Raw genomic sequence first — 56,465 nt, forward strand, 5'->3', positions numbered from 1 at the left:
CCCCTCCAGATCCCTGGGATGGCGAATCGACGATTCGCGCAGCCGCTGCAGGCCCGCGTGGCGAAACCGCCGTGTCATCGGCAGCGCGAGCGCCGTGATCGGCGCGCCGGCCGCCACAGCCATGAGATAGGACGTCGGCGCCATTTCGCAGATGTCGTAAGGCTGGCTGCGTGCCATGCTGCGATAGGCGTCGGGCATGCGCTTGATCTCGATGAAGTCGAGTTCGACGCCTTCCGCCTGCACCGCGCCGCTGCGCAAATCCTCGACCTGGCCGTGACGGCCAAGCACGATCGACAGTTTTTCAGTCATGTTGACGTTCCCGTGTTGCTTCGTCAGGTTGCACGGCGTTCACACGCGGCCCGCGAGTTGACGGCCCTTGTCCAGCGCGCCGAAATCGCGCTTCGGGAACGTCATGAGGAAGCGGTAGCCCTCCTCGATCACGCGCGACACGTTGCCCTCGTTCACGTGCGGATGGCCAACCGGAATGTTGTAGGCGCGGCCAATCTCGCGCACGTGCGCCATCAGGCGCAGCAACTCGGGGTTGTCGTAGTCGCGCGGGCAGCCCAGTTCCTGGGTGAGATCGCCCTCGCCGATCAGCAGCACGCCGATGCCCGGCACGCGCTTGACCATCTCCTCGAGGTTCTCGATGGCGGCGACGTCTTCGATCATCAGCGTGACGAGAATCTCGCCTTCGGGCGCGAGCGGCCAGACGTCGGCCTTGCGGTAATACTCCTGCTGCGACAGACCCCAGTAGCGCGCCGCCGGCATGGGCGCGTCGCCGCGCAGGCCGGCCGGTTCGTAAAGCGGCTGGTTCGGCAGGCGCGGATAACGGCACGCCGCCACCGCGTTGTACGCCTGCTCGGGCGTGCTGATGCGCGGCCAGACGATGCCGTATGCGCCGAGGTCCAGGGCCTGCTTCGCGAACCACTGGTTCATCTCGCTGCCGCTGGGCGGAATGCGCACGATGGGTGTCATCTGGCAGGCAACCGTGCCCGCTCGCACGATGCGCTCGCGCAGCAGCAAAAACTGCATGGCGTTGCGCAATGCGGCGATGTCCCAGGGCGTGTGCTCCATTTCGAACACAACGCCGTCGTTCGACGACTGCGCAAAGCTGACCGCGTTTTCGATTTCGGCCTGAATAAAGGAAGTAAAAGCAATGCCGCGTCCGGTTTCGAGAGCGCGGATCACACCGTTGAGTCGTTCAGCCATGTCGTTCACTCCTCCGCGCTCAGAGCATCGCGCCGCAGAATGCGTCACCCGCATTCGCCGGCAACTGTTTTTCGGTCCAGGTCTTGCTGCCGTCGGTCGTGAAGAACACCTGGCCGCCGCGCGTCACGGTAATCACGCCGTCAGCGTCGCTCACGTGGGTGCCGAAGCCCATCATCGTGCTGCGCGGTTCGACCTGGGCATCGGCGCGCGCCCACGTGGCGCCCAGGTCCTCGCTCACATAGAGCGCGCCCGCGGCGCTGCGCGACGAGATGCTGAAGCACGCATACATCTTCTTCGGCTGACCGTGCACGAAGCGGCAGTCGCGGGCGTACTGGAACGGCGCGAACTTGCCGACTTCCAGATCGCGGAAGGTCTTGCCCAGGTCATGGCTTTCGAACACGCCGAGCCGGCAGACGTAGAACAGCGAATCCGGCGAGGCGGTGGTCGTGCAAACCGAATGCGCGTCGAACATGCCTTCGGTATCGTCGTCGGTTTCGATCTTGCTCTTCAGGTGCGGCTTGTCCGCGAGCGCCACGAGGCCATCAGCCACACCGCGCCAGCTTTCGCCGCCGTCTTCGCTCACGAGAAAGCCGTTGATTTCGGCCACCGCGTACATGATCTGCGCATTGGTGGGATGAAACGCAATGCGCATGACGCGCGAATTGCCGAAGCGGATTTCGAAGCGCTCCGGGTGGTGCGCATTGCACTTGCGCCACGTGTCGCCGCCATCGTCGCTCCGGTACACGCCGACCGGCCCCGTCCCCGCGAACAGCACATCGGGTTTTTGCGGATGCACGACGACGGTCCAGAACTGCACGTTCTCGCCGGTCACGTTCAGCTGCTGCCACGTGTCGCCGCCGTCGGTCGAGCGGTACACGCCCTTGCGCGCAGCCACGTAGACCACGTTCTCGCGGCTCGGATGCGGCGTGATGGCCTGCACCGACGCATCGGCGGGAATATCGCTCACCTGCTGCCACTCACCGCCGGGTTCGAGCTTGAACAGCGTTCCAATGGCTTCGGGCCGCGTCGTCGCCGTCCCGACCAACATTACCTTGCGCATAAAGCCTCCATCGTTATCGTGCCGGCGCGCCGCTCACCGTGTTCGGCTGCACTTTGCACCGGCCATGCGTCGATTCATCCGGACTCGTGTCACGTCTGTTCTCAACTGACGGAAGGCAGTGTAGGGCGACGCGGCTACGCGTTGTCATTCGAAATGCGCCGCCGTCATAGATTTTTGCTGAGCCCTTTTCGAACGGTCGTATCGAATCTGCTTTGGGAGACTTGCGAAGAACTTATCGGGTGCGATGCCTGCCAACCCGCGTGCAAGCTCGTTGCGCACACCACCTTTTCCAGTGCGAGCCTTATGCCATGGGCCTTTCAGCCCGCGCGCACCGGCCCACGCACAGGCGCTTCGCTTCGTTTATCCCCCTCCTTCGCCGCGGCGACGATTTTTGGCCTCGAACCGCCCTATTCATGATCGAAAACAACGGCCGATAAGCAGCGGACAGCGGGACAACCCAATCAAAAAACGACGGAGACCACGAGTGCACACCGAAACATCGACCCGACCCAACCAGCAGGGAGAAGCCGCTCTCCCGCCCGGAAAACTGCTCGTTTCCACCACCGACACGCGCGGCGTGATCACCTACTGTAACGACGCATTTATCGAAGCCAGCGGCCTTTCCCGCGAAGCCCTGATCGGGCAGCCTCATAACGTCGTGCGCCACCCCGAGATGCCCGCCGAGGTGTATCGCGACATGTGGGCCACGCTGAAAAAGCGTGAACCGTGGGTCGGCGTGCTGAAGAACCGCTTCAGCCATGGACGGCATTGCTGGGTGCAGACCGGCGTCACGCCCATCGTCGAAGGGCAGCACGTCGTCGCGTACCGGGCCGTCCACACCGCCGCTTCGCGCGATCAGATTCGCGCGGCCGAGGCGCTGTATGCGACTTTGCTCGCGGAGCAAAGAGCTGGCCGGCAGGCGCACCATCTGCAGGCGGGCGCAATCGTGCGCAAGGACATGGCGGGCCGGCTTGCGCGCTTCGTGCATCCCACCATGAAGACGCAGACCTACCTGCTCACGAGCGGTCTCGCGGCGGCCGGCATGGTCGCGGGCGTCCTGATCGACGGCGGCGCTGCGATCACCCCCGTACGCACGGCGATCGGCCTCGCCGCATGCGTGGCGTTCGGCGTGCTGGCCGAATATCGCATGCGCTTCATGTTCATCTATCCGCTGCGCCGGCTGCTGGGCGCGGCCACGCGGCTCGCCATGGGCGATCTCACACAGAAGGTCGAGAACACGTGGAAGCCCACCGGCGTGGTCGGCAAGCTCGAACAGTCGGTCAACCAGGTCAGCCTGAACATGCGCGCCATCGTCGGCGACGCGCGCGACCAGATGGCGAGAATGAGCGCCGCCACGGCGACGGTGTCCGAAGGCAGCCAGACGCTCTCGGCGCGAGCCGAATCGCAGGCGGCGAGCCTCGAGCAGTCGGCGGCCTCGATGCAGCATATTGCGGCCAACGTGCGGCAGACCGCCGATGCGGCGCGTCAGGCCGCCACCAGTGCGGGCCAGGCGCGCGCAATTACCGAAGACAGCGGCCGCGCCGTGGAAGCCATGACGGTGACGATGCAGGGCATTACAGAGGCCTCCCGCAAGATCGGCGAGATCATTCAGGTAATCGAAGGAATTTCCTTCCAGACCAATATTCTCGCGCTCAACGCGGCCGTGGAAGCGGCGCGCGCAGGCGAGCACGGACGCGGTTTCGCCGTGGTGGCGAGCGAGGTGCGCAATCTCGCCGGCCGCGCGGCGATGGCCGCCAAGGAAATCGCGGGTCTGATCGTCGACTCGACGCAGAAGGTTCAGGAAGGCTGCCAGCTCACCGAAACCGCCCGGGAAAAAATGCAGCAGGCGGTTCAGGCCGTGCGCGACGTGAACGTGCTGATCGACGAAATCAATACCGCGAGCGGCGAACAAAGCGCCGGCATCGCCGAGATCAAGCAGGCTCTGGATCATATCGAAGCGCTCACGCAACAAGACAGCGCACTCGTGAATCATTTTTCGATTTCGGCGCATACGCTGGGCAGGAATGCGCAGACCGTGATCGAAACGGTGGGTGCGTTCAGGATTTGACTAGCCGAACGGCACTAAAGCGGAGGCGCTGCCTCCGCTCTCACACCAAATAAAAAAACGGCGCGGCAGTGCAATTCGCACCGCCGCGCCGATCAGTCCAGCGCTGTTGCTAAATCCAGCTCAGTGTGCCGCGCTCACCTGCGTAGCTGGTTCCGAATGACGCGCACGCTGCGAAACCAGGATCGCAAGCGCCGCGAGCACCGCCGGTACGGCGAGCATGGCGAGAATCGCAGCGAATTCCCAGCCGAGACCCAGCAGCGCACCGCCGATGGCCGAGCCGAAGATGCTGCCAAAGCGGCCCATGCCCAACATCCAGCTCACACCCGTTGCACGCGCGACCGTCGGATAACGGCCCGGTGCGTAGGCGTTCAGGCCCGTTTGCGCACCGCTCATGCAGAAGCCCGCGGCAAACACCAGCAGCGCGAGCGACGAGGAAAGCGCCCCCACACCGGCCAGCGCCAGCACGCAGATGCCGCCGCCGACATACGCCGCGCTGATCACGCGCGCGGGGCGCACCTTGTCCATGATCCAGCCCACCAGCACGGCGCCGATCGTGCCGCCGATCTGGAACATGGCCGTGACGTTCGCCGCCACCGTGATGGAGAGGCCCGCGTCCTTGATCAGCGTGGGCAGCCAGCCGGTCAGCAGATAGATGACGAGCAGACCCATGAAATACGTGACCCACAGCGCGATGGTCATCACGCCATAGCCTTCCGAGAACAGCACGCCGATCGGCTTGCGCGTGGGCAGCGGCGGCTCCGTCGAAACGAAGTTCTCGTCGCCCGCGAAACTCGCGCCGGTCACGCGGTTCAGCGTCGCGGCAATGCGCTTGCTCGTGGCGCCCCGCACGGCGAGCAGACGCGCCGATTCCGGCAGCAGCCAGGCCTGCAGCGGCACGAGTGCGAGCGGAATGGCGCCGCCGAAAATCAGCACCGCGCGCCAGCCATGGTTCGGCACGAGCCAGCCAGCCGCGAAGCCGATCAACGCCGAGCCGAGGTTGAAGCCCGTGAACATGATCGTGATGAGCAGCGCGCGGCGGCGTTGCGGCGAGTACTCCGAGAGCAGCGTCGTGGAGTTCGGCATGGCCGCGCCAAGACCGATGCCGGTCAGCACGCGCAGCGCCGCCATCGAAACCGGCGACTGCGTGAACGCCGTGAGAATCGTGAACACGCCGAAGAGGAACACAGAGGTGATCAGCACCCACTTGCGGCCAACGCGGTCAGAAGCCGGGCCGGCGGCCAGCGCGCCAATCACGAGGCCGATGGGCGCCGCGCTCATGACGAGACCGAACTCGGGACGCGAAATGCCCCACTCGTGAATGATGGAGGGCGCGACGAAGCCCATGATGGCCACGTCCATGCCATCGGCTGTCACCGCGAGGAAGCACAGCGCCACCAGTAGCCACTGGTAGGCCGAAATGTGGCGTTCGTCGATGAACGCCTTGATATCGATTGTTTTGCTGCCAGACATCTGTCGTCTCCTGTCCGTTCTGTGGTCTGCCGCTCGCTCGTGCCCGAGTCGAATATCTACGAACTGCTATCCGTCGGGGGCACGATAGATGGCCCCACCCGCGTCTAAAAGTGCGGGTTAACCACATATTGGATACGTCCTTGCCCGTCCGCATGGGCGATTCCCGCACGCTCGCACCCGCGATACCGCCCGGGAAGCCGCGCCGCGTAAAGGCCGTGCGCATTCGGCCCGCGCTTTGCCCGACGCGGGCCGGGGCTGGAATCGAATCCAGCGTGATAAACAAAATCGATGTTCTCCGAAAGGATTCGCAAACGCGCTGGACGATCGTGCGGAATTCAGTTGCCGCTACATCGCCGGGGGCCGCTTCCATACGCGCCGCTTTTCGAGGCGGCGGCGCCGTTCGAGCCGCTGCCCTTGCCCCGCATGTGCCATGCGATTCAGTTATCGCTTCCAAAACAAAACCAGCCCCGAAGGGCTGGCCGGTTCAACGTCGAATCAAACGAGTGTGCCGGAAATTCACCCGTTAAGGCGCGGCAACACCCTGCGTAGTCGGCGTGTACGTCGCATAGAAGCTCGAGCCCGCCCAGGTATGCGTCGGCTGGTTGTACAGCGGTTCGCCCTGCGTCCAGTTCGCACCGAGGTGCCAGTCGCCGGTGCCAGTGAACTGCGCGACGGCCGGGTACGGATAAACCGGGCGGCTGGCCGTCACGTTGTTCGACGAATCGGTCTGGTACGTCATGACCGCATTCGGCGCCGTGCCCTCCTCGGCCCACGCCGTGATCTGCGAGACGAGGTCGATGTTCGGGAAGCCTTCGCCGCCGCCGCAGTGGGCCACGCCAGGCACGAGGTACAGGCGAGCGAAATCGCTCACGTTCGAAGCGCCCATCGTGTTCTGCATCGCTTCGTAGTACTGGATCGTGAAGAGCGGCGAAATGTGTTGATCCGCCCAGCCGTGCCACAGGATCAGCTTGCCGCCCGCCTTCTTGAACGCCGATAGATCGGGGTTCGTCGCGTCCACCAGCGGATGGTTGGCCTGCAGGTAGGTCGGGTAGAAGCTCGCATCCGTGTAGCCGAAGGTGTCGATGGTCGGCATGGTGGGCGAGCCCGTGAAGATCAGGTTATAAGCACCCGTCACGATCATGTAGCTGAACAGGCTCTTCACCGATACCGGCGTGGCCGTCGAATTCGTCGTGGGCACTTCCACGCCGACCCAGTTCTCCTCCGAGCCCATCTGCGGGGAGCCCGCCAGCATGCGCTCACCCGTTGTCGCGTCGACCGGTCCGCCATAGATCTTGCTCGCGGTGGCGACTTCGGCTGCGGTCAGACAGTTGCTCGTGTTCGTCGCGCCCTGCGCACACTGGATCGATGCGGGATCGAAATTGCAGGTGCGCGGATCGGCGATCAGACCATCGGGCACACCCGCCTGGCCGCCGCATGCCGCGATGACTGCCTTGTGCAGCACGAGCGCCTTGTCGGCGTACAGAACGGCGTTGCCGGCGCTGTCGCCGGTCGTGCTTTGCGACTCCACGCTCCAGCCGTGATACAGCGAGTTCTGGATCTGGAAGTGCGCAGCCGGCGCGCCCGCAATGATGCCGTTATAGTCATTCGGATAGCGTTGCGCGGCCATCAGCGCTTCGCGGCCGCCGTCCGAGCAGCCGATGAAGTACGCGTACTTCTGCGTCTGGCCGTAGTACGCCTTGATGAGCTTCTCCGCCGTGAGCGTCGTGATGTGCTGCCCGCGATAGGCGAAATCGGCCTGTTTTTGCGGGTCCGTAGTCCACGTCGTGTCGTTGCCCGAGTGGCCCATGTCGGTCGCCGCCGTCACGAAGCCGCCTTCCTGCACGAGCGGGCACGTGTAGCTGAAGCTGAACGACGACTGCTGGGTCGGGTCGCTCAGGTTGCCGCACAGGCCTCCACAGCCCAGCGCCGCAAAGCGCTGCGTCCACGTGCTCACCGGCAGTGCCACTTCGAACGTATTCGAAGGCGCGAGCGTGCCCTTTACGGTACAGAAGTTGACCGAAGCACCGTTGATGGTCGCCGTGGTCACGCTAGCCGAAGTAATCGCGCTGCCCGCGCCGCCAATATCGGTGATATCGACCGACGCCAGCTTCGAGCAATCCACCACGGGCGCCACGACTGCAAGCGGCGCTTTCGATGCATCGGCGCTACTGCTGCCACTACCGCCACTGCCGCACGCGGCCACGAGCGTGGCCGCCGCGAAGAGCGCGAACAGCGAGAGCAGCGAGGCGGCACGAGCGCGCACGCTCGTGAAAAGCCGTCGGGTTTGCAGGTTTCTCATGCTTGCCTCCTGGTGTCGTACGTCCTGGTTTTTTTCTGATTCACTTTCACGCCTCCGATTCTGTTTTTTCTGATTAGTAAGCCTAATTACTTTGGATACGTAGACCATGCGACATGAAATGTCCAATCCAATCGCGTTATTGCCCCTTCTATATTGCCCCTTCTATTTCCCTTATTGCCGTCTTGCTCGTGCCCTGCTACGGCCCGTACGCCGCGTTGCCGGCCGGCTCCATGCCGAACGCCCGCTTGGTCGCCTCGGCGCGCGCCGAACCGAGGAACGCGAGGAAATCCGCTGCCGCCTGCCGCTGCTGCGACACCGCACAGATCGCCGCGGAAAAGACCGTGACGAGTTGCGCCCCGGCCGGGAGCGGCCCGATCACTTCCACGCCCGGCACATCCTTTAGCTCGCTCAATTGCTGAAAGCCGATCTCGACCTCACCGGCCGCGATCAGGCTCGCCACCGGCACGCCCGGCCGCGCCATCACGAGGCGCGGCCTGAGCGTTTCGGCCACGCCCCAGCGCTCGACCAGCCGCAACAAATGGTCGCCGCTAGGCCCCGTCGAATAGCCGATGCGCGCCGCGCGCAGCATCGTCTCGCGCAGTGCGTCCTCGGTGCCGATATCCGGGTGCGCCGCGCCGGCGGCGACGGCCGCCGCCATGCCGGAGCGCACGACGTCCGTGCGCGCACCGACGAGGTGCCCGCCCGCCGCCAGGCGGTCGATCGCCGCCGAGGCCAGCACGGCGAAATCGAATGCCGCGCCGGCCTGCACGCGGCGCGCGGCTTCCACGCCGCCTATCGCCGCAACGGTCAGCCGCTGCCCCGTTTCACGCTCGTATTGCTCGGCGAGGTCCGCGAGCAGGAGACGCGTCGCCATCGACCCGACCCCCGCCAGTGCGGCGTTGCTTTTCACATCGTCCTTTGTCATTGACTTCCGTTTCAGTCCAGAGTGAGCGAGGCCGCCTTGTCTTGCGCTTCGCTGGTGTCGCATGGACTGCGAGCCGCTACGCGCGCGCTCACAACCCCTTTGCCTTGAGCCGCGCGTCGAGGCGCGGATACACGCGGCGCGCGTTGCCTTCGTAAATCTTGTAGCGATCCGCGGCATCGACATGCGCGGCTTCGATATAGCGCTTCGTGTCGTCGTAGTTGTGGCCCGTTTCCGGGTCGATGCCGCGCACCGCACCGATCATTTCGCTCGCGAACAGAATGTTGTCCACGGGGATCACGCGCGTGAGCAAGTCGATGCCGGGCTGGTGATAGACGCAGGTGTCGAAGAACACGTTATTCAGCAGATGCTCGCTGAGCGGCGGTTTCTTCAGCTCCTGCGCGAGACCGCGGAAGCGTCCCCAGTGATAGGGCACCGCGCCGCCGCCGTGCGGAATCACGAAACGCAGCGTGGGGAAATCGCGGAACAGGTCCGACGTCAGGCACTGCATGAACGCAGTCGTGTCCGCGTTCAGGTAGTGCGCGCCCGTGGTGTGGAAGCACGCGTTGCAGCTCGTGCTTACGTGGATCATCGCGGGAATGTCGTATTCGACGAGCTTCTCGTAGATCGGGTACCAGTGGCGATCGGAAAGCGGCGGGCTCGTCCAGTGGCCGCCCGAGGGATCGGGATTCAGGTTGACCGCCACATTGCCGTACTGCTCCACGCATTTGACGAGTTCCGGCACGCACGTGGCGGGATCGACGCCCGGGCTTTGCGGCAGCATCGCGGCGGGAACGAAATGGTCGGAAAAGAGCTCGCTCACGCGGTGGCACAGCTCATTGCAGATCGCGGCCCAGGTGCTCGACACCTCGAAGTCGCCAATGTGATGGGCCATGAAACTCGCGCGCGGGCTGAAAATCGTCAGATCGAGACCGCGCTCGCGCATCAGCTTGAGCTGATTGAGTTCGATCGATTCGCGCAATTCGTCGTCGCTGATCTTCAGCTCCGATACCTTCGGCATCCCGGACGGATGGGCGATGCCCGCTATCTGGCGTTTGCGCCACGCCTCCAGCGCTGCGGGCGCCGTAGTGTAGTGGCCGTGAATGTCGATGATCATTGGGACCTCTGCTGCTGATTCGAAGCGTGGCGCTACGGTACGAATTGGCCCCACCGCGCTAGTAGCCAGGGCTATTACCTGGACTGCGCAAATAATACCGCTGGCGCCACTAAGCGAGTGCGGGAGCCGGCGGCTGAAAATACCGGCAACCATGGACGCCGTGGGGTTTGCGCCGCGCCGCCTCGCCCGGATGAGGCGGCGCACCGCCCTGCCGCGCCGGCCGAATGCCGATAAATTAAATCGATGGCTCGATAAACATCTGGTAAGCGATCGATGGAATTCGAAGGGTCCCTGGGGGCGGCCGGTGCGCTGCGGCGAATTCGCTCATAATCGTCAGTTCCCTCGGCCTGCCAACGTGCGGATGAACCACCATGCATATCGACCGATTCGAAATTCGCGTTCCCGAAGAGGCACTCGACGACCTGCGCCGGCGTTTGCGCGCCACGCGCTGGGCCAACGCCACGCCCTCGCCGGCGTGGCAACAAGGGGCCGACACTGCGTGGCTGCGCGAGCTCGTCGCGTATTGGGCAGACGAATACGACTGGCGCGCCGCCGAACGCGCGCTGAACCGGCTGCCGCAATTTATGGCTGAAGTGGGGGGTGCGGGTGGCGCAGGTGCCCAGCGCGTGCACTTCGTGCATCGGCGCGGCGCGGGCCCGAAGCCCTACCCGCTCGTCATCACGCACGGCTGGCCGGGGTCGTTCGTCGAATTCCATGCGCTGCTCGACCGGCTCTGCGACCCCGCCGCATTCGGCGCGGACCCGGCCGAAGCGTTCGACGTCGTCGTCCCGTCGCTGCCGGGCTTTGCCTTTTCACCCGCGCCGGCGGCGCCCGGCACCTCCGCGTTCCAGATCGCAGACCTGTGGGCCGCGCTGATGCGCGGTCTCGGCTACGAGCGTTTCGGTGCGCAGGGCGGCGACCTCGGCGCGGGCGTGTCCATTGCGCTCGCCGCGCGGCACAGCCCGGCCGTCGAGGGCATCCATCTGAACTTCCTGCCCAGCTCCTACGAACCGGCAATCGACGCCGCGCAAGCCCCGCTCACCCCGGCGGAACAGGCCTATCTGCGCGAAAAGACCGACTGGGCAGCGCTGGAGGGCGGCTACGCGCATATGCACAGCACGAAGCCGCAGACGGCGGCAGCGGCGCTCAACGACTCTCCCGCGGGACTGGCCGCGTGGATCGGCGAGAAGTTTCGCGCATGGAGCGACTGCGACGGTGACATCGAGCGCCGGTTCTCGAAGGACACCTTGCTGACGGATCTTTCACTGTACTGGTTCACCGGCAGCATCGGCACATCCATGCAGATGTACTGGGAGAACCGTCTTCAGCCGTTTCGCTTCGCGGCCGGGCAACGCGTGGCGCCGCCCGTCGCCTTCGCGCGCTTTCCCAAGGAGATCAATCATCCGCCGCCGTCGTGGCTCGAGCGCGTGTTCGATGTCGCGCAATGGACCGACATGCCGCGCGGCGGCCATTTCGCCGCCATGGAAGAGCCCGATCTTCTCGCGGCCGACATTCGCCGCTTCTTTAAACGGTTTCGGGAATGAAGGTCACTGCGCGGCGTTGTCGCCGAACGGATGCGCGGGGGCATCCGTCGCGCGCCACGCGTAACGCCTGAGCAGCGCGGCGTAGCCTTCGATCACGAATCCGCCGCATTTGTGCCGATAGTCGTCGCGCCGCATGCGATAGGCGCGCGCCAGTTGAAACCACGGCAAGCGCGGCAGATCGTGGTGCACGAGATGGTAGTTGTTGTTCAGATACAGAAAGCGCATGACGAGCCCGGCCTCGTTGATGGCGATGCGCGCCTTCGGATGCGACACCGCGCGATGCTCGTACAGCGAGCGGACCATCGCGAGCCCGAGCGCGGGCCAGGTGACGGCGGCGAGATACCACCACCACGGCACGCCCGCGTAACGCTGCACCCACGCGAGCAGCACCACGACGGCCGCGCAGTGCGCGAGCCACATCGGCACGTCTCGCCAGTCACCGCTTCGCAGCGCTTTCGCCGCGCCGGCGAGCATGGCGGCCACGCTCATCGGCGGCCCGATCACCACCCGGCCCACGAAACTCTTGCGTGCGTGCCACAGCACGCGATGCCAGCGCGGCAGGCGGGCCCACTGCTCGTGCTGCACGTAGTTCGTTTCGGGGTCGATGCCGGGCACGGTCAACGCTTCGTCGCGATGATGCGCCATATGGCTCTCGCGGTAGACCGCATAGGGAAACCAGACGGCGAGCGGCGGCCAGCCCAGCGCCATGTTCAGCCATGCGAATCGGGTGGGATGACCGTGCAGCAGTTCGTGCTGGAGCGACATGTGCCATGCGCACAGCACGATGAGGCACGGCGTGGCGGCCAGGATCGTGATCAGCCCCGAGCGCACGAAGGCCAGCACCGCAAACCAGCCGCCGTAGATCACGGCAATCAGTAGCCACGTGGGCCATTCCGTGCGGGCCGTGAACCCGGTGGCGAGCGCGGCGACTTCCCGCGCGTGGTCTGCGTCGAAATATTCGGCCATGTTCGCCAGTTCCCGCGATGAAGGATGGTGCCACTCCATACGGAGAGCAAAGCAACGCAGGTCCTCACCATACCGAACGCGCGGCGCCTCACCAACCAACGAATTGCCATTTGCTTATCTCACCGCGCTGCGCGACGCGCCACCTGCGTGCGGCGTAGAATGCGCCCATGACCCGCTGGATCGCCTCCCTGCCGATGTACAACGTGACGCCGCAACATGCGGCGGCGTGGCGCTCGCTGTTGAGCGACAGTCTGGGCATCGTGGCGCGCTCGTTCGACATAGGCGACGTCACGATCGAGAACGCGCCGGAGGGCGAACTCATGCCGCACTGGCGCCGCGAGGACTTGCTGCTCTCGCAGACCTGCGGGTTTCCGTACCGCGTGCTCGGACTCGCCAACGAAGTCCGCCTGATCGCGACCCCGATGTTCGACGCACCCGGTTGCGAAGGCCCGCGCTATCGAAGCGTGCTTGCCGTTTCATCCCAGGCGTGGGAACGCGGCGCGAAAACGCTCGAAGCGTGCCGCGGCTTGCGCGCCGCATGCAACGGCGCGGATTCGCATAGCGGCATGAACGCGTTGCGCCACGCGGTCGCGCCGCTCGCCCGCGAGGGCCGCTTCTTTGCCTCGGTGCTCTGGACAGGCTCGCACGCGGCCACGTTACGCGCGCTGGCGAGCGGCGCGGCCGACGTGGGCGCGATCGACTGCGTCACGTTCGCATTGCTGCACGATTCGCACCCCGAACGGTTCGACGGCGTGCAAACCATCGGCATGACAGCCTCAGCCCCAGGCCTTCCGCTGATCGCCTCACGTGCGCTCGGCGAGGATCAGACGCAGGCGCTGCGAGATGCGCTAGATGCCGCTCATGCAGCCGACGCCGAGCGCGCACGCACGTTGCGCCTGCGCGGATTCGCGCGACTCAGGGGAGAGACGTACGCCGAGATCGAAGCAATCGCGAATGCCGCCGCGCAGCAAGGCTATCCCGAGCTTCGTTGAATGGCCTCACGCGATGCGCGCAACAAATGCCGCGCAGCGGTCCTCCGGTTGAGTCAAACGGTCGTGCCGCAGACATAACCGGCTCTCCCCGACACTCGCCCCATAAGCCGAGCCGAACGAAGCCAACCCGGGGATGCGTGCCTCCAGCAACGCGCGGTCTTCGGCCCAGTGCGCACACTGCCCGCACAGTGGGCGCTTCCCGGATTGCGCCGCGCCATTCAAGTTCATTTTCCGAGCGCAAGCCAGTACGGCGCGAACAGGTGCACCGAAAGCAGATACCCGAGCACCACATTCACGGCCACACCAACCGTGAACGCGGCGAGCGGCCTGACGCCCGTTGACGAAAGCGCGGCGAAGCGTGTCGTGAGGCCGATGCTGAGAAAGCAGAACGTGAACGCCCACGTGCGCAACGCGACGATCGGCGCGACGAAGCCTGGCGTTACGGCGCTGCGGTATTCGGCCAGCGTGTAGTGCGAAGCGACCCACGTGACAAACGCCGAAGCAATCACGAACCCGACCACGAACTTGGGAAACCGCGTCCAGATTTCGCGGGCGCGCGTCGTGGTCTGCACTTCGTCACCGGCCTCGCGGTCCCAGCGCGTGGTCGCCACGATCGCCAGCACGAAGGCCCAGATGCCGATCCAGATGTCGCGGCCCACCACCTTCATCAACACGAATGCTTGCAGCGATGCATCGGGCGCACCCGCCACTGCGCCGCTCGCGTGTCGCGCAAAGTCGCCGTAGGCCTGGGCGGCAGCAATGCCCGCCGCGTCCGCGAACTCCGAGGTGCCGATCCACGCCCCAGCCACACCGGTCGGCAGGCCGAACGCACGCGAAAGCGCCGGTAGCGCGAACACCATCACGATCGCCCACACCACGACCAGCGTGATCGCAACCGAAGCCTGCTCGCGCCGCGCGCGCACCGCGCCCGCAATCGCGATCGCGGCCGAAACGCCGCACACCGCACCGCCCACGCCGAGCACTGCGGCGAAGCGTTGGTCGATCTTTAGCGCCCGCGCCGTGCCATAGATCACGAAAAACGTGACGAGCGAAACGATGGTAGCCTGCCCCACGGCAACCGGCCCCGCCCACACAATCAACGTGAGCGGCAGCGTCGCGCCGAGCAGCACGATCCCGACCTTGATGTAGAACTCCACGCGCAGCGCCGGCGCAAGCCAGGCGGGCACAGTGAAAATATTCGACACGATGAGCCCGAGCGCCAGTGCGATGAGCGGCGGCTCAAGGTTGTAGCGCGTGGCCTGCGCCCAGGCGCCCACAATGAAGATGGCCGCCGACACCACGAAGAGGACGAAGAATCCCCGAATGAATTGCGCGACCGGCAAGCCGAGCGCCGCAATGGCCACCGAGAACACGGCCGCAAACCCCACGAAAAGCGCGACATAGGCTCCCGCATGCGCGGCAAGGTTGCGAGCGAGCTCGTCGAAGTCGTTCCAGCGCCCGGGCGCCACGGCAAGGCTCTTGATACTGCCGCCCGAAGCAAACAGCCCATACGCGATCGCAATCACGAACAGCCCGATTGCAACCGCCCACCAGTCTTCCGTCCCGAACGGCCTGCGTTGCGCGGTGACGGTCTCACCCGCGCGCTTGCCACCCTCATCCGCAAGAGTCGTATGGCTCATAGTTAGTTTTCCCCTGTTCAAACCTCGATTGCGGCAATCGCCATGTCGCCGTTAAACAGGCGCTACACATCCCGAAGCACGCGCCCCGCACTCAGTATGGAATGCGCATGTTCGAAACGAAAATGACTTATTCCTCTTTGCTTATGCTCCAATTGCAGCTTCTTCGCGTTCATCCGCATAATCCTCACTATCGATGTCGTAGCCCGAGGGCTCCCACCGGATCGCGAGCAGCACGAGCAGCGAAGCGAGCGGCGCGATGGCGATCACCCAGAAGACCTTCGTGCCGAGCGCCGCGGCGAGCACGGGAAACAGGAATAGCGACACCGTGGAAGCGGAGCGCACGAGCGTCTGATTGAAACCCACGCCAATGCCGCGCAGCGAGGTCGGATAACTGAGCGATGCATAGGTCATGCAATGCGAACCGGGGCCGAAGCCCTGCCCGAACAGATAGCCGCCTAGCAGCAGAATGGCGACCACAACGAAAAAGGCGCTCCCCGGATGGCCGATCAGCGCAAGACCGATGAGCGAGACGAACTGCAGCGTGTGACCGAGCACGGTCATTTTCCACGCGCCGACGGTGGGCGCGGTACGCACGCCGATCAACCCGCCAACGAAAGCGAACAACAGGTTCAGCGTGAGCGAAGCAACGATGGTCGTGAGCGGACCCTGCTGGAAAAAGCTCGCGATGATCACGGGCAGGCCGAAAATGATCGCGTTGTAACCGAAAGAAGACGCCGCGCCGATCGTTGCGGCAAGAATCGTGCGGCGACGATACGTGGCGTTGAAAAGCACGCCGTAGTTGCGCCATGAAGCGGCACGCGGCGCTCGCGTGGGCGCTTCGCCGCGCTCGACCACGGCATCGACGCCATACGAGCGCTTGAGAATGCGCGCCGCGCCTTCCAGATCGCCCTGATTCGCGGCCCACACGGGCGACTCGCTGATATAGCGGCTACGCACCGCAATGATGACGAGCGCCGGCACCGCGCCGAACGCGAGCGTGATGCGCCAAAGCCAGCCGAGCTGATGCTCGGGCAGGATCGCATAGAGGCCGAGAATGAGCAGATAGCAGGTGCTCGTGGCCGCGTACCACGCGGGGCACCACGCCGCCACGCTGGCCGCCTTGTTGCCCTTGCCCGCCACGCGCGAGAACTCGGCGAGAAACGCCATGGCGACCGGCAGATCGAGCCCCACCCCGAAGCCCATGAGAAAGCGTGCGCCGCCCAGCACCCAGGCGTTGGGCGCGAGCCCGGCCGCGATTGCGGCCACCACGAAGAACAGCATGTCGGCCATGAATACGCGGTAGCGCCCGATGCGGTCCGTGAGATAGCCGCCGAACAGGGCGCCGAGAATCGCGCCGAACGTAATGGCCGCCGAAACGAAGCCGACTTGCACTGGCGATAGCGAGAATTCGCGTGCGATATCCTTGATGCCATAGGCGAGCGAGGTGAGATCGTAGGCATCGAGAAACACACCGCCCAGTGCGATCGCGATCACGATACGCGCGTTGCTGCCCTGCGCTGCGCCGGCGTTGACGATACGGGAGACGTCCTGAGCGGAGCGGATCACGGCATGTTGCGGGGCTTGCGCTTGCCCGGTGGCTTCGACGAGTTCCGAAGCGGGAACGGCGAGAGTGGACATGGAACGAGACTCGCGTGAGGAATGGAATCGCTGCATCCTAGCCACGTCGCTGCGTGCCGCAAAACGACGAATATAGCTAAGCAATCCTCCCAAAATTGGTTGTCCGCTTGCCGCGCGCTCTCTAGCATCGCCCTATCCACAACTCTTCGAATAATGGATTTTATGAAGAAAAGAACCTTGCTGGGCGCGATGCTGGCTTCGCTCGCGCTGGGCGTAAGTATTGGGGGCGCGACGCTCGCGCACGCGGCAGATCAGACGTTGCGCGTTGGCATCATGTCGGGTGAAGACGAGGACGTATGGCGCGTGGTGGCCGCCAACGCCGCGAAGCGCGGCCTCACGATCAAGGTGACCACGTTCTCCGAATACACGCAGCCCAACGAAGCGCTTTCCAGCCACGACCTCGACGCCAATTCGTTCCAGCACAAGCCGTATCTGGACGCGCAGATCAAGGCGCGCGGCTACAAGATCGTGCCGGTCGGCTTTACCTACGTGCAGCCTATCGGGCTGTATTCGCGCAAGGTGAAGTCAGTGGCGGACCTGCCGCAGGGCGCGACCATTGGCGTGCCGAACGATCCGAGCAACGAAGGCCGCTCGCTGCTGCTGCTCCAGGCACAGGGACTCATTACGTTGCGCGAGGACGTCGGCCTGCTGCCGACCGCACGCGACATCGCGAAGAATCCTAAGAATATCCATATCAAGGAACTTGATTCGGGTATCGTCGGGCGCGCGATTGGCGATCTGGATGCGGCCGTTGTCAATACGGACTGGGCCGTCAAATCCGGCATCAAGATTCCGCAGGAGCGGATTGCTCAGGAGAAGGTGACTGGCAATCCTTATCGCAACTTCATTGCCGTGAATGAGAAGGACGCTAACGCGGGTTGGGTGCGTGCGCTTGTGGAGAGCTATCAGCAGCCTAATGTGGCGTCGGAGATTATTGCTGTGTATCACGGGGCTACGTTGCCTGCCTGGCAGGGGGCGCCGCAGCAGTAAGGGAGTGGGTGGGGTTTGCCGCGGGGCGCCGTGATGCTTTTTATTCGCGGCTCCCCGGCGCTTTGGCCTCTCCCATTAAATCCCATTCAAACCACTTCAGTCCCCCACCGATACCCCGCCCCAGCATGCCGCTGCGGCAAGGTAGCCTCCCCCCCAAACAACTTCTCCCGCAACGTCCCCGGCGCATACGCCGTCTTATACCGCCCACGCGCCTGCAACTCCGGCACGACGAGATCCACGAAATCCTCGTAGCTCTCGGGCACGACCGTGCGGCTCAGGTTGAACCCATCCACATCCGCCTCGTCAATCCACGCCTGCAGTTCATCCGCCACCTGCGAAGCGCTGCCGACAATCGCCGGATAGCGCCCACCCAGCTCGAACATCTCCAGCAGCTTGCGCCGCGTCCAGCCGTGTTGCTTCGCCGTCCGCGTGGCGGATTCGATCGCATTGCCCGGCGCATAATCCACGGGCGCGTCCAGATCGTATTGCGAATAATCGACACCCGTGCTCGACGCGAAATGCGCCAACCCCGCTTCACGGCTCGCATATTGCCGGTAGTCGGCATACTTCTCGCGCGCTTCGCGCTCAGTGGAGCCCGGCACCACCGCCACGCCGACGAAGACCTTCACATCGTCGGGCCGGCGCCCCGCTTGCACCAATTGTTCGCGCAACGCGCGCACTGTCTCGCGCGCGGCGGCGCGGCTTGGCGGCGAAATGAACACGCATTCCGCGTGACGCGCCGCGAAGCGCTGCCCGCGCCCCGAACTGCCCGCCTGGAACAGCACCGGCGTGCGCTGCGGCGAAGGTTCCGCCAGGTGATAACCGTCCACGCGGTAGTAACGTCCCGCATGCTCCACGCGATGCAGCTTCGCGGGATCGGCGAAAACACGCGCGGCCTTGTCGCGCCGCACGGCGTCCGCTTCCCAGCTGCCCTCCCAGAGTTTGTAGAGGACTTCCAGGTATTCGTCCGCCCGGTCGTAGCGCTCGTCGTGCGGCAGTTGCTGCTCGAGTCCCATGGCGCGCGCCGCGCTGTCCAGATAGCCCGTCACGATGTTCCAGCCGATGCGGCCCTGCGTGAGGTGATCGAGCGTCGAAAAGCGCCGCGCCAGCAAATAAGGCTGCTCGTATGTGAGGTTCACCGTCACGCCAAAGCCGAGATGCTCGGTCACGGCGGCCATGGCCGGCACGACGAGCGTGGGGTCGTTCACCGGCAACTGGATCGACTCGCGCAGCGTCACGTCCACGTTGCGCTGATAGACATCGTAGACGCCCACGATATCGGCGAGAAAAAGCCCGTCGAAGAGCCCGCGCTCCAGCGTACGCGCGAGATTCGTCCAGTACGCGAGCGTGCGGTAGTCGGTCGAGCGGTCGCGCGGGTGCGTCCACAGCCCGTGATTGATGTGTCCCACGCAATTCATGTTGAACGCGTTGAGCAAAATGGGTTTGTTCGTTTTCGCCATCGTAAGGCTCGCTCCTGCGGCATCGAAGGTCCAAACGCCCATTGGAACAGCCTGCGTCCCGATCCCCTACCAGTTAATTCGCAATTGCATATCAGCTTTGCGGATGTGGGCGCGGCCTACGCTTTCACGGCGTCCTGCGCTTCTATCTGCGCTTCGGCCTGCGGTTCGCGCTTGAGCGCGAAAAGCGAAGCGGCAACGATCAGCATGCCGCCGATCCACGCGGCCAAAGTAAGCCGCTCGCCAAGCCACACGCATGCAAAGAGCGCGCCGAAGACCGGCTCGCTGCTCATGAGCAACGCCACGCGCGTGGGGCTGCTGCGGCTCACGGCGTAGTTCTGCACGAAGAAGGCGAACAGCGTGCAGCCCGCCACGAGATAGATCACGCTGCCCCAGAACACGCCGTGCCCCTGCCAGGGCGGCAACGGCCGCCACTGTTCGGGCGCAACAGTCAACGCGAGCGCGGCGCAGCCGATCGAAACGACGGCGGACTGGACCGCCGTCACCGTGAGCGGCGGCACGGCACCCGACTTCATCACGCGCTTGACCGCGCAGGTCGTCAATGCGCGCAGCAGCGCGGCCAGCACGACCAGCAGATCGCCGGGGCTCGCCGCCACATGGCCGCCCGTCAGGAGCAGCGCGCCAAACAGCGACACGCCAGCCGCCGCCCATTCCACCGGCCGCGGCGCGCGCTTGAGCCACGCCCACTCCACGAGCGGCGTGAGGACTACGCACAGGCTGATGAGAAACGCTGCGTTCGAGGCGTTCGTGAGCGACACGCCAAACGTCTCGGCCAGAAAGATGCCGAGCAGCAGGAGTCCTGCGCCGATCACGCCGATCTGCTCGCGCCACGTCACATGACGCAGACCGCGTAACGCGGGCGACAGCAGCACGAAGGTGATGCCAAAGCGCAGCGCGAGCAGACCCAGCACCGGATAGACAAGCAGCGCACCTTTCACCACGCCATAGCTCGTGCCCCAGATAAGCGCGACAGCAACAAGCAATAGATCGACGGTGCGGGACGAACGGGTCAGGGCATTCATGGGGAACGAGCGTGCAGATTGGCGGGGAACGGGCACATTGTCCGGCAATGACTTCCCGGCGATAATCCACTTCGACGGAACATCATTTATGCTCTGGATGCACAGATGATGACTTAACCCTGACTGCCATGAATCCCGCTGACCTCCTGCCCCTGCTCCCCGATCTGGCCACCTTCGCCCGCGTGGTCGACGCCGGTAATTTCTCGGTCGCGGCCCGCCAGCTCGGCAGCACCCCTTCCACGGTGAGCCGCCAGATGCAGCGGCTCGAACGCGCGCTCGGCACGCGCCTGCTGGAGCGCTCCACGCGCAGCCTGCGGCTCACGGAATCCGGCGCCGAAGTCTACCGTCACTGTACGGACATGGTCGAAGCCGCCGCCAGCGCGGCGCAAGCCGCCAGCCGCCTCACCGACCGCCCGCATGGCCGCGTCAGCATCAGCGCGCCGATTTCGTTTGCGCAAAGCGTCATTCATCCGCTGATTTCCGGCTTCCTGCGCGCGTATGAGGAGGTCGCGGTGCAGCTCATCTTTACCGACCGCGACGTCGATCCGGTACGAGACAGCGTCGACATCGTGATTCGCCCGACGCCCACGCCGCCGCCGGGGCTCGCGGCGCGCGGGCTCGGCACGCTGCAGTGGATGCCGTGCGCGTCCACCGGCTATCTGCGCGCGCACGGCACGCCGAAGCACCCGAAGGACCTCGCCCGCCACGACTGCCTCTATCTCGGCGAAACGCCCGACGACAACCGCTGGACCTTCCGGCGCGGCACACAGACGCATACCGTCGAGGTGAAGGGCCGCTATATCGCCAACGACGTGGGCGCGCGGCGCGATGCGGCGCTCGCGGACTGGGGCATTGCGAGCCTGCCCGAATTCGCCGCGGCGGATGCTCTGCGCGACGGCCTGCTCGTGCGTGTGCTGCCCGAGTGGTCGCTGGAGCCCCGTGCGTACAGCGGCCCGGTGTGGATGCTCTATCCGCCCAACCGGTTTTTACCGCCGAAGGTGCGCGTGTTGATCGACTGGCTCGCGCAGCACATGCCCGGTTGACCGGCGGCCCGCGCCCGGCCGCCCGTGAGACGATCGGGCATGAACTTGAGCAGCGCCGACATTCACCCGCGTGTGTGGACCTCCTAGACTGGGTCATGGAAACGAATGCATGAACCCCTCGAGGAAACACGATGCAAACCCTGCGAACGGATGTCGCCATCATCGGCGCCGGCACGGCCGGACTCTCCGCTTACCGCGCCGCGAAGGCGGAAGGTGCAAGCGCGATCATCATTGAAGGCGGCGCTTACGGCACAACGTGCGCGCGCGTGGGCTGTATGCCCTCGAAGCTGCTGATCGCGGCGGCCGAGGCGGCGCACGCGGTAACGATGGCGCCGCGTTTCGGCGTGAATCCGCTCGGTATGGAGATCGACGGCCGGGCTGTGATGAAGCGCGTGCGCAGCGAGCGGGACCGGTTCGTTGGGTTCGTTGTTGACAGCACGCTCGCCCTGCCCGAAGCGGACCGCCTGGTCGGGCACGCCCGCTTCATCGACGACGGGCTCCTCCAGGTTGGCGAGCATATACAGGTGCGCGCAAAGAGCGTCGTGATCGCCACGGGCTCGACGCCCACGGTACCCGAGTCGCTCGCCGGACTAGGTGAGCGGCTGATCGTCAACGACGACGTGTTCGCGTGGGAGGACTTGCCGCGCAGCGTGGCGGTGGTCGGTGCGGGCGTAATCGGTCTGGAACTCGGCCAGGCGCTTGCGCGGCTCGGCGTGCGCGTGACGTTGTACGGCGGCTCGCACGGCAGCGTGGGACCGCTCACGGACCCGCGTCTGATCAGCGAAGCACACCGCGTGTTCGGCGCAGAAATGCAGTTCGAGACGCAGGGACGTGTGGTATCGGCTACGCGCAGCGACGCGGGCGTGACGCTGCGCTATGCCCGTGCGGATGGCACGCAGTCCGAAGCAACGTTTGATTACGTCCTGGCAGCAACGGGCCGGAACCCCAACGTGGCGAAGCTGGGCCTCGCAGACACCTCGCTCGAACTCGACGCGCACGGCGTGCCGCGTTTCGACGCGGCTACGCTGCAAGTCGGCACCGCGCCGGTGTTTTTGGCCGGCGACGCGAACGACGTGCTGCCGCTGCTGCACGAAGCCGCCGACGAGGGCCGCGCCGCGGGCCGCAATGCGGCTCGCTTTCCCGAAGTCGAACCCGTTGCGCGCCGCGCACCGCTAGCAGTCGTGTTTTCCGATCCGCAGATCGCCATGGTTGGCAAGTCACATCGGGAACTGGTGGAAGGCCGCTTCGTGACGGGCGCCGTGAGCTTCGAAGATCAGGGGCGCAGCCGCGTGATGCTCAAGAACCACGGCTTGGGCCACGTGTACGTGGAGCGTGCGACGCGGCGCTTCGTGGGTGCGGAATGGCTCGGGCCGGCGGCGGAACATATCGGGCACCTGCTCGCGTGGAGCGTGCAGATGGGATTGAGCGTGGACGACATGCTGGCGATGCCGTTCTATCACCCGGTGGTCGAAGAAGGCTTGCGCACGGCTTTGCGAGACGCTGCCTCGCAGCTGAATCACAAGGGCTGAGCGAATCTCGCGTGGCTAACCATTTCAATTCGCAACGGCACACACACTAACAATGAAAGCACTCGTCCTCAGCCAGTACGATGGTCCGCTCGAACTGACCACGCTCGATCGCCCGGAACCGCAAACGGGCCAGGTGCTCGTGCGCGTTCATGCTGCGGGCCTCAATCCGCTCGACGTCAAGATTCGTGCGGGGAAGGCCGATCATGCGAAGCATCCGCTGCCGCTCGTGCCCGGCATCGACATGGCAGGCGTGGTGGAAGCGGTCGGCGCGGGCGTCACGCGTTTCGCGCCCGGCGACGAGGTGTACGGCATGACGGGCGGCGTGGGCGGCATCCAAGGTTCGCTGGCCGAGTACGCTGCCGTCGACGCGGACCTCCTCGCGCGCAAGCCCGCGAATCTTTCGATGCGCGAAGCCGCCGCGTTGCCGCTTGCGTTCATCACGGCGTGGTCGGGCATCGTCGATCGCGCACACCTGGCGGCGGGTCAGAGCGTGCTCGTTCAGGGCGGCGCGGGTGGCGTCGGCCACGTGGCCGTGCAGATTGCGCGCGTGCTTGATGCGACTGTCTTCGCGACGGGGAGCACGCGCAATGCCGATGTGATTTCGCAACTGGGTGCGACGCCTATCGATTACGGCGCGCTGAGCGTCGAGCAGTACGTTCAAGCTCATACGGCAGGTGCCGGGTTTGATCTCGTGGTGGACACGGTGGGTGGCAAGACGCTCGATGCTTCGTTTGTCGCGGTCAAGCATTTTGGGCACGTGGTGAGCGCGCTTGGGTGGGGCACGCATGCGCTCGCGCCGCTGTCGTTTCGTGAGGCGACTTATTCGGGGGTGTTTACGCTTTATCCCCTTTTGAGTGGGGAGAACCGTGGGCATCACGGTGAGATGCTTGGTGAGGCTACGCGGCTTGTCGAGGCGGGGCAGCTTAAGCCGCGGGTGGATTCGCGGCGCTTCTCGCTGAACGACACCGAGCGGGCTTATGAGGCTGTCGCCGACGGGAGTGCGGCTAGCAAGGTTGTGGTTGAGATTGGTTGAGGGTAGGTTGTGCTGCGTCGCGGCGCTATACATCCGGCGACCTTGATCGCATATGGATTTTAAAGACTGCTTCGACGCATAGAACTAAGCGGTTGCTGAGTGGCCTTATTTAACGGCTTTTGCTGAAAGGCAACAGCTTTGCTCAAAGCGAGAAACGCGGAGCCGCTCGATAGCTGCCTTGGCGACGCCATGGAAATCGTTCAGAATGTCGACGACCGAATGAGAGATTACATCTACGTGGACCGCTCGGAATACACCCCGCCGGCATTTGCCGAGCGATTAAGCGAACGCATGGTCGCAATATAGCCCACCGATCGAGCAAATCGAAGAATTGCCGGACAATTTCATGGGATTGGACGACGTACTGGCGTTCGCCGGTGCTGCCCGCCCCGTATCTCGAACGGTAAATCGCTACCGCAAGGAAATGACTTCATAACTCGGTAGCGCGTGCCCCGGATAAAGCTTCCAGTCCTTACGTATCTCACGAACGTGGGACTGCACCGGTGGTGTGCGGTCACCCCACATGCTACATCCCCTCCGCCGGATAATGTCTGGGAAAACAGAAAATGCTCGCTCCTTTGCTTGCTGCATTCTACGAAACGGTTCGACAGGGCAGCGTCACGGCTGCCGCGCGACGGCTGGGGATAAGTCAGCCCACCGTCACAGCGCGCATCCAGCAGCTCGAGCAACGGTACAGCGTGCAACTCTTTCATCGACGCGGCAGCCGCCTTGACGTGACGAAGACCGGCGCGGCGCTCATGCCGTTCATTGACCGGATGACGCAGGCGGAGAGCGACATCGACTTCGTACTGCGCAACGAGTGCGAGTTGTTCGCGGGCAGCTTCCGGCTCGGGACCACCGGCCCCTACTACGTCCTGCCGACCATCGCCGCATTTCGTCGCCGCTATCCTCACGTCCAGATCGGCATCGAGATCGGCAATTCGCAAGCCGTGCTCGACGCGCTCGCGGAGCATCGCGTCGATATCGCGGTCTCATCCCATTACGTGGACGACGCGAGCCTCGAGTTGCATCGCATCGCGAGTGATCGGCTCGTACTCGTCGTCGAACCTCGCCATCCGCTTGCGGGGCAGCGCAACGTCGACTTGAACGTGCTCGCGGCCGAAACGCTGCTGCTGCGCGAACAGGGCTCGTGCACGCGCGCCGCAACGGAGGCCGCGCTTGGGCAGCGCCGCGTGGAGCCTCGCGCGCTCATCGAGATCGGCAGCCGCGAAGCGATCTGTGAAGCGATCCGCCTCGGCCTCGGCTGCGCCCTGATGCCCGCGGGCGAGGTGCCCCTTGGCTCAGCGCTCGTTTCCGTGTCCATCGAGCCGGAATGCCCTGCCGTATACGAATATCTTTACCACCTGCGCAGCCGTTCGGGCGCGCGTCTCATCACCACATTCATGGCGACGTTGGCCGAGACCATCGGCCTCCCCATAAAAAAAACCGATACGTGAATCGGGGATCTTTCGCAGAACGCAATATAGGCGTCTTGCCTGCTGCCTAATATCGCCCTCAATCGCTGGATACACCGGCGAATCTTTGCAGGGGGATAACCATGACAAGACAGGCATTCGTATACGCCGCATGTGGTCTCGCACTCGTCACAGCGCTCGGCGGTTGCGGTGGGGGCACGCAATCGGCGGCAAACCGGACCTTTTCAGGCGACGCGGCGATCGGATCATCGGGCACAGCCAGCGGCACGCTCAACAAGATGCTCGTGATCGAGCTCGACGGCGTAACCTATAGCGCCCTCACTGCAGGCATCGCGGGCGGCACTCTGCCGAACCTCGCGAAGCTGAACATTGCGCCTGCCTATAGTGGCGGCGTGAACAGCACGCTCAGCCAGCAACCGAATCTCGATATGCCCGGCTGGGCCACGATCGTGACCGGCTCCTGGGCCGACCGCCATCAGATCGAATCCGACGCGCCAAAACAGGCGCTGCACGCGCCCACCGTATTCTCAATATTGAAGTCCGCGGGTGCGGGCAAGTTGGGTGCAGCCGTCGATTCGCCCGGTTTCGCCTCGATCCTGACGCCCGACCAGAACGCCGGCTACATCGACACCGTGGTCAACTGCGCCTCAGTCGACAGCTGCGTGACGACTCAAGGCAAGAGCATGATCGACAACGGCTACTCGCTCGTCGTCGCCCAGTATCACTCCGCCGAAGACGCCGCTCTCAACTGGGGCCTCAACTCGTCGAATTATTCAGCCACGCTCGCGCAACTCGACAGTGCCGTCGGCACGCTCGTCGGCGACGTGTCGCAACGCAGCGGGGAGAATTGGCTCGTGCTCGTGACAACCAGCCACGGCCTCAATGCCGCGGGTGGCACCGACGCCCTGCCCCTCGCGCCGGAGTCGACGAGCTTCATCGGCATCAACCAGCAACCCAACGGGCGCCTCACCAATCCGGCCGCCCCCACCTCGCTCGCGGACCTATATACCCGCGCCAGCATTGCAGACATCACGCCCACGCTGCTCGCCTATTGGGGTGCGCTGCCGAGCGCGGTGACGTACGCACTCGATGGCGGCGAACTGGTCGGCCAGCAGCCGGTGTCGCAGCTCATCGGTGTCACCGGCAGCGACAATGCGAGTACGGTGCTCAGTTGGACCCCGCCTTCGAGCGGCGCGATCTCGGTGCTACGCAACGGCCAGCAGATCGCCACGCTCCCTGCAGGCACGACGACGTACACAGACAGCCAGCTCGGCGTCAGCACGACCGGCGCCTATACGTTCAACTACGTGGTGGCCGCGGGCAATGCGCCGCTCGCGTCGCTGATCCAGATCGAGTATGTGGCACCCCCTCCGCCCCCGCCCCCCGCTCTCGCGACGACGCTGACCAACGGCCTCTCGACATACTATGCATTCGGCGCGCTGCCAGCCGCCGACAAGATGGCGGCCAGCACGCTCGGCCCCTGGGCGGCGGATGCGAACGGCGGCTCGCTTACGCCAGATCCGTTTGGCGGCCAGGGTCTCAAGGTGGATACGAACATTGTCGACACGAATGGGTACGACGGCTACAAGCTCGTGCAGAACAACGACGTGACGAAACAGCCGCAGTTCACCATGGGCTTCTGGGTCATGACGTCTTGCCAGAATCTCACGGGCAACGGCACGCCAATCTTCTCGAACAAAAACTACTACTCGGGGGGCAACCCCGGTATCACGATCGCGCTGTTCCCGGGTTCTGGCACGAGTTGTAACGTGCGCTTCAATATCGGCGACGGGACTACGCGCAACGACATGAGCACTGCGACCATCACCGCGAACAAGTGGGCCTACGTAGCATTCACAATCGACACGGTCGGCAAGACCATGACGGGCTACGTGTTTGATCCCGTGCTCGGCGAAGAGAAGTACACGGCCTCGGTCACGGTGACCGCGTCGAAGCTGCCGGGCCTCGGCGCTTTCGGCCTCAACGAGGACGGCACAGGCCAGTACTACATGAACGCGTGCAAGGACACCCCGCCCTACACGCCTGGCAAGTGCGCGGCTACGCCCCCGGATGTGCAGTCGTTCAGCGACCTCGCGCTCTGGAACCGCACCGTCACTGAGGCTGAACTGAAGACGGTCTTCGCTTCGGGCAAGCCGCTCTCCACCCTTCTCCCGTAAGAGACTCCTCGATGAATGCGAATAGCTTTCCCGCAATGCACGGCGCACAGCACCTGCACCGCAGCGCCTTAGGTGCGCTGCTCACCGGGCTGCTGTGCACGCTGCTCGCGGCCTGCGGCCCCGGTTCGAACGGCGGGTCTTCCGCGCGAGCGGTTGCGGCCGCGGGTGCGGGTGGCGCAAGCGCGCCGGTCGCGATCGTGGCGGCGCCCGCCTCGGGCAGCTACGCGGCCCTTGGCGTGGCCGCCTCGCAGCCGCTGCTCAACACGCAGTTGAACTGCGCGCCTTGAACGTCACGCGAACCGCGCGCAAGGCGTGCCCAGCGCAGGCCCGACGCACGGTTCGCGCTGCACGCAAAGCGCCTGTGCGTGCCCCTCGGTTCGGCCCTCGTAGCGCGCGGCTGCGCTCGAAAACAACGTAGAAGAAAACCCACCACATCATGACTTCATTGGATCGCCGTCAATTCCTGCGCGCCGCGGCGGCCGGCGCGACGTTCAGCGTGTTCCCGCCCGCCATCCGGCGCGCGCTCGCCATTCCCGCGAATAACACGACCGGCACGATCAACGACGTGCAGCACGTCGTGATCTTCATGCAGGAGAACCGCTCTTTCGATCATTATTTCGGCACGCTACCTGGCGTGCGCGGCTTCGCCGACCGCTTCACGATCCCACAGCCGGGCGGCTCTACTGTCTGGCAGCAGAACGACGGCAGCCGCACCGTGCTACCGTTCTATCTGGACAGCACCAAAGGCAACGCGCTGCTTGCGGGTGGCGCGCATTCGTGGACCGACACGCACAGCGCCTGGGATAACGGCCGCATGACGCAATGGCCGAAATCGAAGGGCGACGTATCGATGGGCTATCTGCAGTCCGCCGACCTCCCCTTTCACTTCGCCCTCGCGAACGCCTTCACGATCTGCGACGCGTACCACTGCTCGCTGCACGGCGGCACCAACTCGAACCGCATCTTCATGTGGACCGGCACGAACGGCCCCACCGGCTCTAACTATGCGGTCGTCAACAACAATGGATGGGACGGCCTCGGCCCGTCGGCGACGGGCCTGACATGGACCACCTACGCTGAGCGTCTGCAAGCCGCGGGGGTGAGCTGGAAGGTCTACGAGAACCAGCCCGATAACTACGGTGACAACCCGCTCGCTGGCTTCGCAGTGTTTCGCAAGGTCAACGAAACCATTTCCGGTTCGCCGAACGCACCCTACACACCGGCAATGGAGGCGCTTTCGCCGCTCTATAAGGGCATCGGCAACACGATGCCCGATGGCGGATTCCTGCAGGCCCTCGCCAACGACATCGCTGCGGGACAAATGCCGCAGGTGAGTTGGATCGTTTCGCCGGGGGCGTATAGCGAGCACCCTGGATCGTCTACCCCAGGCCAGGGCGCTTACTACCTCCAGTTACTGCTCGACACGCTCACGGCTAACCCCGATGTCTGGAGCAAGACCGTGCTCTTCGTGAACTACGACGAGAACGACTGCTTCTTCGACCATATGCCTGCGCCCAACCCGCCTTCCCCGAATGGCAACGGCACTTATGCCGGCAAGTCGACGGTCACGACGCAATACGAATATTTCACCCTTCCCAATCCGCCGGGCGACTCTTCACCGCTCGCACCGGACGGCCAGCCATACGGACCCGGCCCGCGGGTGCCGATGTTCGTCGTGTCGCCGTGGAGCACGGGCGGCTTCGTCAACTCTCAGGTCTTCGACCATACCTCGGTGCTGCGCTTCCTCGAACAGCGATTCGGCGTGCGCGAAACGAACATCAGCCCGTGGCGTCGCGCAGTATTCGGCGACCTGACCTCCTGCTTCAACTTCAGTAATCCAAACGATACGGCCGTCGCGCCGCTCCCCGCACCGACCAAATCCGCCGCCGATGCCCAGAGTGCGCAGCAAAGCGCGCTCGGCGCGGTGCCGGTGCCTTCGGTCGCGAGCCAGACGATGCCAAAGCAGTCGCTAATGGCGCGTCCGTCGCGTGCCCTGCCGTATCAGCTGCACACCAGCGCCAATGTCGACACGAAGAACGGCAACGTGTGGCTCATCTTCAGCAACACCGGAAGCGCGGGCGCTGTCTTTCACGTCTACGACAAGCTGCATCTCGACAAACCACCTCACCGCTACACGGTGGAAGCCGGCAAGGAGCTTTCGGATGTCTGGACGCCAGCCGCTGCGGATGCGGGCGCCTATGATCTTTGGGTGCTCGGCCCGAACGGCCTGCACCGCCAGTTCACCGGCAACGTTACCAAAGCGAAAAGCGGGCCCAATCCTGAGGTTCGCGTATGCTATGACACGGGCAACAACGCCGTTTATCTGACCATCATGAACACAGGCAGCGTCGCCACCAATACGACTGTCACATCGAACGCGTACCGGAGCGATGGTCCGTGGACCTACGCGGTTCCGCCAGGCATGCAGGTCGAGCCGTACTGGTCGGTGACGTCATCGAATGGCTGGTATGACTTTACGCTCGCCGCCGAGAACGGCGTAACCCGCCGATTTGCAGGGCGGGTCGAAACGGGGGCGGACAGTGTCAGCGATCCCGCAATGGGGAGCTAAATGTGCCGCGCGGTTCGTGCAGAGGCGGGCCGCTGCGCATAGCGCCGCCGTTCGAGCGAGCCCGGCACCCACGACATACGATGGATTCGCTATTCTTCTGTGCTGTACCTGGGCGCGTCAAAACGGCGTGTCGCCTTCGATAGTGGTGCGATAGAGCTTACGGCGCAGATGATCGGGCGTGCCCGCCGCGAGGTGCATGAGCGAGCGGTTGTCCCAGAACACGAGATCGTGCTCGCGCCATTCGTGCCGGTAGCAATGCTCCGCACGCACGCTGTGCGCGAACAGCGCGTCGAGTAGCGCGCGGCTTTCGTCTTCCGGTAGATCGACGATGCGCGTCGTGAAGTGCTCGCTCACGAACAGCGCCTTGCGGCCCGTTTCCGGGTGCGTACGCACGACGGGATGGACAACGGGCTTGACCTGCGCGATCTGTTCCGCTGTCAGGTTCGGCCGCCACGGGCTGCGCGCCTGGAGTTCCGCATAGCGCGCGAGATAGGTATGCTCGGCGCGCCGCCCCTCGACGGCGCTGCGCAAATGCGCAGGCAGCGTGTCCCATGCGAGATGCATGTTGGCGAACAGCGTGTCGCCGCCCTCTGCCGGCAGCTCCTGTGCATGCAGCAGCGAGCCGAGGCTCGGCTTCTCCTTGTACGAAAGATCGGAATGCCAGAAGTGTCCCGCGTCGCCAAGGCCGATGGGCTTGCCGTTCTCCACGATGTTCGAGACGATCAGCACCTCCGGGTGGCCCGCCAGCGCGAACTGATGCAGCACGTGGATCTGCAACGGCCCGAAGCGGCGGCTGAATTCGACCTGCTGCTCCGGCGTGATGCGTTGGTCGCGAAACACCAACACATGGTGATCGAGGTGCGCGCGATGAATGCGCGCGAAATCTTCGCGCGACAGCGGCTCTGCGAGATCGAGGCCGACCACTTCCGCGCCGAGCGGTGCACTCAAGGGAAGAATGTCGAAGCGGTGGGACGCGTTCGACGCCGCAGAAGCGGTAAATGTCGCGGTGGTAGTCACGCAGCATGCCTTTCAGGTAAGCAACAGCTTCAATCTACGTGATCCGGCCACCGGCTGACAACGAAGCAAATCCGATACGTTAATCCGTTCGAGTCATAAAGGCGCTGTTAAGACATACGGCTGCACAAGTCGCAGACCGGCGCTCAGGGCCCGAATACTTATGTCCAAATCTGGCCAGAATCCGCTACGCGCTCGAAGTCACCTTGCCGATCTCGCTGATGCGGGCCGTGGGGCAGCTTCTGCCGCGCGTCAGGCGTCTATTCGATCTGGACGCGCGCCCCGATCGGATCGATCCGCAAGAAGACGACTGCCTGACCGGTCTCTTCTTCGTGGGCAAAAAGCACCTTCCGCAGATGTCGCTCACGCGCATTGGAACCGCAGCGCCGGCGCTCGCACTTTACGCACAGCGGCAAATCACGCAGTTCTCTGCCGGCGAAAGACAGGACTTCGGACTTCCGATCGCATTGCCTGGAATGAAACTAAAACGGACCGCTACGTAGCCGCGCCGGAAGCGGTCCGCTCTCACACTTACTGACCGCCCCCGTACATATCGAGCAGCATCAGCGTCACGCCGTTGGTCCAGCCAAAGCCGTCCTGCAACGGGTATTCGCCACCCCCGCCGCCGCCCTCACCTGCGCCCTCGACGATATATTTCTCGACGAGCTTTTGCTGCGTGTTATAGACGTTCTCGACGTCGGCAAGAAAACGCGTGCCGACTGGCTGCGCGAGATCGCTGCGCCCGTATTGCTTGAGGCCCTGGATGGCGATCCAGTGCAGCGGCGCCCAGCCGTTCGGCGCATCCCATTGCTGGCCGGTGTTGTAGGTCGACGTGGCGAGGCCGCCCTGCTGGAGCAGCACGTTCTGCATCGTCTGCGCCGTCTTCTTCGCGCGCTCGGGCCACGCCACGCCCGCCATCAGCGGATACATCATCGCCGGTGTCTGGTTGTCGCGCGATTTGCCGAGTTGCCAGTCGTAGTCGCCGTAGTAGCCCTTGTTGTTCCAGAGGTAACGGTTGATGCCTTCGGCGCGGCGCGCGGCGTAGCCGGCGAACTGCCCCACACAGCCGAAATCGCGCGCGACTGTGCAGGCGCGCACGATCGTCGTTTCCAGATGGAACAGGAGGCTGTTCAGGTCGACCGGAATGATCGACGTGGTGCGCACCGTCCAGAGGTTCTGGTTGTCGCCGAACCAGCGAGAGCTGAAGTCCCAGCCGCTTTCGGCGGTGGCGCGCAGGTCGCGGTAGACCGCATTGGCGGGGCGGCCCGTGGCCTGCTGCGCGGTCTGGACGTCTTCGATATACGACTCGTCGCGCGGCGTGTCGAGTTCGTCCCAGTAACGGTTGAGCACCATGCCGTCGCGCAGCACGACCACATTGCGCGTGGCTTGCCCACGCGGCGTGCTGCTCGCACCCTGCATCCAGTACGCGTACTCCTTACGCAGCGCGGGCAGGTACTTCTGGTACACGCTGTTGCCTTCCTTTTGCGCCGCGAGTTCCACCATGTACGAATAGAACGGCGGTTGCGAGCGGCTCAGATAATAGGTGCGATTGCCGTTCGGGATATGGCCGAAGGTGTTGATCATGTACGCGAAGTTGTCGAGCATGTCGTCGACGAGATCTTCATGGCCCGACTCCTGAAGCCCGAGCATCGTGAAGTACGTGTCCCAATAATAGCCCTCCCGGAAGCGCCCGCCCGGCACGACATAGGGCTTCGGCAGCGGCACGAGCGAGCTGTTGTCGGGCGCCGACGTGGTCGTGCGCGTGAGCCCGGTCCAGAGCCAGTCGATATGCTGGCGCAGGGTCTGCCCCGCAGGCGGCGTGATGCTCTGGTCCGGCGGCGGCGTGAAGTATTGATTTACGAAATTCTGCAACGAGAAGCCGGGTTGGTTCTTCTGCGTTTCGTAGAGCTGAACGATGGTTGCGGGGTCCGTGTTCGGCGTCGAATCGACGAAGGTCTTCTGGTCGGAGAAGATCTGAGCGGTCTGCACCGCCACGAACAGATCGCCGTACAGAATATCGGGCGCAGGCGGCAGCGGCGCGCCTACCTGGGTGTCGGCAAAACAGTTTGCACAGGCGAGCAAAAGCGTCGCGATACTGGCCGCGCTGATCGCAGTGCGGGAACGCTGCGGCGACTTTCGGGGCGGGAGTGACTGTAAGCTGGCTTGAATGCGATGCGCATCGTTTGGCGATGCGGCGTGGATGCGAGACTGCAGCTGCGTGCTCATGTTGCCTCCTTGGTGTTGGGGCACTTCGCTGGTCTCCTCGCACCGGCCCGTTCACGCCGTTTGTTTGCGGCGTGCGGGTCCGGCTGGATGCGCAATGGCATCGCCGGGTCCCGGGCAACGAGAGCATCGCATGACTTCGCACACCGAATCAACTGCGGCGTGATAGTGAGTGAAAGTGCGGAAATTTATGCCGCCGATCTGGCGGAAAGGACACGGCACATCGGTAACAGTGGCCGTGCTGCGGCGACACATGTGGTAGAAATGCGGGCGCCTGGCACGACAGCAATATCGCGGGCGCCCACCTGTTTAAACATCGCCCAGATCGTCGATGCGATCCGGATGCACGTCGCCGTCGGGTTCCAGCGATTCGTCGCCGTCTGCCGCGGCGCGTTCGCCCGTGCCCGCCCTATCGGTGTCGCTCTGCGCTTCGTCTTCGCCCGCTTCGAGCGCATGGTTGTCGAGTTCCGTGTCGCGGTCGAATTCGTGGCGCTTCGCGCCCTGGGTGTCGCTGCCGGAATCGGATGAATCGCCCGGGCCCAGCGAGCCCGTGTCGTGCCCCGGCGGCATGGAGTCGGGAAGATCGTTGTCGGGGTCCAGCGTGCTGTTCATCGCAGGCTCCTTGTATTGTCGATGCGACTACGAAGCGCGCAGAACGCGTGCCTTGCAAAGCGCGCCCTCACGCCTGCCGCGGCTGCCCGTTCGAAGCGCTCGACCCGCCATCCACGGGAATATTCGCACCGGTGATGAAGCGCGCGTCGTCGCTCGCGAGAAACACGATTACGCCCGCGATACAGCACGTCGAAGCGCCCGAAACGCGCGACCGTAGCGTCGATGAGCACTTGCACCGATGCGCCGTCGCGTACGTCGGTGAGGTGCACCAGCGCGCATGCGCATCCTGCGTGCCGAACGTGAGCGGCGAGCGTGCGCCAGCGATACGATTACCTGCGTGAGCGCGCCTGCCTGCGCAAACGTGCGAATGCCATCGCCACGCCAAAGACACCCATCGCCACACCGCCCATCAACGCATGCACGTGGCGATCGGTGAAGAGCGGCGCGCCGCCATTGCGGGCTTCACGGTCGAAGCGGCCGTGCGCGCCGATCTCGCCCGGCACGGGTGCATGCAGGTTGTCGGGCACGTCGGGCGCGCGCGGGTGGCCCGTCAATTGTCCGCGATACCCTGCATGCGCGAGATAGCGGTCGAGCAGTCCCGGCGCGATCAGGTCGGCAATGATCGCGCGCACCGTGGACCAGCCCAGCCAGAGCGTGCGCCGCCGATGTTGCGCAGCAAACAGAATGGCGCGCGCGGCGACTTCGGGCTCATACACGGGCGCAACGGGCCGTGCCTCCTGCCCGGTACGGTTGGCTGCCCAGTCGAACTGCGGGGTGTTGATGGCGGGCAGATCGACCAGCGAGATGTGCACGTCGAGGCCATCGTGAATCAGCTCCGATCGCACGGCGTCGGTAAAGCCGCGCACCGCGAACTTCGCGCCGCAATACGCAGATTGCAGCGGAATTGCGCGCGAGGCGAGCGCCGACCCCACGTTGACGATCGCGCCGCGATTGCGCGTGCGCATGCGCGCGAGCGCCGCCATCGTGCCGTACACCTGGCCGAGATACGTCACCTGGGTCGCACGCTCGAAGTCGTGCGGCGAGATCGACGAGAGCGGCGCAAAAATGGTCGCCATGGCGACGTTCACCCAGACGTCGATGTCGCCCAGTTCGCGCTCGACCCGCGCCGCGGCTGCTTCGACGGCTTGTGCGTCGGCGACGTCGGTGGGCACCGCAAGCGCGCGCACACTGTAGGCTGCCTGTAATTGCGCAGCGGCCCGCGCGAGCCGTTCGGGTTCGCGCGACAGCAGCGCGACGTCGTAGCCCGCTCGCGCGAACGCTTGCGCAGCGGCGCGGCCCACGCCCGCGCCCGCACCGGTGATGAGAGCAATTTTGCGTTGTGACGTGGTGCGCATCGGGGCCGGTAATCGGAAAGAGGAGTAGTCTCAATCCGCAAAGGCTATGCCCATCGGTTCCTGACGCGATCCAGAGTACGGTGCAAACCGCCATGCGTTGGCTGGCACCGCGTTTGCGCGTCCATCCCTTCGCGCGCTGCCGCCCGGTTGCAGTGCGCCCCTGCCGAGGAGTCTCCGCTCATGTCATCGAACTCATCGTCGAATGCCAGGCCCACGAAAGCCGACCCATCCGATCTCGACCGCCTCGTCATCGACACGATCCGAACCCTGTCGATGGACGCCGTGCAAAAGGCCAATTCCGGCCACCCCGGCACGCCCATGGCGCTCGCGCCGCTTGCGTACCAGATCTGGCAGCATCATCTGCGTTACGACCCTGCCGCGCCGCTATGGCCCAATCGCGACCGCTTCGTGCTCTCGAACGGCCACGCTTCAATGCTGCTGTACTCGCTGCTGCACCTCGCGGGCGTGCAGGCCATCGATGAAAATGGCAAGCTCACGGACAAGCCCGCGGTTTCGCTCGACGATATCAAACACTTCCGCCAGATCGACAGCGTGACGCCGGGGCACCCGGAATATCGCATGACGACAGGTATCGAGACGACCACCGGGCCGCTCGGCCAGGGGCTCGGCAACAGCGTGGGCATGGCCATGGCCGGGCGCTGGCTCGAGCAGCACTTCAATCGCCCGGACGCCAGGATCTTCGACTACCGCGTCTACACGGTGTGCGGCGACGGCGACATGATGGAAGGCGTCTCGCATGAAGCGGCTTCGCTCGCGGGCCATGTGGGTCTGTCGAATCTGATCTGGTTCTACGACAGCAACCGCATCACGATCGAGGGCCATACCGACCTCGCCTATAGCGACGATGTCGAAGCGCGCTTTCGCGGCTACCACTGGAACACGCTGCACGTGGACGACGCGAACGACATGAATGCCATCGAAGCCGCCATCGAAAAAGCGCAGGCCGTGACCGACAAGCCGACGCTCATCGTGGTGAAGAGCATCATCGGCTGGGGCGCGCCGAACCGGCAAGACACGGCGGCGGCGCACGGCGAGGCGCTGGGCGAGGACGAGGTGCGCCTCGCCAAGCGCGCGTACGGCTGGCCCGAGGACGCGCATTTCCTCGTACCCGATGGCGTGTACGAACGTTTCGCGCAAGGCATGGGCGCGCGTGGCAAGGCAGAGCACGAAGCATGGAAGCAACGCTACGACGACTACGCGAAGCGCTACCCCGAGCTAGCGAAGGAACTGAGCTTGATGCTCGATGGCAAGCTGCCCGACGGCTGGGACGCCGATATTCCCACCTTCGAGGCCGACGAAAAGGGCATGGCCACGCGCGAGTCGTCGGGCAAGGTGCTCAACGCCATTGCGCAACGCGTGCCGTGGATGATCGGCGGCGCCGCCGACCTCGCGCCCTCGACCAAAACCAATCTCAAGTTCGAAGGCGCGGGCAGCTTCGAGCGCGATCACTACGACGGCCGCAACCTGCACTTCGGCATTCGCGAACATGGCATGGGCGCAGTCTCCAATGGCCTCGCGCTTTCGGGCTTACGGCCGTTCGCGTCGACGTTCCTGATTTTCAGCGACTACATGAAGCCACCGATCCGGCTCGCCGCAATCATGGAGCTGCCCGTCGTTTTCGTGTTCACGCACGATTCGATCGGCCTCGGCGAAGACGGACCCACGCACCAGCCGATCGAACAGCTCGCCTCGCTGCGCGCTGTGCCGGGCCTGCTCACGCTGCGCCCCGCCGACGCCAACGAAGTCGCCGAGTCCTGGCGCGTAGCGCTCGCACGTTCGCGCGAACCGGCCTGCCTGGTGTTGTCGCGCCAGCCGCTGCCCACCGTCGACCGCAAAAAATACGCGAGCGCGGAAGGCGTGCGGCGCGGCGCATACGTGCTAGCCGACGCACCCGACGGCAAGCAGCCCGAAGTCCTGCTGCTCGCCACGGGCAGCGAAGTTTCGCTTTGCATTGCCGCCTATGAGACGCTGAAACAGGAGGGCATCGCAGCGCGCGTGGTCTCGATGCCGTCATGGGACGTGTTCGAACTGGAGGACGAGGCGTACCGCGAGTCGGTGCTGCCTGCGCACATCCATGCACGCGTGGCCGTGGAGCAGGCGGCGACACTCGGCTGGGACCGCTACGTCGGCCGCTTCGGCTCGCAGATCGTGATGCACACGTTCGGCGCCTCCGCGCCGCTCAAGGCGCTGAAGACCAAATTCGGCTTCACGCCGGAGCGCGTGGTCGAAGAGGCGAAGAAGCAGATTGCGCGCTGCAAGGCTGGCGCGAGCGAGTAGTACGAGTAGTCAGTGCCTGCCGGTGCCGTACATGCGCAAATAGCCGCTGTGCAGCATCACGGGCTTGCCGTCCGTCTCTTCGATGAGGCGGGCGGCCGCCGCTTCGATTGCGTCGCGGTTGCGGTGAAATGCCTGGCGCAGATCGGGCTCGCGCAGCGATCTCGCGCCGAAGCGGTCTTCCAGCGCTTCGGCCGTAATGGCACAGTCCACAGGGACGGAATCCGCCACGGCAACAAAGGTTAGCGCGAGCTCCTCCGTGTCGTACTCGACCGGTCCTTCGGGAAAGGTGATGTTCATGATCGATGGACTCCTGAATTGCTTGCCGACCAATCTGCTCGACGCGTCCTAGCCGCTCACGCCGGATGTACGCGCCACCGCGCGTAGCGCTTCAAGCATGATGGCTTCGAGTTCCTGCGCCCTCGCCACGCGCGCGCTTTCGACTACGAGGAAGTCGCTGTCGCCGGAACGCTGAGCCCAGTCCTTGCGTGCGCGGGCGTACACCAGGTGCTCCCTGACGGAGCGCGCCGCGGTCCACAGTGCGCGCTCCACGTGACTGACGATGCCCTCCTCCAGCGACATCTCCGAAAACGCGTGACCCGTATGACAACGGTAACGGTGTGGACGCGCGTTCTTTATCTGCCAGAGCGTACCGCCGCACGCGGGGCATGTGAGGGCCGTGCGCTCGCCGACGTTGTCGAGTTCTTCGGGCGAAACGAACCCGCGCGCGGCCACACGCGCCTCTTCTTCAGTTTGCGAGCCCGCTTTCATGGCACGCTCCTTAGCCAGGGTAGCCAATGGCGCCGCACGCACGGCGTCGCCGATCGCGGCAGCCATGTCCTGAATGCCGGCCACCGTCGCCGCGCCGTCTACCGCGCGCAGGGCCGCTGCAGGCATGGACGACGCTTCGCATTCCTGCGGATCCTGCACGAGACACGCGCCGCCACACGCGCGAATCGCTGCGAGGCCCGCTGAGCCATCGTCGAGATCGCCGCTCAGCACGACGCCGACCACCTTGCTGCCGTACGCCATGGCGGCGCTGCGAAACAAGGGATCGGCGGCGGGCCGCGAGAAGTTCTCGGCTGCGCCATCGGAGAGCCGAAGGCGCCCTTTCTCGACGATCAGATGCCGGTCGGGCGGCGCCACGTAAATCCGGCCCGCCCGTATCACTTCGCCATCGGCGGCGTGGGCGGCTGGCAGCGGACCGCTGCGCGACATCAGTTCGGGCAGCGTACTTTTGTGGCGGCCAATATGCAAAACCACGCACACGGCGGCCGGCAAATCGCCAGGGAGCCCGGCCGCGAGCGTACGCAGCGCAGAAAAGCCGTCGCGCGAAGCGGCTATGACCACGATTTTCAACGGTTCCATGCCGCTTTCTCCCCGGCGCGCGCATCATGCATGCCCAGGCGAAGTGGCGCCTTGACCGCCGCCGGGGAATGTTTATCGCCTCGTGATGCCAAATAGCAAGCTCGCCAGAAAGAGAATCACGAAGATGACGAACAGAATCTTGGCGATGCTCGCGGCGCCCGCCGCAATCCCGCCAAACCCGAACACAGCCGCGATGATGGCTATCACGAAGAAAACGATCGCGTAGTAAAGCATTGCCGGCTCCTTTGAAAAGGTCTCCCCGCCTATGCGCACCGGCTGTGCCCGAACCGGCTTTTGCGAGAGCGATGCGTGTCTCGGGACGCGCCGAGTGCTGCGGCACGCCTGTTGCGGCAGGCAAGTTGTGGCTCTCAAAGTGAAGGAGGCTACCATGTACCCGTTGCAATGCGCCTTGCGCGCGGGCCTCGTCGGCCTCTGTGCCGTGCTCGGCACGCAGTTGGCGCTTTCCCAGAGTAGCCCACAGGCGGGCAGCGGCGAGTCTCAGCACGCCGCGCGGCCCAATCAGTTGCCGCCGCACAACCTCGCGGGGGGCAATCCGGGGTACGGCGGCGAGGCAAGCGATACGTTCATCACCGCCCACGCAAAGGCTGCGCTGATGGCTGCAGACGGCGTGAACTCCAGCGACGTGCACGTCACCACCCAGCGCGGCGCCGTCACGCTCACGGGCACCGTCCCCGACGAGGCGCAGCGCGACAAGGCCGAAAGCGTGGTCCACGGCCTCGACGGCGTGGTCTACGTAACGAACGAGCTGAAAGTGTCCAAACCGCAGTAGCACGCAAGTGTCTCACCTCCAACCGCCATGGCCTCTCCACAGGAGTTATTCATGCCGATGCCGTACGCCTGCATGACGTCGTTTCATTTGCCGCCGCCCGATCCGCTGGACGACCCGCAACGCCCGCCGCTGCCGCCGCAACCGGACGACCGCCCGCCGCCCACGCTGCCCGAAGGCGATCCGCCGCCGCACGTGCCGCCCGAGCGGTTCGAGCGCGCGGCGCAATTTGCATGAGAAAAGACACGACAACCACGAAAGGAGAAGACAATGACCCAGGTTCGCGAAGTGATGTCACGCGAGGTCGTCCATATCGCGCCAGATACGACAATCCGGCACGCCGCAGAGCTCATGCGCGACCATGACATCGGCGCGCTGCCGGTATGCGAAGGCGAGCAGATCGTCGGCATGGTGACCGACCGCGACCTCGCCATGCGCGGGCTTGCCCAGGGTTGCACGGGCGAGGAAACGGTCTCGCACGTGGCCACCTCGGGCGTCCAGTGGTGCTACGAGGACGAAGACGTGAACGTCGTTCAGCGCCGCATGGCGGAGGCGCAGGTGCGCAGGCTGCCGGTGGTGAACCACGAACGCGAACTGGTCGGCACGCTCTCACTCGGCGACATCGCCACGCGCTGCGACGGCGCGCAGCGCGAGCGCATCGCCAATACGCTCGAAGACATTTCCCAGCGGCGCGTGCCGTAACCATCGGGCTGGATGCGGCACGACCCGGGTCTACATCGATGCGTGCCGCGCCACCCGCCGGCTAGTCGTACGCTTGCCTCGCGCGCACGCCGCGCTCCGCTGCTGCGAGCGCTTCCTGGCGCCGGTAATAGCGTTCGAGCACGTAGCCCGCCGTCGCGCCGTGCAGCACGACGGACAGCACGATCGCGTCGAGTGCCGCGGGCAGCACGGGCCGCAACACGTCGCCGGCCTCGTCGATGCCCCACACCGCGTAGTAGAACGCACCCACGCCGCGTATGCCCATCCAAGCCATCAGCACGCGCTGCGGCGCGTCCGCGTGCGAACCCGCCATTGCCGCGAACACGGCCAGGGGCCGCGCAACGAACACCAGCACGAGTGCGCACAGCACGGGGCGCAGATCGAGCATCTCGCGCCAATGCGCGGAAATCACACAGCCAATGATCAGCAGTACCGAGAACTCGGCCAGCCGCTCGATTTCCAGTGTGAAGCCCGTCATGCCTTCGGCGAGCCAGGCATGCGCGCGCTGCGGGTCTTTCGCGACCTCGGTGCGCTCGCCGAGTTGCACGCTTTCGAGCGCTTCTGCAGGGCGGCGCTCGCCCGTTGCGCGCAGTTCCTCGTGACGCAGCGCCACGCCCGCCGCGAATACGGCCACGAACGCGTACGCATGCAGCAGCAGCGCCACGCCGTAGGTCACTGACATCAACCCGATCGCGATGAAGCCGTCGAGGCCCACCGCTTCGCCATATCGAGTCCGCAGATGGAACACGATGCGCACGCACAGCGTAGCGAGCACGGCACCCACGAGGAGCGCACCCGCGATGCCCCACGCCACCCACCCGGCGAATGCCGCCGCGTTCTGCGTGCCGACACCATGCACGCCGCACAACGCGAGGCCGAGCAGCGCAAACGGCATCGCCGCGCCGTCGTTGAGGCCGCCCTCGCCCGAGAGCGCGAATCGCACGGGCTCGGCGTCGCCGGCCTCATGAACGCGCAGCTCGTTGGCGAGCACCGGGTCGGTCGGCGCGAGCGCGGCGGCAAGGAACAGGGCCACGCCGGTGGCCGCACCCAACGCCACGCCGAACGCGTACATCAGCGCGACACTGAGCGCCATGGCCAGCACGCCCAGGCGCAGCGGCAAATGCCAGAGGCGGTCGCGTAGCCGCACGCGCAGGTGCATGCCGACCGAAAACAGCGAAATCACGAGCCCGGCTTCTGCCACGACGGTGAGCGTGCGCACGTTCTGCGCAAGGTCGGCATGCACGAGCCCGAGCACACCGGGTCCGACGACCACGCCCACGGCCAGATAGATCATCGCGCCCGTGAGCGGTAGACGCGCGATCGGGCCGCGCGCGAGCGCCACGAACATCAGCAGCACGCCGATCAGCAAAAACCACAGTGCTTCCTCCGGCATCGAAAGACGTCCCTCCTCGTCGATAGTTGCGGCGGTGCGCGGGCCGCAGCCCGCGCCCCAACCCCTCGTTCCCGCAATCTCTGTGCCTCCTGTCGCGCGGGCGGCGCGGCAGCGTCATTCGTCCGCGCGGAGCGGGAGCGCCTTCGCGAAGCACCGCACGTCGCTCAAACCGGCACAATCCGCGAACGGCTCAGCCCGCTCGTAACCGTGCCGTTGATAAAACGCGATCGCGCGCCGGTTGGCTTCGCGCGCCTGAAGAATGACGCGCCGATAACCCGCCCCGGCCGCCACCGTCTCGAGAAAACGAAGAATCGCCGTGCCGGTTCCCGGCCATTCGGGGCGACGGTAGAGGCACTGGAATTCGGCCACCTCGAACGAGAAGCGGCACAGCGCGCCGCAGCCGATCGCGAGGCCATCCATGGTGCGCGCCATGACAAAGGCGCTGCGCGCCGAACCCAGGTCGCCCAGGTAGAACTGCGACTGCACGCTGTCCCCACGGTAGAGCGCCAGCATGGCGCTCATCTCGTCGAGCAGAATGCGTGCATCGAGCGTGCACGCGTTCTCTCTTCGCACCACTGCGAGTGCCGATATGTCTTTCATTGCTCACGCCCTCCCGATCTCGTCGCATCCTCGATGCGCAAGGAGGGTGCCAGGGCGCGGGAGACCGGGCGCGCACGGTTCGCATGCCCATACGGCGCGTTCGAGGCCCCTCACGCCGCTTTCGTCTACCATCGCGTATGCTTCGTCATCCGATCAGGAGACCGTATTGGACGCACAGCAACTGAGCACCCTTTACCGGCGCTACATCGACTGCCTGAACCGGCGCGATTGGGCTTCTCTCGGGGAATTCGTCGCTCAGGACGCGATTCACAACGAACGCCCGCTTGGCCTCGCGGGATATCGCGCCATGCTGGAACGGGACGTTCACGACATTCCCGATTTGCGCTTCGAAATCGAACTGCTTGCCGTCGAGCCGCCGCTCGTTGCCACCCGCTTACGTTTTGATTGCACGCCTCGACAAGTCTTTCTCGGCGTGCCTGTCGACGGGCGGCGCATCGTGTTTTCGGGAAATGTCTTCTACGCCTGGCGCGACGGGAAAATCGCACAGGTCTGGTCGGTCATCGACAAGGCTGCAATCGAGGCGCAACTGTCATGAGAAACCGGCTTGCAGTGACGATTGCCGTGGTTTTCGGCAGCGTGACCAGTTGCGCAGCCGCGCACGCGGCAGGAAATCAGGATGACTCACCTTGCAGTGCGGAAAGTGCTGCGCATTCGGACTCCTCGTATCCGCAGTTCTTTCTTCCCCATGACCTTGCCGAAGTGCATCGCCGATGCGGGCTTCGTTGTGGCCGCAATCAACCTTCCCGGCGCTAGCTCTCACGCTGCCCGGTAGCCCGGCCGGCATAACCGCTTTGTCACCCTGGCCATCGCGGCGTCAGTTTCGCGCCAGCGTCGGCAGGTAAGATCGGTGCAAACGAAGCCATGGCGCAGGACGCAACAGAGGTGAGGGCAGAATGCATTCTTTTCCGCTATTCATTGTCGGCGCACCCCGCTCGGGAACGACGTTCCTCTGCTCGGTTCTCAATGCGCACCCGCACATCCAGCTCACCAACGAATGCCGTATTTTCGCGCTGGTCAAGGAAATGCTGGATGTGGACAGCCAGCGCCCCGATCTTCTTGGCGCGGCCTGCCGCGACCGCTTCAACGCTTATAGCCGGCGCACGCTCGGCGCCTGGGTCGAGCGCTTCTATCGTGAAGACCTCGACATGTCGGCACCGATCTGGGGCGACAAGCATCCCCCTTACGCCGATCCGACGATTCTTTCCGGGCGCACCGGCGCAATCGAGCGCTTGCCGCGCTCCGGATCGTGCCTGAGGCTCATCCACGAGTTGCTGCCCAACGCTCGCTTCATCCATCTTCATCGCGATCCTGGCTGGGTTGCCAATTCTCTGGTACGCAAGCACTGGATCGGGTCCGTCAACGACGGCGTGCGCGTCTGGGGCCAGTATGTGAGCGAGATCATCGACTTCTTCGCCGAAATCCCGAAGGAGCAGACGCTGACGATCGGCTATCGCAATCTCATCGAGGATGCGGATACGACGATCGCCAGCATCAGCCGTTTTCTGGGCCTCGCGGACCCTGCGCCGATGCGCGATTTTCTGCACGCCCAGCGCAGCGCCCCAACGCCGTTCAGCGATCCGGTGACCGATATCGCCGATCTCTACGTCGTGCCGCCCACGCCAACGACGGACAACGCGCTCCTCGCGCTCGCTGAAAAGGCGGCGACGCAGCTCGGCTATTGCGCATCGGCAACTCTTTCGGAATCCCGATAACTTGCGCGCAAGCAGCGCCTGGCATGCGCGGTTTCGCCTGGCATCCCGAGGCGAGTGCAAGCGGCGGTTCTGGCCGCCGCTTGCACCAAACGTGACGCAATGGTTTTGGACTACGCGCGATTCGGGATGGCAGGCCTGGAAGCGATTTCCCAAGCCCACCGTTCAGAAGAGTCCGGGCCCCCTGCGCAAAATCCCGAATTTTGGGCTGCTGCGCGCCTTTGAAGCCGCGGCACGGCTCCAGAGCTTCGCGCTCGCGGCACGCGAACTCCATCTCACGCCGTCGGCAATCAGCCATCAGGTCAAGGAGCTCGAGGCGTATTTCGGGCGGCCGATCTTCAACCGGCGCAATCGCCGCATGGATCCGACCCCGGTGGCGCTGCGCCTGCTCGACAGCCTGAGCCGCGTGCCGATGTGCTCGCCCGCGTTGCTGGCGAGCGCAGGCTCGGTGGAAGCGTTAATGCAGGAGGCCACGCTGATCGACAGCCCCTCGAGCCGCGTGACCTGGCGCGACCGGTTCGCCGCGAACGGTCTGCCGTTGACCGACCGGCCGCGCCCGTTGTTCGATCGCGCGGCGCTGGCGATTTCGGCGGCGGCCGACGGCATGTGCATCGTGCTCGAAAGCACGCGCCTCGCCGAGCGCGAGCTTGCGCGCGGCGATCTGGTGGAGGTCGGCGCCGACCGCTTCACGCGCTTTTGACGCGAAACGCATTTCCTTTCGTGCCGCACGACCGACGTCAAGCAGAGCCGCCTGGCCGTATTCCGGCAGTGATTGCTGGCGCAAGCGTCGGCGGGGTGAGCGCTTGCGTTCGTCTGCATACCCAGGGGGTTTTCCGCCGCTTGAATGTCATCAGCCGCGTAGTACGATGAGATCATCAAAGAACAGAATTAGAGGTCCCTCCATGGACACGACCGCACGGCACGCGACGGCCATTGCATTGCTTGCAACGGGCTGCGCAATATCGGCAGCGTCTCACGCCTATAGCAAGGAGGAAGACGCCACGGCGCAGGACCGCGAAGTCCAGGCAGCCTATGACCGGGGTTACAAGGCAGCCAGGGAGGAGATGGCGCAGGCGGCGGCTCCCGCTGCTGCGCCTGCTGCAGCGCCAGCGAAGAAGGCCGCCGGCGCGGCGGCGCAGAAACCTATCCTCGACATCAAGCATACGTATAGCGACGCGGGCGAGGTCTCGACGGTCATGACCGTACCGGTCGTGGTCAAGCCGCTCGCGGATGGGCAAGGCGCGCAAAGCGAACACAGCGCGGGAGAGACTCAAGAGGCGCAAGACGTCCAGGACTCCACCGCCGCGGCTCCGGCCGCAGCGGCGGCGCCCGAGCAGACGAACGCGCGCGCCACCGTCGCGCGCGCAGCCAACGCAGCGCCGGCTGCGGCCGCCCGGCAACCGCAGCCGCAAGCGCAGGCGCACGCCTACGCGCAGGCGAGTGCGAACCATCGCCCCGTTGCGGCCACGCCGCCCGCGCAGGACGACGTCGCGCCGCCGGAGTCGCTGGCGAGCGACGAAACCGTCGACGAACCGGAGCCGCCGCGCTCTGCGCAGATCTACTCGACGCAAGGCCAGGGTTACGCCCAGCCCTACTACCAGCCGGCGCAGCCACGGGTCCCGCAGCAAGTCCCGCCGCAGGCCCAGCAATACGCGCCGCCGCCCCAGCCGTATGGCTATGCCCAGCAGCCGGCGTATGCGCAGCAGCGGCCGGCCTACGCGCAGCCGCCCGCCTACGCGCAGCAGCAACCGGTATATGCGCAGCAATACGCCCAGCAGCAATACCCGCAGCAGCAGCCCGTGTACGCTCAGCCCCGGCCAGCTTATTACCCGCCACCCGCACCGTGGGGCGCGCAGTACCAGCAACCGCCGGCACGCTGGGTGTACTGGTCGCCGCAGTATGGGCGCTGGATGTATTACTGAGCGCCGGCTACCAGCGCGCGTCGTTCATCTGGCAGGCGAGCAGGCAACCCAGGGCGGAGATCGTACCGACCGAGCCGAGACCAAAACCCAGGGCAATATTTTCCGCGGTGGTCGCGCAGCCCTGCAGCATCAGCGTCGAGCTGAGCAGCACGGGGAGCAGGAACTGACCCAGAATGCGCGAACAGGTTGGGCGTCGTTGTGACATGGGGCGTGGGTCCGGGAGGATTTTTTTGCGGAAGTTGAGGCTGTCAGCTTACTGACTCGCCTCATTCGCATTCCCGGGAGCAACGTGTCACAACGGCTATGCCTTACCAATTACCTCGCGGCGGTAAGGAAGCGGGTGGCGGGGGATGTTCGGCCCGCGCGTTAGAACCCATGCCTGGCGCTGATCGCCGCCCCCGTGTCATGCGAGCGCGACAGCGGAAGATGCGCATCGGCGGAGAGATCCCAGTCGCCGACCGTGACGAGCGGCGGCGTTTGCGGATGGAGCGCCTGGTTGGGGATGCCGTTGCCGTCAACCTGGGCTCCGGGCGTGCGCGCCCCGTTGCCTGCCGCATCGACCGCGCCGCCGGTCTCATCCGGAGTGCCAGGCGTTGCAGCGGTGGTCTTCGCCAGATGCGCGTCGTACTGCCGTTCAAACGGCGACTGGTACTCGAAGCGCTTCGCAATGGCGGGCAAAGAGACGGATGGCGCCGCCGGCGCCGGTGCGGCCGCAACGGCGTGTTTCGGGGCGCGGCCGCTCGCGTCCTTCTGGACGTGCTTTTGGACGTGCTTCTGGACGGGCTTCTGGGTGTGCGCCGACTTGGTGGGTTCGGCCGCCGAGACGCTGGCAAGCGCCAGCAGAGAGACACCCAAAAGCCATCCCTGGATCGGATGCTTCATGGAACGAAATCTGCGTCTGGAAACTGGTGCCGCATCGAATAACTGCGCAGCACTTGCCCCTGGAGTCTAGATCAATCGCAAGTACGACCAATCGGGGTCTTCCCTCGTCTTTCGCTCAGATTTTCGGGCAGACCACGCAACGCCTCGTCGTCCTGCATGCTCCTGCCGCCGCCAAGCCAGCGGCAGGAGCGGCGTCTTCCAATCAGAACGCGACTGTCGTACGCACGCCGAACACCGCCTCGTCGCCAATACGTCGCGACGCGTTCTGCGGGTCCGGAATACCGCCGGCCGGGCGGAAGAAGTACTGAAAATCCGCCTGCAATTGCCACCATGGCGCGATCTGATACTGGTAAGTCGCTTCCAGAACTGTCTCCGCGCTGCGCGACGGGTAGCCGGGCGTCGAGACCGCCTGGGCGCTCGCGTAGTCCTGCGCATGCGAGCCGATGTGCGCGTAGCCAACGGCCAGGCCGGCCACGTCGTTGTCGCGTCCCTTGAACGGCGCCTTGAGCGTCACGCCCGCGTTGATCCCGAGGTCCACCAGGTTGCGGTCACCGGGCGCGCCCATCACGCGCGCGAACACGCCCACCGACTGCGGACTATCGGCGCTCGGACGCCACACCATCTGGTCCGCCACGGCATAAATGCTGTAGTTGCCACGATGGCTGACCGGGCCGCCCACGCCCGTCACGCCCGTTGCCGGATCGGCGAAGCGGTTGCTGTTGTACCAGAAGCCAAGCTTGTAGGTACCGGGCATGCCACCTGGTTTGGGATCCGAATTATTGGCGGGCGGCTGATTGATTGCGTATTGAATTTCGCCGATCACCAGCGCGCCATTGCCCAGGTTGAAATTCGTGCCGCTCGCGTTGAGCTTTTGCGGGTCGCCATCGCCCGGCGCCGGGTTGCCGTCGAATACGCCGCCGAGCACGGTGATCGCGTCCGTAGGCGTAGCACGCACGCGCACGCCGAGCGACGAAAGCGGATACGCAGGGCCGCCCGCTGGCAGATCGACGGACGGCACCACCGACCAGCCGAACGTCGCGTTCATGAACGTATTCGCATACTGGCTGACCATGAACTCCTGGTCGAGGCTTTGCTGACCGACCTTCACGTCGACCTTGTCGCCGGGCAACGTCTGCTGGTACCACAATTCCCATAGGCGGGTCGAGGCATCGGCCTCGATGCCGCTCGCGTTCTGCAGCGTTTGCAGATTGCGCGAAGTCAGGCTCGTGCCGTGAATCTGGAAGCCGGACACATTGAAGATGCCGCCAGGCAAACCGAACGCCTTCTGCGTGTCCATGCCGAGGCTGAACTCGGTCACACCTTGATAGGCGCCGCCGCGACTCGTTCCGCCGCTCACGTTGCCCATGTACTCGCTGGTTTCCTGCAGGCCGAACGACAAGCCGTACTGGGCGAGCCAGGGCCGCAAGCCGCCCATGTCGCCGAAGAGATTCGAGCGTTCCCAAAGGCCCGTCGGCGCGGCAGCGCTCTGATCGGCAGCGGGCGCTTGTTGCTGATCCGCTGCACCCGATGACGAAGCAGCTGCAGGCGGAGCCGGTTGGGCGGACGCATTATCGCTGCTGGTCTGCGCAAAGGCGGCGGGCACGACGCCCAGCGAGAGAACCGCGCTCAGTGTAATAGGTGCGCCAGAACCGAGCAGCCTGCTCTTGAGGATGTTTTTCATAGTATTTGTGGGGCTGTAGTAAGTTGCGGACGAGGCCGCTATTCAACGCAGAGCGTGCCTGCGAAGCTTGATGAAACTGTGTCCGGCGCGCAGGTTTCTACGCGAAGCCCGAATGCCGACATAAAGGGCGCTCCGGCTCGGAGGTGCAGGCGCAAGCGGACGCGCACAGCAGCGAAACCAGTGCGGCTGCGGCTACGGTCGCGCCGAGAAGCACGTAACCCATGGGCGTGAGCGGATGCCCCGCGTGAACGGTGCGCAGCGCGCCGCGCGCCGCCACATACGCGACGCGGCGTGCGAGGTGCAACGAACGGCGGCGCACGCCGGCGGGCGTGGCGCGAACCGCAGCCGCGAAAGCGAAGCCGTGCAGGCAGGCGAGCGCCGCTGCGGCCATCAGCGCCCGTGCGCGACGGCAGACAGTCCGCAACGCGCGCAGCTGAAAAACAGGAAAAAGAAAGACGAACATCATCCCCCCGCGTTGACCGCTTCAAAAGCGGACGAAATGCGAAAGCGCAGCCATTCCTGCAAGCAAGCTTGCAAATGGCAATCGACAAGAGGGAGCGTGCTGCTGGCAGACTGGTCGCGAAGGCGACTGAGACCAGTCAGTAACGAAGCGCGCTAACCCGGCGTAAGCGAGTTAGCGGCGAAGGAGTGAACCTGCGGCGACTATCTCGCGGTGGTGCTGCCGGCGCTGGCCGGCATCGGACTTCCACTACTAGAACATGCGTCCACGGAGGACTCCTTTGCTATGACGGGGCGGATTGTATTGGGCACGCAGGCCAAAAAGCAAGTAAAAAAAGCATAAACACGAGGCCGGCCAGCAACAGCCCCGCAGACTCCCATTTCTTTCAATCGCGTTGCTTCAACCTTCAGAATCGAATCTCTGCTCTGCTTGGCATTGGCGCGACCTCGCGAGCGCTTGCGCCCGCGTCTGCGGGCTTCGCACTCGCCCATACACGCCAGACGTCCGGAGAAACATCATGATTTTCGGTCTGCTTTTGTCGCATCTGCCTCACGTCAACGAGGCGCGCGCGCACTACGAAGCGCTGCTGTCGCTCGAACCTGTCCGCCGTCACCCCTGGAAGAATCTGTGGCGCCGCATCAAGTCCCGGCTTTCCTAAGTTCTGCCAAACTCCGGTCACGAAGTTTCGCCATCGTTAAAAGAGCGAAGCGCTCCCTGATCGTGGCCGTGAGTTGAATATTCCCTTTCGCGCGCTTTTCGTTTCGCCATGAATCGGCTGTTGTACGCGTATGCCGAGTCCTGTCTTCGCCTTGATTGAGTATCAATCTCATGCAAAACCTCAAAACGATCGCTCCCGACATGGCGGAGACGCGGCCCCGCATCGGCCAGGACGTGATGTGCGTCCAGCACGTGTGCCGCGGCTTCGGCAAGAACCCGAGCGAGCAATTGGTGCTCGACGACGTGGACGTCACGCTGCGTGAAGGCGAGATAGTCGGCTTGCTGGGCCGCTCGGGCTCCGGCAAGTCCACGCTGCTGCGCATCATCGCGGGCCTGATTCCGCCTACCAGCGGCGACGTGAACTACCTCGGCAAACCGCTGCGCGGTCCGGCCGAAGGCGTCGCGATGGTGTTCCAGACCTTCGCGCTGTTCCCGTGGCTCACGGTGCTGGAAAACGTCGAGGCCGGACTGGAGGCGATCGGCGTCGGCCCGCACGAGCGGCGCAAGCGCGCGCTCGCGGCGATCGACCTGATCGGTCTGGACGGCTTCGAAAACGCTTATCCGCGCGAGCTGTCGGGCGGCATGCGCCAGCGTGTGGGCTTTGCACGCGCGCTCGTGGTCGATCCCACGCTGATGCTGATGGACGAGCCCTTCTCCGCGCTCGACGTGCTCACTGCCGAAACGCTGCGCACCGACCTGCTCGACCTGTGGACGCAAGGCCGCCTGCCGATCAAGTCGGTGCTGATCGTCACACACAACATCGAGGAAGCGGTATTCATGTGCGACCGCATTCTCGTGTTGTCGTCGAACCCCGGCCGCGTGGTGGCCGAAATTCCGGTGGCGTTCAAGCACCCGCGCAATCGCCTCGACCCGGCGTTCCGCGCGCTCGTCGACGAGATCTACGCGAAAATGACCGCGCGCCAGCCGGGCGGCCCGGCGAAACCCGAACTCGAACCGGGCAGTTGGCTGCCGGGCATGTCGGTGAACCTGATGGCGGGCCTGATCGAAACATTGGCCGCCGCGCCTTACAACGGCCGCGCAGACATGCCGGAAATCGCGCGAGCGCTGCAACTGGAGGTCGACGAGCTCTTCCCGGTCGCGGAAATGCTGCAGTATCTCGGCTTTGCGGAGGTCAGCGAAGGCGACGTGGTGCTCACGCACGCGGGCAAGACCTTCAACGAATTCAGTACGCAGGAGCGCAAGCTGATGTTCGCCGAACATTTGCTGCGCAACGTGCCGCTGGCCGCGCGGATCAACACGGTGCTCAACGAGCGCCCTGGACATCGCGCCCCGCGCGTGCGCTTCGAGCAGGAACTGGAGGATCTGCTTGCCGACGACGCCGCAGAGGAAACGCTCGACACCGTGATTGCCTGGGGCCGCTACGCCGAAATCTTTTCGTATAACGACAAGACCGGAATCTTCAGCCTGGCCGACGTGGAAGCCTGACGTCTAAAGCTCCCACGGTTTCCCGGCGGTCTCGCACGGCTGATCCGATGATTGTAAACAGTGGTAATATCCGGGACACGCAAAAATCGTCAGAGGGCTGACGGTGACAGGCCGGTCACCGCTGCTCCGTTTTGCCGTTCCTGTCGAATTCCTTGCACTGCTCACAACTAAGGCGTCAGCGATTGCCCATGCGCAATACGCGCGCGACGGCCCGTCACGCGGCGGGCGACCCGGGAAACCATGAAAGTCCGTAACGCCCGCCTCTGGGCGCCAAGAGGCCCGCGCCGGTGGTGCATTGCCGCTGGCGCGCTCGTGCTCGCGAGCGCCATCCGCTTCGCACTCCATCCCCTGCTCGGCCCGATGATGCCGGGCACGACGTTCTGTATTGCCGCTTCGCTGGTCGAATACTTCCTCGGCCTCGCGCCTGCGCTGACCGTGATGGTGCTGGGTCTCGCCATTGCGGACTATATGTTCGTGCCTCCCTACAATTACATTACATTCCTCGACACCCGCGATGTGATCCTGATGGTGTCCTATCCGCTCGTCACGATCATCGTGATTACGCTGATTGAGCGTCTGCGACGCGAGCAGTTTCGCGCGCAGTTGATCACCTCCGTCGCGCAGTCCCGCTACGAAATGCTGCTGCGCCACGACAACGAGCGCGCGCTGGCGCGCCGCGCCGTCGACGAAACGCATCGCCTGCTGCGGCATCTCGCGCAGCATCATGAAGGCTTCATCCTCATCAAGGGGCTCGAGCGCAATGCCGCCCAGCGCGCGAGCGTGGGACAGAGCATGTCGCAAGCGCTGCCGGCCGCCGCCGAAGTCGCGCCCGGTCCGCTCTTCGACGCGCTGCATCCCGACGACGTGCAGCGCCTCACGCACGCACTGTCGCCGGGCCATCATCGCGTGCGTCTGCGCAACGAGCAGCCCAGGCGCGAGTACCGGCACGTCAATTGCAACTGCGAACGCTTCACCACTCACGCAGGCGATTTTCTCGTGCTGCGCACGGAGAGCTGACATGGCGACGCTCGACTTGGAGCTGGCCGCTGCCGAAGCGCCAGCCGTGCAATCCACGCGCTTTTTCTGCGAAGGCGACGGCCACGCCGTGCTCATGCTTCATGGACTCTCCAGCTCGCCGATCGAGCTGCGCTACCTTGCGCGCTATCTGCAGGGCGAAGGGTTCACGGTATGCGCCCCCGTCATCGACGGTTATAGCGCCGGCACCGACCAGCTGCCGATGGAACAATGGGTCGAAAACGCCGCGCGCGAGTTCGACGCCCTGGCGGCGCGCTACGAGCGCGTCTCGATCTGCGGGCTGTCGATCGGCGGCGCGCTTGCGCTGCGTCTGATTCGCAAGCGCCCCGCAGCCCAGTCGCTGGTCCTGCTCTCGCTCACGCTCGCCTACGACGGCTGGGCAATCCCGTGGTATCGCTTCCTGCTCGACTGGGCATACTTCACGCCGCTGCGCCACCGCTACCGCTATCGCGAGGCCGAACCGTTCGGCGTGCGTAACGAAGCGCTGCGCAAGAAAATCGCGCGCGCCATGCAGCGCAGCGACTTCAGCGAGGTCGGCCCCTCGACGATCGCGCTGCCCGCGCTGCATCAGGCGCTGCGCCTCGCGCGCGCGGCGCGCAAGGATGTCCCCGCGATCGAAAACGACACGCTCGTGATCCACGCGATCGACGACGAAACGTCGAGCCCGCGCAATCCGCGCCACGTGATCGACCGCATCGGCTCGAACTTCCTGCGCACGCTGTGGCTCGACGATTCGTATCACATGATCACCTCGGACAACGAACGCGAGATCGTTGCGCGCGAAACGGCCCTGTTCCTGCGCGAGAGCGAAGTCGCGCGCGGCGCGAAAGACGCGCCGGTCGTCTCCAAGGCGCTCGCCCGGCGTTTGCGCCAACTGGCGGCAGTGGGAAGGAAAAATACGTGAAGCAATCCGTAGCAATGAAAGGGCTGGCGTGCGTCGCCGCGCTGACCCTGGCCTCGCACGCGTGGGCCGATACCGATACGTCCAGTACCGCAACAACCGACTCGCCGTGGAAAATCTCGATCGGTCCGGGCGCCTATTTCGCTCCCGAGTATCCGGGCGCGCGCCACATGAAGTTCTATCCGTTCCCGTCGCTCGATATCTCGTACCGCGACCGCTTCTTCTCGCAAGGGCCGGACGTGCTGGGCGTGAACGTGATTTCCGCGGAGAACTACCATGTGGGCGCTTCGCTGAGCTTCGACTTCCAGTCGCGCACCGTGTCGGACGACCCGCATCTGCACGGCTTGAGCAATGTCGATGACGGCCCCAAGCTGCGCCTCTTCGCCGATTACACGGCGTGGGCGTTCACGGGCGCGGTTGCGATGTACCAGGACATCAGCGGCCACGGGCAAGGTACGACGGCAACGGCGGACCTCTATGTGTCGCTGCCGCTAACGGGTTGGCTGTTCTCGGTGGGACCGGGGCTCACGTGGGCCAACGGCGTCTACACGCGCACGCTGTTCGGTGTGACGCCGGATGAGAGTGCGGCATCCGGCTTGCCGGCCTATTCGCCGGGCGCGGGCATTCGCGATCTGCACATGACGTTCTACATGACGCACGACTTCTCGAAGCACTGGGTCGGTTCGGTGAACGCGACGTTCGGACGCCTTCAACATTACGCCGCCGACAGCCCGATCACCGAGAGCCGCCGCGAGATCACGGCGTTCGCGGGGCTCAACTACCGGTTCTAAACACGTGCGCCGGTGCGCGCCGCGTCAGAACCGCTCGGCGCGGAAGGGCCGTGGGTCCACCACCGTCGGCGCGCCCGTCATCATTTCCGCGATCAGGCGCCCCGTGACCGGGCCGAGCGTGAGGCCGTGGTGCGCGTGGCCGAACGCGAACCAGAGGTCGTCGTGCTTCGGCGCGGGCCCGATGATCGGCATCATGTCGGGCGTGCAGGGGCGACGGCCCAGCCACGGCTCGGCATCGAGCCGCGCGCCGAGCGGGAAGATATCGCGCGCGAGCGGCTCCACGGCTTCGAGTTGAACCGGCGTCCTGGGCGAATCGCGAAAGCCGAGTTCGACGCCGGTCGTGAGGCGCGTGCCGCGCACCATGGGCGTGATCAGGAAACCCGCTTCGGCGTCGAGCACCGGCTGGTTCAGCTTCGCGCCGTTCGTGAGCGCGTAATGCATGTGATAGCCGCGTTTCACGGCGAGCGGCAACGCGTAGCCCAGCCGCGCCGTGAGATCGCCCGACCACGGCCCCATGGCGATGACCGCCGATTTCGCCAGCACGGGGCCATCCTGTGTCATCACACGCCACGACGGTTCGAGCGTCGCGGCGTCGCCAATCATCACGCGGCCGCCTAGCTGTTCGAATAGCTTTGCGTAGGCCGTCACCACTCCATTCGGATCGCTAACCGAATCGGAATCGGTGTAGCGCACGCCGCCCACCAGCGTGTGGCTGAGCGCGGGCTCGGCGGCGCGCAGCGCCACGCTATCCAGCGCCTCGTGGCCCACGCCGTACTCGCGCTGCCAGCGCTGTGCTTCGGCCAGCTTGGCGTCCATGGCTGCCGCGCTGCGAAACACCTTCATCCAGCCGTTGGTGCGCAACAGTGCCTGTGCGCCCGCCTCCTCGATCAGCGCGCGATGCTCGATCACGCAATGCTCGATGAGCGTGGCATACGCGCGCGCGATCTCGGCGTGCCGGTCGGCGCGCGAATGGTGCCAGTAGCGATAGAGAAACGGCAGCAACTTCGGCATCGCCCCCGGGTGATAGCGCACGTCCGTCGAGCGGTTGCGCGCGTAGCGCAGCAGCGTGGAAAGCTCGCGCGGAAACGCATAGGGGTAGACGCCCTCGCGCTGGATCAATCCCGCGTTGCCGTGCGATGTTTCATTGCCTGGCGCCCTGCGGTCAACGAGCGCGACCGAGAGGCCGCGCCGCTGCAATTGCAATGCCACCGAGACGCCGACGATACCGCCGCCAAGCACGACCGAATCGAAATTCATCACGTAAAGTTCCTGGCTCGAAGGCACTCAGGCGAGTGCGGTGACGGCCACTTCGACATCGAGGCCCGGTCGCATCAGCAAGGCCTGCACGCAGGCGCGCGTGGGCGCCTGCCCTTGCGCAACCCAGGCGTCCCATACGGCATTGAACGCGTCGAAATGCTTCGGGTCGCTCAGCCACACGTTCGCGGTCAGCACGCGCGTTTTGTCCACGCCCGCCGATGCGAGCAGCTTGTCGATACGCGTGAGGATTTCGGTTGCCTGAACGTCGATCGGCGCGCCTGCGGTATCGGGCACCTGGCCCGAGAGATACACCACGCCATTGGCGATCACCACCTGGCTCATGCGTGCGTTGGTTTGCAGTCTTTGGATGTCGTTGCTCATGTTCATACCGCCGAAAGACCGGCAGCGTCGCTACCGGCCGGGTTGTAAACGGGAGGCGCCGTGACAATGGACGTCAGTGCCGGATTGGCTCGCGTCAGGCGCGCGAGATCGGGACGCGGGCGACGCAGATGAGGATACGCTGAAAACGCCGTTTCCAGCGCCTGCGAGACCGCGAGCGTCTTCATGTCGCCGCGGAACGGGCCCACGATCTGGAGTCCGAACGGCATGCCCGCATGATCGACGCCGCACGGCAGGATCGCGAAAAAGTTGCAGACCGTGAAGTCGTAGTACTCGAGCGCCGTGCCCAGCGTCGTCGCGGCAATGACCTGGCCCTTCGAAAGACCCGTTTTTCCCAGTGCGATTGAGGCCACGACGCTGCTCCTTCAAAGGGGGTCGAGATGCGAGTTATCATATACGAGAAAAAATTATTTCTCGTATACGACAAAACCCGTAACCGGGAACCGTCCCTTTCATGGCAAAGAGCGCAGCACGAAATCACGCAACTGAGCACGCAACCGGGAAAGCAACCGGACAGGCGGCAACAGAAATCGACCACGCGGCCGTCGGCACGCGCCTGCGCGAGGCGCGCAAGGCACGCGACTTGACGTTGATGCAGCTATCGGAGTTATCGGGTATCGCCGTCTCGACGATTTCGAAGGCCGAGCGCGGCGACATTGCGCTCACCTATGACAA

General features: G+C 64.8%; 52 protein-coding genes and 3 pseudogenes (1 of these 55 running past the window's edge). 26 read left to right on the top strand and 29 right to left on the bottom strand.

Annotation, left to right across the window (positions count from 1 at the left end):
* From ACOJB8_RS36495 to ACOJB8_RS36505, 3 genes and pseudogenes are all read right to left on the bottom strand, one after another.
* Positions 1-309: pseudogene (locus ACOJB8_RS36495) on the bottom strand (ABC transporter substrate-binding protein); the annotation flags it as partial.
* A gap of 39 nt (positions 310-348) precedes the next feature.
* The gene (locus tag ACOJB8_RS36500) at positions 349-1,209 is read right to left on the bottom strand and encodes an HpcH/HpaI aldolase family protein (protein ID WP_324159230.1); all 861 of its coding nucleotides are present in this window, start codon (positions 1,207-1,209) and stop codon (positions 349-351) included.
* A 19-nt stretch (positions 1,210-1,228) separates the two neighbouring features.
* Positions 1,229-2,269, bottom strand: a complete 1,041-nt coding sequence (locus tag ACOJB8_RS36505) for a WD40/YVTN/BNR-like repeat-containing protein (protein ID WP_475017028.1) — start codon at positions 2,267-2,269, stop codon at positions 1,229-1,231.
* A 484-nt stretch (positions 2,270-2,753) separates the two neighbouring features.
* Between ACOJB8_RS36505 and ACOJB8_RS36510 the strand changes: the two genes are divergently transcribed.
* Positions 2,754-4,337, top strand: a complete 1,584-nt coding sequence (locus ACOJB8_RS36510) for a methyl-accepting chemotaxis protein (RefSeq protein ID WP_475017030.1) — start codon at positions 2,754-2,756, stop codon at positions 4,335-4,337.
* A 120-nt stretch (positions 4,338-4,457) separates the two neighbouring features.
* On the opposite strand, the gene ACOJB8_RS36515 is transcribed toward ACOJB8_RS36510, so the two are convergent.
* The 4 genes from ACOJB8_RS36515 to ACOJB8_RS36530 all read right to left on the bottom strand — a co-directional run bounded on the left by ACOJB8_RS36515 (position 4,458) and on the right by ACOJB8_RS36530 (position 10,145).
* The gene (locus tag ACOJB8_RS36515; RefSeq protein ID WP_342948691.1) at positions 4,458-5,807 is read right to left on the bottom strand and encodes an MFS transporter; all 1,350 of its coding nucleotides are present in this window, start codon (positions 5,805-5,807) and stop codon (positions 4,458-4,460) included.
* 523 nt (positions 5,808-6,330) lie between these two features.
* Positions 6,331-8,106, bottom strand: coding sequence for a tannase/feruloyl esterase family alpha/beta hydrolase (locus ACOJB8_RS36520; protein ID WP_475017032.1), 1,776 nt, complete (start codon positions 8,104-8,106; stop codon positions 6,331-6,333).
* A 196-nt stretch (positions 8,107-8,302) separates the two neighbouring features.
* A complete protein-coding gene (locus tag ACOJB8_RS36525; RefSeq protein WP_475017034.1) occupies positions 8,303-9,031 on the bottom strand; it encodes a substrate-binding domain-containing protein in 729 nt (242 codons plus the stop codon).
* Positions 9,032-9,119: 88 nt separating this feature from the next.
* Positions 9,120-10,145 carry an amidohydrolase family protein gene (locus ACOJB8_RS36530; RefSeq protein ID WP_406951326.1) on the bottom strand — a complete coding sequence of 342 codons (1,026 nt, stop codon included), beginning with the start codon at positions 10,143-10,145 and terminating at the stop codon, positions 9,120-9,122.
* A 371-nt stretch (positions 10,146-10,516) separates the two neighbouring features.
* Between ACOJB8_RS36530 and ACOJB8_RS36535 the strand changes: the two genes are divergently transcribed.
* A complete protein-coding gene (locus ACOJB8_RS36535) occupies positions 10,517-11,689 on the top strand; it encodes an epoxide hydrolase family protein (protein ID WP_475017035.1) in 1,173 nt (390 codons plus the stop codon).
* 3 nt (positions 11,690-11,692) lie between these two features.
* Here the strand turns inward: ACOJB8_RS36535 and ACOJB8_RS36540 are convergent, their stop codons facing one another.
* The gene (locus tag ACOJB8_RS36540; RefSeq protein ID WP_368683092.1) at positions 11,693-12,694 is read right to left on the bottom strand and encodes a fatty acid desaturase; all 1,002 of its coding nucleotides are present in this window, start codon (positions 12,692-12,694) and stop codon (positions 11,693-11,695) included.
* Between the two features lie 128 nt (positions 12,695-12,822).
* On the opposite strand from ACOJB8_RS36540, the gene ACOJB8_RS36545 reads away from it, so the two are divergent.
* Positions 12,823-13,647 (top strand): phosphate/phosphite/phosphonate ABC transporter substrate-binding protein, encoded by an 825-nt coding sequence (locus ACOJB8_RS36545; protein ID WP_475017038.1) that lies wholly within the window; start codon positions 12,823-12,825, stop codon positions 13,645-13,647.
* 224 nt (positions 13,648-13,871) lie between these two features.
* Here the strand turns inward: ACOJB8_RS36545 and ACOJB8_RS36550 are convergent, their stop codons facing one another.
* Together ACOJB8_RS36550 and ACOJB8_RS36555 are read right to left on the bottom strand one after the other, a co-directional pair.
* Positions 13,872-15,287, bottom strand: a complete 1,416-nt coding sequence (locus tag ACOJB8_RS36550) for a YeiH family protein (RefSeq protein ID WP_475017040.1) — start codon at positions 15,285-15,287, stop codon at positions 13,872-13,874.
* Positions 15,288-15,428: 141 nt separating this feature from the next.
* Positions 15,429-16,925 (bottom strand): MFS transporter, encoded by a 1,497-nt coding sequence (locus tag ACOJB8_RS36555; RefSeq protein WP_475017042.1) that lies wholly within the window; start codon positions 16,923-16,925, stop codon positions 15,429-15,431.
* Between the two features lie 189 nt (positions 16,926-17,114).
* Here ACOJB8_RS36555 and ACOJB8_RS36560 point away from each other — a divergent pair, with 189 nt between their 5' ends.
* Complete coding sequence (locus ACOJB8_RS36560) at positions 17,115-17,915, top strand: MetQ/NlpA family lipoprotein (RefSeq protein ID WP_254318700.1); 801 nt, start codon at positions 17,115-17,117, stop codon at positions 17,913-17,915.
* A gap of 86 nt (positions 17,916-18,001) precedes the next feature.
* Here the strand turns inward: ACOJB8_RS36560 and ACOJB8_RS36565 are convergent, their stop codons facing one another.
* A complete protein-coding gene (locus tag ACOJB8_RS36565; RefSeq protein ID WP_069263300.1) occupies positions 18,002-19,375 on the bottom strand; it encodes an LLM class flavin-dependent oxidoreductase in 1,374 nt (457 codons plus the stop codon).
* Positions 19,376-19,491: 116 nt separating this feature from the next.
* The gene (locus ACOJB8_RS36570; protein WP_475017044.1) at positions 19,492-20,415 is read right to left on the bottom strand and encodes a DMT family transporter; all 924 of its coding nucleotides are present in this window, start codon (positions 20,413-20,415) and stop codon (positions 19,492-19,494) included.
* A gap of 128 nt (positions 20,416-20,543) precedes the next feature.
* Between ACOJB8_RS36570 and ACOJB8_RS36575 the strand changes: the two genes are divergently transcribed.
* The 7 genes from ACOJB8_RS36575 (at position 20,544) to ACOJB8_RS36605 (ending at position 30,202) form a co-directional block, all read left to right on the top strand.
* Positions 20,544-21,458: a LysR family transcriptional regulator gene (locus ACOJB8_RS36575; RefSeq protein WP_342948681.1), complete on the top strand. Its 915-nt coding sequence runs from the start codon at positions 20,544-20,546 to the stop codon at positions 21,456-21,458.
* A 131-nt stretch (positions 21,459-21,589) separates the two neighbouring features.
* Entirely contained in the window at positions 21,590-22,987 is a 1,398-nt protein-coding gene (locus ACOJB8_RS36580; protein WP_475017047.1) for a dihydrolipoyl dehydrogenase, read from the top strand.
* Positions 22,988-23,039: 52 nt separating this feature from the next.
* On the top strand, positions 23,040-24,020 hold the full coding sequence (locus tag ACOJB8_RS36585) for a zinc-dependent alcohol dehydrogenase family protein (RefSeq protein WP_475017048.1): 981 nt from the start codon (positions 23,040-23,042) through the stop codon (positions 24,018-24,020).
* Between the two features lie 566 nt (positions 24,021-24,586).
* Entirely contained in the window at positions 24,587-25,477 is an 891-nt protein-coding gene (locus tag ACOJB8_RS36590; protein ID WP_342948679.1) for a LysR substrate-binding domain-containing protein, read from the top strand.
* 101 nt (positions 25,478-25,578) lie between these two features.
* Positions 25,579-27,633 carry a LamG-like jellyroll fold domain-containing protein gene (locus ACOJB8_RS36595; protein WP_342948678.1) on the top strand — a complete coding sequence of 685 codons (2,055 nt, stop codon included), beginning with the start codon at positions 25,579-25,581 and terminating at the stop codon, positions 27,631-27,633.
* An 11-nt stretch (positions 27,634-27,644) separates the two neighbouring features.
* Complete coding sequence (locus ACOJB8_RS36600; protein WP_342948677.1) at positions 27,645-27,920, top strand: hypothetical protein; 276 nt, start codon at positions 27,645-27,647, stop codon at positions 27,918-27,920.
* Between the two features lie 149 nt (positions 27,921-28,069).
* Complete coding sequence (locus tag ACOJB8_RS36605; protein WP_342948676.1) at positions 28,070-30,202, top strand: phosphocholine-specific phospholipase C; 2,133 nt, start codon at positions 28,070-28,072, stop codon at positions 30,200-30,202.
* Between the two features lie 117 nt (positions 30,203-30,319).
* Here the strand turns inward: ACOJB8_RS36605 and ACOJB8_RS36610 are convergent, their stop codons facing one another.
* Positions 30,320-31,219 (bottom strand): TauD/TfdA dioxygenase family protein, encoded by a 900-nt coding sequence (locus tag ACOJB8_RS36610; RefSeq protein ID WP_069263279.1) that lies wholly within the window; start codon positions 31,217-31,219, stop codon positions 30,320-30,322.
* Between the two features lie 179 nt (positions 31,220-31,398).
* Between ACOJB8_RS36610 and ACOJB8_RS36615 the strand changes: the two genes are divergently transcribed.
* A complete protein-coding gene (locus tag ACOJB8_RS36615) occupies positions 31,399-31,719 on the top strand; it encodes an AlkA N-terminal domain-containing protein (RefSeq protein WP_475017069.1) in 321 nt (106 codons plus the stop codon).
* A gap of 28 nt (positions 31,720-31,747) precedes the next feature.
* Here the strand turns inward: ACOJB8_RS36615 and treA are convergent, their stop codons facing one another.
* The 4 genes from treA to ACOJB8_RS36635 all read right to left on the bottom strand — a co-directional run bounded on the left by treA (position 31,748) and on the right by ACOJB8_RS36635 (position 35,406).
* A complete protein-coding gene (treA, locus tag ACOJB8_RS36620; RefSeq protein WP_342948675.1) occupies positions 31,748-33,442 on the bottom strand; it encodes an alpha,alpha-trehalase TreA in 1,695 nt (564 codons plus the stop codon).
* Positions 33,443-33,748: 306 nt separating this feature from the next.
* Positions 33,749-34,051 (bottom strand): chemotaxis protein, encoded by a 303-nt coding sequence (locus ACOJB8_RS36625; protein WP_069263274.1) that lies wholly within the window; start codon positions 34,049-34,051, stop codon positions 33,749-33,751.
* A gap of 67 nt (positions 34,052-34,118) precedes the next feature.
* Positions 34,119-34,454, bottom strand: a complete 336-nt coding sequence (locus ACOJB8_RS36630) for an SDR family oxidoreductase (protein ID WP_475017052.1) — start codon at positions 34,452-34,454, stop codon at positions 34,119-34,121.
* Positions 34,381-35,406, bottom strand: coding sequence for an SDR family oxidoreductase (locus ACOJB8_RS36635; protein ID WP_368683105.1), 1,026 nt, complete (start codon positions 35,404-35,406; stop codon positions 34,381-34,383). The genes ACOJB8_RS36630 and ACOJB8_RS36635 overlap by 74 nt, the downstream gene beginning before the upstream one ends.
* 180 nt (positions 35,407-35,586) lie before the next feature.
* Here ACOJB8_RS36635 and tkt point away from each other — a divergent pair, with 180 nt between their 5' ends.
* Positions 35,587-37,704, top strand: a complete 2,118-nt coding sequence (gene tkt, locus ACOJB8_RS36640) for a transketolase (protein WP_475017055.1) — start codon at positions 35,587-35,589, stop codon at positions 37,702-37,704.
* 9 nt (positions 37,705-37,713) lie between these two features.
* Here the strand turns inward: tkt and ACOJB8_RS36645 are convergent, their stop codons facing one another.
* The 3 genes from ACOJB8_RS36645 to ACOJB8_RS36655 all read right to left on the bottom strand — a co-directional run bounded on the left by ACOJB8_RS36645 (position 37,714) and on the right by ACOJB8_RS36655 (position 39,303).
* On the bottom strand, positions 37,714-38,001 hold the full coding sequence (locus ACOJB8_RS36645) for a DUF1488 family protein (protein WP_324157344.1): 288 nt from the start codon (positions 37,999-38,001) through the stop codon (positions 37,714-37,716).
* Positions 38,002-38,049: 48 nt separating this feature from the next.
* Positions 38,050-39,069 (bottom strand): chemotaxis protein CheB, encoded by a 1,020-nt coding sequence (locus ACOJB8_RS36650; protein WP_475017057.1) that lies wholly within the window; start codon positions 39,067-39,069, stop codon positions 38,050-38,052.
* Between the two features lie 72 nt (positions 39,070-39,141).
* Positions 39,142-39,303, bottom strand: a complete 162-nt coding sequence (locus ACOJB8_RS36655; protein ID WP_042267338.1) for a DUF1328 domain-containing protein — start codon at positions 39,301-39,303, stop codon at positions 39,142-39,144.
* Between the two features lie 154 nt (positions 39,304-39,457).
* Between ACOJB8_RS36655 and ACOJB8_RS36660 the strand changes: the two genes are divergently transcribed.
* The 3 genes from ACOJB8_RS36660 to ACOJB8_RS36670 are packed head-to-tail and all read left to right on the top strand — an operon-like array spanning position 39,458 to position 40,558.
* Positions 39,458-39,859 carry a BON domain-containing protein gene (locus ACOJB8_RS36660; protein WP_342948671.1) on the top strand — a complete coding sequence of 134 codons (402 nt, stop codon included), beginning with the start codon at positions 39,458-39,460 and terminating at the stop codon, positions 39,857-39,859.
* 51 nt (positions 39,860-39,910) lie between these two features.
* The gene (locus ACOJB8_RS36665) at positions 39,911-40,093 is read left to right on the top strand and encodes a hypothetical protein (protein WP_069263253.1); all 183 of its coding nucleotides are present in this window, start codon (positions 39,911-39,913) and stop codon (positions 40,091-40,093) included.
* A gap of 33 nt (positions 40,094-40,126) precedes the next feature.
* Entirely contained in the window at positions 40,127-40,558 is a 432-nt protein-coding gene (locus ACOJB8_RS36670) for a CBS domain-containing protein (RefSeq protein ID WP_069263251.1), read from the top strand.
* 61 nt (positions 40,559-40,619) lie between these two features.
* Here ACOJB8_RS36670 and ACOJB8_RS36675 read toward each other — a convergent pair whose 3' ends face one another.
* A complete protein-coding gene (locus ACOJB8_RS36675) occupies positions 40,620-41,969 on the bottom strand; it encodes a cation:proton antiporter domain-containing protein (RefSeq protein WP_368602661.1) in 1,350 nt (449 codons plus the stop codon).
* 114 nt (positions 41,970-42,083) lie between these two features.
* Entirely contained in the window at positions 42,084-42,482 is a 399-nt protein-coding gene (locus ACOJB8_RS36680) for a GNAT family N-acetyltransferase (RefSeq protein ID WP_342948668.1), read from the bottom strand.
* A gap of 253 nt (positions 42,483-42,735) precedes the next feature.
* On the opposite strand from ACOJB8_RS36680, the gene ACOJB8_RS36685 reads away from it, so the two are divergent.
* The 4 genes and pseudogenes from ACOJB8_RS36685 to ACOJB8_RS36700 all read left to right on the top strand — a co-directional run bounded on the left by ACOJB8_RS36685 (position 42,736) and on the right by ACOJB8_RS36700 (position 46,221).
* Complete coding sequence (locus tag ACOJB8_RS36685) at positions 42,736-43,125, top strand: ester cyclase (protein WP_475017071.1); 390 nt, start codon at positions 42,736-42,738, stop codon at positions 43,123-43,125.
* A gap of 358 nt (positions 43,126-43,483) precedes the next feature.
* On the top strand, positions 43,484-44,302 hold the full coding sequence (locus ACOJB8_RS36690) for a sulfotransferase family protein (RefSeq protein WP_368683109.1): 819 nt from the start codon (positions 43,484-43,486) through the stop codon (positions 44,300-44,302).
* A 181-nt stretch (positions 44,303-44,483) separates the two neighbouring features.
* A pseudogene (locus ACOJB8_RS36695) lies at positions 44,484-45,071 on the top strand (LysR family transcriptional regulator).
* Between the two features lie 130 nt (positions 45,072-45,201).
* The gene (locus ACOJB8_RS36700; protein ID WP_368727695.1) at positions 45,202-46,221 is read left to right on the top strand and encodes a hypothetical protein; all 1,020 of its coding nucleotides are present in this window, start codon (positions 45,202-45,204) and stop codon (positions 46,219-46,221) included.
* 7 nt (positions 46,222-46,228) lie between these two features.
* Here the strand turns inward: ACOJB8_RS36700 and ACOJB8_RS36705 are convergent, their stop codons facing one another.
* From ACOJB8_RS36705 to ACOJB8_RS36720, 4 genes are all read right to left on the bottom strand, one after another.
* Positions 46,229-46,426: a hypothetical protein gene (locus ACOJB8_RS36705; protein ID WP_141710627.1), complete on the bottom strand. Its 198-nt coding sequence runs from the start codon at positions 46,424-46,426 to the stop codon at positions 46,229-46,231.
* A gap of 161 nt (positions 46,427-46,587) precedes the next feature.
* Positions 46,588-47,103, bottom strand: a complete 516-nt coding sequence (locus ACOJB8_RS36710; RefSeq protein ID WP_368683112.1) for a hypothetical protein — start codon at positions 47,101-47,103, stop codon at positions 46,588-46,590.
* A gap of 202 nt (positions 47,104-47,305) precedes the next feature.
* Positions 47,306-48,784, bottom strand: coding sequence for a carbohydrate porin (locus ACOJB8_RS36715; RefSeq protein ID WP_368727694.1), 1,479 nt, complete (start codon positions 48,782-48,784; stop codon positions 47,306-47,308).
* Between the two features lie 97 nt (positions 48,785-48,881).
* A complete protein-coding gene (locus ACOJB8_RS36720) occupies positions 48,882-49,250 on the bottom strand; it encodes a hypothetical protein (protein ID WP_475017061.1) in 369 nt (122 codons plus the stop codon).
* Positions 49,251-49,761: 511 nt separating this feature from the next.
* On the opposite strand from ACOJB8_RS36720, the gene ACOJB8_RS36725 reads away from it, so the two are divergent.
* The 5 genes from ACOJB8_RS36725 (at position 49,762) to ACOJB8_RS36745 (ending at position 54,134) form a co-directional block, all read left to right on the top strand.
* On the top strand, positions 49,762-49,902 hold the full coding sequence (locus tag ACOJB8_RS36725) for a hypothetical protein (protein WP_176732856.1): 141 nt from the start codon (positions 49,762-49,764) through the stop codon (positions 49,900-49,902).
* Positions 49,903-50,072: 170 nt separating this feature from the next.
* Positions 50,073-51,407 carry an ABC transporter ATP-binding protein gene (locus ACOJB8_RS36730; RefSeq protein ID WP_475017063.1) on the top strand — a complete coding sequence of 445 codons (1,335 nt, stop codon included), beginning with the start codon at positions 50,073-50,075 and terminating at the stop codon, positions 51,405-51,407.
* A gap of 240 nt (positions 51,408-51,647) precedes the next feature.
* Positions 51,648-52,424 (top strand): DUF4118 domain-containing protein, encoded by a 777-nt coding sequence (locus tag ACOJB8_RS36735; protein WP_069263232.1) that lies wholly within the window; start codon positions 51,648-51,650, stop codon positions 52,422-52,424.
* Between the two features lie 94 nt (positions 52,425-52,518).
* Positions 52,519-53,346, top strand: coding sequence for an alpha/beta hydrolase (locus tag ACOJB8_RS36740; protein ID WP_256094613.1), 828 nt, complete (start codon positions 52,519-52,521; stop codon positions 53,344-53,346).
* Between the two features lie 14 nt (positions 53,347-53,360).
* Entirely contained in the window at positions 53,361-54,134 is a 774-nt protein-coding gene (locus ACOJB8_RS36745) for a MipA/OmpV family protein (RefSeq protein ID WP_368683341.1), read from the top strand.
* A 24-nt stretch (positions 54,135-54,158) separates the two neighbouring features.
* Here ACOJB8_RS36745 and ACOJB8_RS36750 read toward each other — a convergent pair whose 3' ends face one another.
* From ACOJB8_RS36750 to ACOJB8_RS36760, 3 genes and pseudogenes are all read right to left on the bottom strand, one after another.
* Positions 54,159-55,391: an NAD(P)/FAD-dependent oxidoreductase gene (locus ACOJB8_RS36750; protein ID WP_475017065.1), complete on the bottom strand. Its 1,233-nt coding sequence runs from the start codon at positions 55,389-55,391 to the stop codon at positions 54,159-54,161.
* Between the two features lie 27 nt (positions 55,392-55,418).
* On the bottom strand, positions 55,419-55,772 hold the full coding sequence (locus tag ACOJB8_RS36755; protein ID WP_406951304.1) for a RidA family protein: 354 nt from the start codon (positions 55,770-55,772) through the stop codon (positions 55,419-55,421).
* Positions 55,773-55,774: 2 nt separating this feature from the next.
* Positions 55,775-56,026: pseudogene (locus ACOJB8_RS36760) on the bottom strand (amidase); the annotation flags it as partial.
* 218 nt (positions 56,027-56,244) lie between these two features.
* Here ACOJB8_RS36760 and ACOJB8_RS36765 point away from each other — a divergent pair.
* Positions 56,245-56,465, top strand: the beginning of a protein-coding gene (locus ACOJB8_RS36765) for a helix-turn-helix domain-containing protein (RefSeq protein ID WP_475017067.1). 445 nt of this gene lie beyond the right edge of the window; 221 of the gene's 666 nt are visible here — the first part of the coding sequence; it begins with the start codon at positions 56,245-56,247; its stop codon lies off the right edge, out of view.

Source organism: Paraburkholderia sp. BR10141, from assembly GCF_056155635.1.

Coding starts and splice junctions, on each gene's coding strand:
- ACOJB8_RS36690 (WP_368683109.1), top strand. CDS start 43,484: ATGCATTCTTTTCCGCTATTCATTGTCGGCGCACCCCGCTCGGGAACG.
- ACOJB8_RS36710 (WP_368683112.1), bottom strand. CDS start 47,103: ATGAAGCATCCGATCCAGGGATGGCTTTTGGGTGTCTCTCTGCTGGCG.
- ACOJB8_RS36575 (WP_342948681.1), top strand. CDS start 20,544: ATGAATCCCGCTGACCTCCTGCCCCTGCTCCCCGATCTGGCCACCTTC.
- ACOJB8_RS36550 (WP_475017040.1), bottom strand. CDS start 15,287: ATGAGCCATACGACTCTTGCGGATGAGGGTGGCAAGCGCGCGGGTGAG.
- ACOJB8_RS36505 (WP_475017028.1), bottom strand. CDS start 2,269: ATGCGCAAGGTAATGTTGGTCGGGACGGCGACGACGCGGCCCGAAGCC.
- ACOJB8_RS36665 (WP_069263253.1), top strand. CDS start 39,911: ATGCCGATGCCGTACGCCTGCATGACGTCGTTTCATTTGCCGCCGCCC.
- ACOJB8_RS36745 (WP_368683341.1), top strand. CDS start 53,361: ATGAAAGGGCTGGCGTGCGTCGCCGCGCTGACCCTGGCCTCGCACGCG.
- ACOJB8_RS36725 (WP_176732856.1), top strand. CDS start 49,762: ATGATTTTCGGTCTGCTTTTGTCGCATCTGCCTCACGTCAACGAGGCG.
- ACOJB8_RS36560 (WP_254318700.1), top strand. CDS start 17,115: ATGCTGGCTTCGCTCGCGCTGGGCGTAAGTATTGGGGGCGCGACGCTC.
- ACOJB8_RS36570 (WP_475017044.1), bottom strand. CDS start 20,415: ATGAATGCCCTGACCCGTTCGTCCCGCACCGTCGATCTATTGCTTGTT.
- ACOJB8_RS36585 (WP_475017048.1), top strand. CDS start 23,040: ATGAAAGCACTCGTCCTCAGCCAGTACGATGGTCCGCTCGAACTGACC.
- ACOJB8_RS36520 (WP_475017032.1), bottom strand. CDS start 8,106: ATGAGAAACCTGCAAACCCGACGGCTTTTCACGAGCGTGCGCGCTCGT.
- ACOJB8_RS36655 (WP_042267338.1), bottom strand. CDS start 39,303: ATGCTTTACTACGCGATCGTTTTCTTCGTGATAGCCATCATCGCGGCT.
- ACOJB8_RS36730 (WP_475017063.1), top strand. CDS start 50,073: ATGCAAAACCTCAAAACGATCGCTCCCGACATGGCGGAGACGCGGCCC.
- ACOJB8_RS36650 (WP_475017057.1), bottom strand. CDS start 39,069: ATGGAACCGTTGAAAATCGTGGTCATAGCCGCTTCGCGCGACGGCTTT.
- ACOJB8_RS36515 (WP_342948691.1), bottom strand. CDS start 5,807: ATGTCTGGCAGCAAAACAATCGATATCAAGGCGTTCATCGACGAACGC.
- ACOJB8_RS36600 (WP_342948677.1), top strand. CDS start 27,645: ATGAATGCGAATAGCTTTCCCGCAATGCACGGCGCACAGCACCTGCAC.
- ACOJB8_RS36545 (WP_475017038.1), top strand. CDS start 12,823: ATGACCCGCTGGATCGCCTCCCTGCCGATGTACAACGTGACGCCGCAA.
- treA (WP_342948675.1), bottom strand. CDS start 33,442: ATGAGCACGCAGCTGCAGTCTCGCATCCACGCCGCATCGCCAAACGAT.
- ACOJB8_RS36535 (WP_475017035.1), top strand. CDS start 10,517: ATGCATATCGACCGATTCGAAATTCGCGTTCCCGAAGAGGCACTCGAC.
- ACOJB8_RS36715 (WP_368727694.1), bottom strand. CDS start 48,784: ATGAAAAACATCCTCAAGAGCAGGCTGCTCGGTTCTGGCGCACCTATT.
- ACOJB8_RS36530 (WP_406951326.1), bottom strand. CDS start 10,145: ATGATCATCGACATTCACGGCCACTACACTACGGCGCCCGCAGCGCTG.
- ACOJB8_RS36660 (WP_342948671.1), top strand. CDS start 39,458: ATGTACCCGTTGCAATGCGCCTTGCGCGCGGGCCTCGTCGGCCTCTGT.
- ACOJB8_RS36675 (WP_368602661.1), bottom strand. CDS start 41,969: ATGCCGGAGGAAGCACTGTGGTTTTTGCTGATCGGCGTGCTGCTGATG.
- ACOJB8_RS36500 (WP_324159230.1), bottom strand. CDS start 1,209: ATGGCTGAACGACTCAACGGTGTGATCCGCGCTCTCGAAACCGGACGC.
- ACOJB8_RS36540 (WP_368683092.1), bottom strand. CDS start 12,694: ATGGAGTGGCACCATCCTTCATCGCGGGAACTGGCGAACATGGCCGAA.
- ACOJB8_RS36740 (WP_256094613.1), top strand. CDS start 52,519: ATGCTTCATGGACTCTCCAGCTCGCCGATCGAGCTGCGCTACCTTGCG.
- ACOJB8_RS36555 (WP_475017042.1), bottom strand. CDS start 16,925: ATGTCCACTCTCGCCGTTCCCGCTTCGGAACTCGTCGAAGCCACCGGG.
- ACOJB8_RS36735 (WP_069263232.1), top strand. CDS start 51,648: ATGAAAGTCCGTAACGCCCGCCTCTGGGCGCCAAGAGGCCCGCGCCGG.
- ACOJB8_RS36750 (WP_475017065.1), bottom strand. CDS start 55,391: ATGAATTTCGATTCGGTCGTGCTTGGCGGCGGTATCGTCGGCGTCTCG.
- ACOJB8_RS36605 (WP_342948676.1), top strand. CDS start 28,070: ATGACTTCATTGGATCGCCGTCAATTCCTGCGCGCCGCGGCGGCCGGC.
- tkt (WP_475017055.1), top strand. CDS start 35,587: ATGTCATCGAACTCATCGTCGAATGCCAGGCCCACGAAAGCCGACCCA.
- ACOJB8_RS36580 (WP_475017047.1), top strand. CDS start 21,590: ATGCAAACCCTGCGAACGGATGTCGCCATCATCGGCGCCGGCACGGCC.
- ACOJB8_RS36595 (WP_342948678.1), top strand. CDS start 25,579: ATGACAAGACAGGCATTCGTATACGCCGCATGTGGTCTCGCACTCGTC.
- ACOJB8_RS36720 (WP_475017061.1), bottom strand. CDS start 49,250: ATGATGTTCGTCTTTCTTTTTCCTGTTTTTCAGCTGCGCGCGTTGCGG.
- ACOJB8_RS36700 (WP_368727695.1), top strand. CDS start 45,202: ATGGACACGACCGCACGGCACGCGACGGCCATTGCATTGCTTGCAACG.
- ACOJB8_RS36755 (WP_406951304.1), bottom strand. CDS start 55,772: ATGAGCAACGACATCCAAAGACTGCAAACCAACGCACGCATGAGCCAG.
- ACOJB8_RS36705 (WP_141710627.1), bottom strand. CDS start 46,426: ATGTCACAACGACGCCCAACCTGTTCGCGCATTCTGGGTCAGTTCCTG.
- ACOJB8_RS36635 (WP_368683105.1), bottom strand. CDS start 35,406: ATGCGCACCACGTCACAACGCAAAATTGCTCTCATCACCGGTGCGGGC.
- ACOJB8_RS36680 (WP_342948668.1), bottom strand. CDS start 42,482: ATGCTGGCGCTCTACCGTGGGGACAGCGTGCAGTCGCAGTTCTACCTG.
- ACOJB8_RS36645 (WP_324157344.1), bottom strand. CDS start 38,001: ATGAACATCACCTTTCCCGAAGGACCGGTCGAGTACGACACGGAGGAG.
- ACOJB8_RS36565 (WP_069263300.1), bottom strand. CDS start 19,375: ATGGCGAAAACGAACAAACCCATTTTGCTCAACGCGTTCAACATGAAT.
- ACOJB8_RS36590 (WP_342948679.1), top strand. CDS start 24,587: ATGCTCGCTCCTTTGCTTGCTGCATTCTACGAAACGGTTCGACAGGGC.
- ACOJB8_RS36670 (WP_069263251.1), top strand. CDS start 40,127: ATGACCCAGGTTCGCGAAGTGATGTCACGCGAGGTCGTCCATATCGCG.
- ACOJB8_RS36625 (WP_069263274.1), bottom strand. CDS start 34,051: ATGAACAGCACGCTGGACCCCGACAACGATCTTCCCGACTCCATGCCG.
- ACOJB8_RS36525 (WP_475017034.1), bottom strand. CDS start 9,031: ATGACAAAGGACGATGTGAAAAGCAACGCCGCACTGGCGGGGGTCGGG.